The organism is Ancylobacter sp. GW821-FHT10E12 (assembly GCF_058809335.1).
In genome coordinates this window covers 56,155-113,141 of sequence record NZ_JBXASN010000019.1, presented here as the reverse complement: position 1 = coordinate 113,141, position 56,987 = coordinate 56,155, and the positions used below count along the sequence as shown (strand labels likewise).

49 protein-coding genes and 1 pseudogene (2 of these 50 only partly in view) are annotated in these 56,987 nt (G+C 68.9%); 11 read left to right on the top strand and 39 right to left on the bottom strand.

Going from position 1 to position 56,987, the window contains the following annotated elements:
- Together AC1RU4_RS22270 and AC1RU4_RS22265 are read right to left on the bottom strand one after the other, a co-directional pair.
- Positions 1-130 carry the beginning of a GntR family transcriptional regulator gene (locus AC1RU4_RS22270; protein ID WP_492893338.1) on the bottom strand. It extends 596 nt beyond the left edge of the window, so only the first 130 of its 726 coding nucleotides appear in the window; its start codon is at positions 128-130; its stop codon lies off the left edge, out of view.
- Positions 131-524: 394 nt separating this feature from the next.
- Positions 525-1,226, bottom strand: a complete 702-nt coding sequence (locus tag AC1RU4_RS22265) for a GntR family transcriptional regulator (RefSeq protein ID WP_492893337.1) — start codon at positions 1,224-1,226, stop codon at positions 525-527.
- 456 nt (positions 1,227-1,682) lie between these two features.
- On the opposite strand from AC1RU4_RS22265, the gene oxlT (AC1RU4_RS22260) reads away from it, so the two are divergent.
- Both oxlT (AC1RU4_RS22260) and oxlT (AC1RU4_RS22255) read left to right on the top strand, forming a co-directional pair.
- Positions 1,683-2,969: an oxalate/formate MFS antiporter gene (gene oxlT / locus AC1RU4_RS22260; protein ID WP_492893336.1), complete on the top strand. Its 1,287-nt coding sequence runs from the start codon at positions 1,683-1,685 to the stop codon at positions 2,967-2,969.
- Between the two features lie 674 nt (positions 2,970-3,643).
- On the top strand, positions 3,644-4,936 hold the full coding sequence (gene oxlT, locus AC1RU4_RS22255) for an oxalate/formate MFS antiporter (RefSeq protein ID WP_492893335.1): 1,293 nt from the start codon (positions 3,644-3,646) through the stop codon (positions 4,934-4,936).
- A gap of 110 nt (positions 4,937-5,046) precedes the next feature.
- Here oxlT (AC1RU4_RS22255) and AC1RU4_RS22250 read toward each other — a convergent pair whose 3' ends face one another.
- Both AC1RU4_RS22250 and AC1RU4_RS22245 read right to left on the bottom strand, forming a co-directional pair.
- Positions 5,047-5,502: an NUDIX hydrolase gene (locus AC1RU4_RS22250; protein ID WP_492893334.1), complete on the bottom strand. Its 456-nt coding sequence runs from the start codon at positions 5,500-5,502 to the stop codon at positions 5,047-5,049.
- 30 nt (positions 5,503-5,532) lie between these two features.
- Positions 5,533-6,210, bottom strand: coding sequence for a DJ-1/PfpI family protein (locus AC1RU4_RS22245; protein ID WP_492893333.1), 678 nt, complete (start codon positions 6,208-6,210; stop codon positions 5,533-5,535).
- 214 nt (positions 6,211-6,424) lie between these two features.
- Here AC1RU4_RS22245 and AC1RU4_RS22240 point away from each other — a divergent pair, with 214 nt between their 5' ends.
- Positions 6,425-7,657 carry a lytic murein transglycosylase gene (locus tag AC1RU4_RS22240; protein WP_492893332.1) on the top strand — a complete coding sequence of 411 codons (1,233 nt, stop codon included), beginning with the start codon at positions 6,425-6,427 and terminating at the stop codon, positions 7,655-7,657.
- Between the two features lie 75 nt (positions 7,658-7,732).
- Here AC1RU4_RS22240 and AC1RU4_RS22235 read toward each other — a convergent pair whose 3' ends face one another.
- From AC1RU4_RS22235 to AC1RU4_RS22220, 4 genes are all read right to left on the bottom strand, one after another.
- Positions 7,733-8,620 (bottom strand): cation diffusion facilitator family transporter, encoded by an 888-nt coding sequence (locus AC1RU4_RS22235; RefSeq protein ID WP_492893331.1) that lies wholly within the window; start codon positions 8,618-8,620, stop codon positions 7,733-7,735.
- A 219-nt stretch (positions 8,621-8,839) separates the two neighbouring features.
- The gene (locus tag AC1RU4_RS22230) at positions 8,840-9,748 is read right to left on the bottom strand and encodes a sugar kinase (protein ID WP_492893330.1); all 909 of its coding nucleotides are present in this window, start codon (positions 9,746-9,748) and stop codon (positions 8,840-8,842) included.
- 120 nt (positions 9,749-9,868) lie between these two features.
- Positions 9,869-10,414, bottom strand: coding sequence for a lysozyme inhibitor LprI family protein (locus tag AC1RU4_RS22225; protein ID WP_492893329.1), 546 nt, complete (start codon positions 10,412-10,414; stop codon positions 9,869-9,871).
- Between the two features lie 10 nt (positions 10,415-10,424).
- A complete protein-coding gene (locus AC1RU4_RS22220; RefSeq protein WP_492893328.1) occupies positions 10,425-11,627 on the bottom strand; it encodes a pyridoxal phosphate-dependent aminotransferase in 1,203 nt (400 codons plus the stop codon).
- Positions 11,628-11,770: 143 nt separating this feature from the next.
- On the opposite strand from AC1RU4_RS22220, the gene AC1RU4_RS22215 reads away from it, so the two are divergent.
- The 3 genes from AC1RU4_RS22215 to radC all read left to right on the top strand — a co-directional run bounded on the left by AC1RU4_RS22215 (position 11,771) and on the right by radC (position 14,671).
- A complete protein-coding gene (locus AC1RU4_RS22215) occupies positions 11,771-12,931 on the top strand; it encodes a GNAT family N-acetyltransferase (protein ID WP_492893327.1) in 1,161 nt (386 codons plus the stop codon).
- Between the two features lie 118 nt (positions 12,932-13,049).
- On the top strand, positions 13,050-13,877 hold the full coding sequence (gene map / locus AC1RU4_RS22210) for a type I methionyl aminopeptidase (protein ID WP_492893326.1): 828 nt from the start codon (positions 13,050-13,052) through the stop codon (positions 13,875-13,877).
- A 17-nt stretch (positions 13,878-13,894) separates the two neighbouring features.
- Complete coding sequence (radC, locus tag AC1RU4_RS22205) at positions 13,895-14,671, top strand: RadC family protein (RefSeq protein ID WP_492893325.1); 777 nt, start codon at positions 13,895-13,897, stop codon at positions 14,669-14,671.
- 45 nt (positions 14,672-14,716) lie between these two features.
- Here the strand turns inward: radC and cydB are convergent, their stop codons facing one another.
- Genes cydB through AC1RU4_RS22185 form a run of 4 tightly spaced genes read right to left on the bottom strand, consistent with a single transcriptional unit; the run spans position 14,717 to position 20,409 of the window.
- Positions 14,717-15,775, bottom strand: coding sequence for a cytochrome d ubiquinol oxidase subunit II (gene cydB / locus AC1RU4_RS22200; RefSeq protein WP_492893324.1), 1,059 nt, complete (start codon positions 15,773-15,775; stop codon positions 14,717-14,719).
- Between the two features lie 3 nt (positions 15,776-15,778).
- Positions 15,779-17,194 (bottom strand): cytochrome ubiquinol oxidase subunit I, encoded by a 1,416-nt coding sequence (locus tag AC1RU4_RS22195; RefSeq protein ID WP_492893323.1) that lies wholly within the window; start codon positions 17,192-17,194, stop codon positions 15,779-15,781.
- Between the two features lie 2 nt (positions 17,195-17,196).
- Positions 17,197-19,497 carry an FdhF/YdeP family oxidoreductase gene (locus AC1RU4_RS22190; RefSeq protein WP_492893322.1) on the bottom strand — a complete coding sequence of 767 codons (2,301 nt, stop codon included), beginning with the start codon at positions 19,495-19,497 and terminating at the stop codon, positions 17,197-17,199.
- Positions 19,498-19,539: 42 nt separating this feature from the next.
- Positions 19,540-20,409, bottom strand: a complete 870-nt coding sequence (locus AC1RU4_RS22185; protein ID WP_492893321.1) for a helix-turn-helix domain-containing protein — start codon at positions 20,407-20,409, stop codon at positions 19,540-19,542.
- Between the two features lie 359 nt (positions 20,410-20,768).
- Between AC1RU4_RS22185 and AC1RU4_RS22180 the strand changes: the two genes are divergently transcribed.
- Genes AC1RU4_RS22180 through AC1RU4_RS22170 form a run of 3 tightly spaced genes read left to right on the top strand, consistent with a single transcriptional unit; the run spans position 20,769 to position 26,139 of the window.
- Complete coding sequence (locus AC1RU4_RS22180) at positions 20,769-21,914, top strand: efflux RND transporter periplasmic adaptor subunit (protein ID WP_492893320.1); 1,146 nt, start codon at positions 20,769-20,771, stop codon at positions 21,912-21,914.
- A gap of 5 nt (positions 21,915-21,919) precedes the next feature.
- Positions 21,920-25,012 carry an efflux RND transporter permease subunit gene (locus tag AC1RU4_RS22175; protein WP_492893319.1) on the top strand — a complete coding sequence of 1,031 codons (3,093 nt, stop codon included), beginning with the start codon at positions 21,920-21,922 and terminating at the stop codon, positions 25,010-25,012.
- 11 nt (positions 25,013-25,023) lie between these two features.
- Positions 25,024-26,139, top strand: a complete 1,116-nt coding sequence (locus tag AC1RU4_RS22170; protein ID WP_492893318.1) for an FAD binding domain-containing protein — start codon at positions 25,024-25,026, stop codon at positions 26,137-26,139.
- 13 nt (positions 26,140-26,152) lie between these two features.
- Here the strand turns inward: AC1RU4_RS22170 and AC1RU4_RS22165 are convergent, their stop codons facing one another.
- From AC1RU4_RS22165 to AC1RU4_RS22155, 3 genes are all read right to left on the bottom strand, one after another.
- A complete protein-coding gene (locus AC1RU4_RS22165; protein WP_492893317.1) occupies positions 26,153-27,784 on the bottom strand; it encodes an MFS transporter in 1,632 nt (543 codons plus the stop codon).
- Between the two features lie 3 nt (positions 27,785-27,787).
- Positions 27,788-28,918, bottom strand: a complete 1,131-nt coding sequence (locus tag AC1RU4_RS22160) for an HlyD family secretion protein (RefSeq protein WP_492893316.1) — start codon at positions 28,916-28,918, stop codon at positions 27,788-27,790.
- A 152-nt stretch (positions 28,919-29,070) separates the two neighbouring features.
- Positions 29,071-30,270 (bottom strand): MFS transporter, encoded by a 1,200-nt coding sequence (locus AC1RU4_RS22155; RefSeq protein WP_492893315.1) that lies wholly within the window; start codon positions 30,268-30,270, stop codon positions 29,071-29,073.
- Positions 30,271-30,404: 134 nt separating this feature from the next.
- Between AC1RU4_RS22155 and AC1RU4_RS22150 the strand changes: the two genes are divergently transcribed.
- Positions 30,405-31,301 (top strand): LysR family transcriptional regulator, encoded by an 897-nt coding sequence (locus tag AC1RU4_RS22150; protein WP_492893314.1) that lies wholly within the window; start codon positions 30,405-30,407, stop codon positions 31,299-31,301.
- 128 nt (positions 31,302-31,429) lie between these two features.
- Here the strand turns inward: AC1RU4_RS22150 and AC1RU4_RS22145 are convergent, their stop codons facing one another.
- From AC1RU4_RS22145 to AC1RU4_RS22115, 7 genes are all read right to left on the bottom strand, one after another.
- Positions 31,430-33,328 carry a PAS domain-containing sensor histidine kinase gene (locus AC1RU4_RS22145; protein WP_492893313.1) on the bottom strand — a complete coding sequence of 633 codons (1,899 nt, stop codon included), beginning with the start codon at positions 33,326-33,328 and terminating at the stop codon, positions 31,430-31,432.
- Positions 33,329-33,456: 128 nt separating this feature from the next.
- Entirely contained in the window at positions 33,457-33,987 is a 531-nt protein-coding gene (locus AC1RU4_RS22140; RefSeq protein WP_492893312.1) for a DsbA family protein, read from the bottom strand.
- Entirely contained in the window at positions 33,984-34,502 is a 519-nt protein-coding gene (locus AC1RU4_RS22135) for a redoxin domain-containing protein (protein WP_492893311.1), read from the bottom strand. Before AC1RU4_RS22135 ends, AC1RU4_RS22140 begins: the two co-directional genes overlap by 4 nt.
- A 68-nt stretch (positions 34,503-34,570) precedes the next feature.
- On the bottom strand, positions 34,571-35,089 hold the full coding sequence (locus AC1RU4_RS22130) for a Dps family protein (RefSeq protein ID WP_492893310.1): 519 nt from the start codon (positions 35,087-35,089) through the stop codon (positions 34,571-34,573).
- 282 nt (positions 35,090-35,371) lie between these two features.
- On the bottom strand, positions 35,372-35,746 hold the full coding sequence (locus AC1RU4_RS22125; RefSeq protein ID WP_492893309.1) for a response regulator transcription factor: 375 nt from the start codon (positions 35,744-35,746) through the stop codon (positions 35,372-35,374).
- Between the two features lie 105 nt (positions 35,747-35,851).
- Positions 35,852-36,460: a response regulator transcription factor gene (locus tag AC1RU4_RS22120; RefSeq protein ID WP_492893348.1), complete on the bottom strand. Its 609-nt coding sequence runs from the start codon at positions 36,458-36,460 to the stop codon at positions 35,852-35,854.
- A gap of 47 nt (positions 36,461-36,507) precedes the next feature.
- Positions 36,508-37,953, bottom strand: a complete 1,446-nt coding sequence (locus tag AC1RU4_RS22115) for a sensor histidine kinase (RefSeq protein WP_492893308.1) — start codon at positions 37,951-37,953, stop codon at positions 36,508-36,510.
- Between the two features lie 290 nt (positions 37,954-38,243).
- Here AC1RU4_RS22115 and poxB point away from each other — a divergent pair, with 290 nt between their 5' ends.
- Positions 38,244-39,977 (top strand): ubiquinone-dependent pyruvate dehydrogenase, encoded by a 1,734-nt coding sequence (gene poxB, locus AC1RU4_RS22110; RefSeq protein ID WP_492893307.1) that lies wholly within the window; start codon positions 38,244-38,246, stop codon positions 39,975-39,977.
- A gap of 31 nt (positions 39,978-40,008) precedes the next feature.
- On the opposite strand, the gene AC1RU4_RS22105 is transcribed toward poxB, so the two are convergent.
- The 17 genes and pseudogenes from AC1RU4_RS22105 to AC1RU4_RS22025 all read right to left on the bottom strand — a co-directional run.
- Positions 40,009-41,640, bottom strand: a complete 1,632-nt coding sequence (locus AC1RU4_RS22105) for an MFS transporter (protein WP_492893306.1) — start codon at positions 41,638-41,640, stop codon at positions 40,009-40,011.
- Positions 41,641-41,651: 11 nt separating this feature from the next.
- Positions 41,652-42,083, bottom strand: coding sequence for a DoxX family protein (locus AC1RU4_RS22100; protein WP_492893305.1), 432 nt, complete (start codon positions 42,081-42,083; stop codon positions 41,652-41,654).
- Positions 42,084-42,433: 350 nt separating this feature from the next.
- Positions 42,434-44,401, bottom strand: a complete 1,968-nt coding sequence (locus AC1RU4_RS22095; protein WP_492893304.1) for an amidohydrolase — start codon at positions 44,399-44,401, stop codon at positions 42,434-42,436.
- Positions 44,402-44,413: 12 nt separating this feature from the next.
- Entirely contained in the window at positions 44,414-44,701 is a 288-nt protein-coding gene (locus tag AC1RU4_RS22090) for a XapX domain-containing protein (protein WP_492893303.1), read from the bottom strand.
- A gap of 111 nt (positions 44,702-44,812) precedes the next feature.
- A complete protein-coding gene (locus AC1RU4_RS22085; RefSeq protein ID WP_492893302.1) occupies positions 44,813-45,640 on the bottom strand; it encodes an alpha/beta fold hydrolase in 828 nt (275 codons plus the stop codon).
- Between the two features lie 12 nt (positions 45,641-45,652).
- Positions 45,653-46,304: pseudogene (locus AC1RU4_RS22080) on the bottom strand (hydrolase).
- 99 nt (positions 46,305-46,403) lie between these two features.
- Positions 46,404-47,048, bottom strand: coding sequence for a response regulator transcription factor (locus AC1RU4_RS22075; RefSeq protein ID WP_492893301.1), 645 nt, complete (start codon positions 47,046-47,048; stop codon positions 46,404-46,406).
- Between the two features lie 24 nt (positions 47,049-47,072).
- Complete coding sequence (locus tag AC1RU4_RS22070; protein ID WP_492893300.1) at positions 47,073-48,695, bottom strand: ATP-binding protein; 1,623 nt, start codon at positions 48,693-48,695, stop codon at positions 47,073-47,075.
- A 264-nt stretch (positions 48,696-48,959) separates the two neighbouring features.
- Entirely contained in the window at positions 48,960-49,691 is a 732-nt protein-coding gene (locus AC1RU4_RS22065; RefSeq protein ID WP_492893299.1) for an AprI/Inh family metalloprotease inhibitor, read from the bottom strand.
- The gene (locus AC1RU4_RS22060; RefSeq protein ID WP_492893298.1) at positions 49,688-50,701 is read right to left on the bottom strand and encodes a 2-hydroxyacid dehydrogenase; all 1,014 of its coding nucleotides are present in this window, start codon (positions 50,699-50,701) and stop codon (positions 49,688-49,690) included. The genes AC1RU4_RS22065 and AC1RU4_RS22060 overlap by 4 nt, the downstream gene beginning before the upstream one ends.
- A gap of 304 nt (positions 50,702-51,005) precedes the next feature.
- Positions 51,006-51,494, bottom strand: a complete 489-nt coding sequence (locus AC1RU4_RS22055; protein ID WP_492893297.1) for a MarR family winged helix-turn-helix transcriptional regulator — start codon at positions 51,492-51,494, stop codon at positions 51,006-51,008.
- Between the two features lie 104 nt (positions 51,495-51,598).
- Positions 51,599-52,201, bottom strand: a complete 603-nt coding sequence (locus AC1RU4_RS22050; RefSeq protein ID WP_492893296.1) for an NAD(P)H-dependent oxidoreductase — start codon at positions 52,199-52,201, stop codon at positions 51,599-51,601.
- A 10-nt stretch (positions 52,202-52,211) separates the two neighbouring features.
- The gene (locus tag AC1RU4_RS22045; protein ID WP_492893295.1) at positions 52,212-53,639 is read right to left on the bottom strand and encodes an FAD-binding oxidoreductase; all 1,428 of its coding nucleotides are present in this window, start codon (positions 53,637-53,639) and stop codon (positions 52,212-52,214) included.
- Positions 53,636-54,973 (bottom strand): cytosine deaminase, encoded by a 1,338-nt coding sequence (locus tag AC1RU4_RS22040; protein ID WP_492893294.1) that lies wholly within the window; start codon positions 54,971-54,973, stop codon positions 53,636-53,638. Before AC1RU4_RS22040 ends, AC1RU4_RS22045 begins: the two co-directional genes overlap by 4 nt.
- Positions 54,974-55,007: 34 nt before the next feature.
- Entirely contained in the window at positions 55,008-55,805 is a 798-nt protein-coding gene (locus AC1RU4_RS22035; protein WP_492893293.1) for an ABC transporter permease, read from the bottom strand.
- A 22-nt stretch (positions 55,806-55,827) separates the two neighbouring features.
- Positions 55,828-56,691 carry an ABC transporter ATP-binding protein gene (locus tag AC1RU4_RS22030; RefSeq protein ID WP_492893347.1) on the bottom strand — a complete coding sequence of 288 codons (864 nt, stop codon included), beginning with the start codon at positions 56,689-56,691 and terminating at the stop codon, positions 55,828-55,830.
- A 37-nt stretch (positions 56,692-56,728) separates the two neighbouring features.
- Positions 56,729-56,987, bottom strand: the 3' end of a protein-coding gene (locus tag AC1RU4_RS22025; RefSeq protein WP_492893292.1) for an ABC transporter substrate-binding protein. The gene runs 776 nt beyond the window's last position; the window shows 259 of its 1,035 coding nt (coding positions 777-1,035); its start codon lies off the right edge, out of view; it ends in the stop codon at positions 56,729-56,731.

Below are 56,987 nucleotides of genomic sequence, written 5' to 3'. Positions count from 1 at the left end.
TGTTGGTGATGGCTTCCTTGAGAGCGGCATAGGCCTTGCTCTTGAAGCTCTCCTTCGCCGGCAGACGCTCAATGGCCAGGCCATTGTCGCCGCTCTGCCACCTTTTGTTCAGAACTGCCTTCGTATTCACGGCAAAACCCTCTCCGGGAAGTACCCGAGGCGGATTTTCACGGAATTTGGCATACCAAATACCAGCATGTCAATCGGCGATCCCCGTGTCCGCGGAGACCGCGGCGCTTCCCGTCCCACATCGATTTGCCCGATGGACCGGCCTTCTATGAGGCCTTGGCATTGTGCGTTCCATCGTTGCGTATGCAATATACCACGACGAAAGGCGCATGGCGAGACCGCCTGAACAGTTTGATGCGCAGGTGGACGAAATGTTCGCGAGGCGGCAACCGGCGAGGCGGCCGAGCGGAAAGCCCACGCGGAGAGCTCGCGCGTCCGGCCGACGGCGGGTTGCGCTGCGGCGGGGGACGGGCAGGGGGCTGCGGGCGGTGCCCGGACGAGCGGCCCGCTCGTGTTCAGGCGAGGAACTTGCCGTGCTTTTCCACATGGGCGGCAAGGCCCAGCGTGTGCTCGCGCACCAGCCGCTCGGCGAGGTCGGCGTCGCGCGCCGTCAGCGCGGCGATGATGGCGCGGTGCTCCTGCAGCGAGCGCTCGGCGCGATTCTCCTGGCGCATCGACACGGCGCGGATGCCGCGGATGTGAATGAACAGGTTCGCCGTCATCTCGCCGATCATCGCGCAGCCGCCCAGCCGGATGACGGTCTGGTGGAAGCGGATATTGGCGTCGGAATATTCGTTCATGTGGTCGGCCGGCGGCTCGGCCTCGAAATCGTGGAACACGTCGCGCAGCTCGGCGAGGTCGCGGTCGCTGGCGCGGGTCGCCGCCAGCCGGGCGGCCATGCTTTCCAGCGCCGCCCAGACGGTGATCATCTCGATGATCTCGCGCTTGGACTTGCGCACCACGAAAATGCCGCGCCGCGGCACCGAGCGCACGAAGCCCTCCTGCTCCAGCACGGTGAGCGCCTCGCGAATCGGCGTGCGGCTGACACCGAGGTCCTGCGACAATTGCCGCTCGTCGAGCCGGATCTCGCTCTCCTGCCCGTACATGTCCATCTCGGTGATCGCCTTCTTGATGGCGTCATAGGCGAGGGCACGCAGGCTGGTATTGGCGGCGAGGGGCGCGATGTTCAGGCGGGCTTGACTGTCGGCGGCTTCCACGGGCGGTTCCCTCGTCTTCGATTATGCGGCCGTTCCTTCCGGTCCGTGCCGGCACCGGTGTCGAGACCGCTGCCGGCTCGCGCGAATCCTTGGAGAGGTCGACGCGAGCGATCATCGTATACCACACCGGGCGCGTGCAATCCTTACCTTCGCCGTCCGCGCCGCCGACGCGCCGGACGGCAGGGCGGCGGGCAGCGCCTCCGTATCGGCATGTCTTACGGTGCGTCACTAGTTGACGTTAAGTAATGACGTTAGGGAATATTACGTTGCGTCATCACGCAGGGTATTTTTTCTTGCATTGCTGGTATGCAAAATTTTGCATATTTAAAATTATGTAGTATACATGCTTCCGATCCGTCAGCTCAGACCGCTCGAAGCGCGCTGACGATACGGAAGCTACCAAAAACAATACGGCGAACAGCCGAGCCATTACGTTGGGAAACGTTTGAGGAAGCCATGACAACTCCCGCTACGTCATCTGTGAATAAAACCCGCTGGCTGCAACTGGTGTTCGGCGTGATCTGCATGTGCATGATCGCCAACATGCAGTACGGCTGGACGTTCTTCGTCGGCCCGATGCAGGAGCGTCACGGCTGGGACCGCGCCGCCATCCAGGTGGCCTTCTCGATCTTCATCGTCACCGAGACCTGGCTGGTGCCGATCGAGGGATGGTTCGTCGACAAATACGGCCCGCGGGTCGTGGTGTTGTTCGGCGGCGTGTTCTGCGGCCTCGCCTGGGTGATGAACGCGTACGCCACCAGCCTGACCACGCTCTACATCGCCGCCGCGCTCGGCGGTATCGGTGCGGGCGCCGTGTACGGCACCTGCGTCGGCAACTCGCTGAAATGGTTCCCGGACAAGCGCGGCCTGGCGGCCGGCATCACCGCCGCCGGCTTCGGCGCGGGTTCGGCGCTGACCGTGATTCCGATCCAGAACATGATCAAGAATCAGGGTTACGAGGCGGCGTTCCTCTATTTCGGCCTTGCCCAAGGTATCGTGATCACCGTGATCGCGCTGTTCCTCGCCGCTCCGTACAAGGGCCAGGTCGCCGCGATGGTGGCGAAGGTCGCCCAGTCGGCCCGCGACTTCTCTCCCAAGGAGATGCTCACCAGCCCGCTGTTCTGGGTGATGTACGCGATGTTCGTCATGATGGCCGCCGGCGGCCTGATGGCGACCGCCCAGCTCGGCCCGATCGCCAAGGATTTCGGCATTGCCGACATCCCGGTCAGCCTGATCGGCATCACGCTGCCGGCGCTCACCTTCGCCGCCGCCATCGACCGCGTGCTCAACGGCCTGACCCGTCCGTTCTTCGGCTGGGTGTCCGACCAGATCGGCCGCGAGAACACCATGTTCGTCGCCTTCGCCATCGAGGGCGTCGGTATCTATGCGCTGAGCGTGCTCGGCCACAACCCGGTGCTGTTCGTCATCCTCACCGGCCTCGTCTTCTTCGCCTGGGGCGAGATCTACAGCCTGTTCCCCGCCATGTGCGGCGACGCCTTCGGCTCGAAATTCGCCACAACCAATGCGGGCCTGCTCTACACCGCCAAGGGCACCGCGGCGCTGATCGTGCCGTTCACCAGCATCCTGACCACGGTGACCGGCAGCTGGCACGCGGTGTTCGTCTCGGCCGCGGCGCTCAACATCATCGCCGCCGTCATGGCGCTGGTGATCCTGAAGCCGCTGCGCCGCTCCCATGCCAAGGCCGCCGAGGCCGCCAAACTGGGTGCCGTCCCCGCCGAGTGATCGGCACCGACCATCCTTTCCTTCCTTTTGAGGGCGCGCCGCGAGGTGCGCCCTTTTTATTTGTGCTGATTCCCGGCCGCCATCGAAACGATTCAAAGTTGACGATAGGGAATTTTGATGGAAATCGTCGATGGGAGAGGGCGACGAGAAGATGACGTGACGCCGAGTTTCAATTCACTGATCGATGTCATTCAGCTGAAATGACCTAAAGTGTCCAATTTCGACGTTATATAAACTGAAGTATCTATCAAAAATTGTGAAAAACATCTGACAGTGTTGGCGAAATATAGGCTCGATATCATCTGTTTTATACAAAAATAATGCTCTGTTCGACATGGGTCCGATCGACGAAAAGGCAATTGGCATACATAATATTGTAGATTAGGATATGTCCTCAGCGGGTCGGGCCTATCAACCTTGCGTCAGTCCCCCACCGGTCGCAATCGCGACGGCGGGTGGGAGCGGCCGGTTGGGTAACCGCACACATAAATGGGAACCATGCGCCGCATCTGCGGCAGCCCCGGGGGCGGCGGCATCTTCGTCCCCCAGGCCAATGAAAACAGGCGGCGCCGATCTCCGGTTCGATCGGGACGAGCGACCGCCGAAAAACGCCGATCCGCGGCGCACAAGACATTGGAGAGGAGAACGCCTTGAGTACTTCGAGCCTTTCGACGATGGACGCTTCCATCAGCCGGACACGCTGGATCCAGCTTGCATGCGGCGTCATCTGTATGGTCGCCGCCGCGAACATCCAGTACGCCTGGACGTTGTTCGTCCCTGAAATCACCAAGGAATTCGGCTGGTCGCGCGCGGCCATCCAGACCACCTTCACCATCTTCGTCGTCGTCCAGACCTGGCTGGCGCCGATCGAGGGCTATTTCATCGACAAGTACGGCCCGCGGGCGATGGTGTTCATCGGCGGCTTCTTCACCGGCCTGTCGTGGCTGTTCAATTCCTACGCCGATACGCTGACCATGTATTACATCGGTGCGGCCATTGGCGGCGTCGGTGTCGGCCTGGTCTATGCCACCTGCGTCAACGCCGCGATCAAGTGGTTCCCGGACAAGCGCGGTCTCGCGGTCGGCCTCACCGCCGGCGGCTATGGCGCCGGCTCGGCCCTCACCATTCTGCCGATCGCCAACATGCTGGCCTCCTCTGGCGTTTCCCAGACCTTCTGGTTCTTCGGTCTGATCCAGGGCAGCGTCATCATGATCGCCGCGGTGTTCCTGCGTCACCCGCCCAAGAACCTCAAGGGTTCCAACAAGGTTGCCCAGAGCCGCCGCGACTATGAGCTCGGCGAGGCGCTTCGCTCCCCGGTGTTCTGGGTGCTGGCCGCGATGTTCATCGGCACCGTCACCGGCGGCCTGATGGCCGTGGCCCAGCTCGGCGTCATCGCCGAAGACCTCGGCGTGAAGAACTTCCAGGTGAACCTCTACTTCATCACCATGGCGGCCCTGCCTTTCGCGCTGATGCTCGACCGCATCCTGAACGGCATCTCGCGTCCGCTGTTCGGCTGGATCTCCGACCATATCGGCCGTGAGAGGACCATGTTCATCGCCTTCTTCATGGAAGGCGTGGGCATCGTCGCCCTCGGCACGTTCGGCCACAATCCGTGGGCGTTCCTGATTCTGTCGGGCGTGGTGTTCCTGGCCTGGGGCGAGGTGTACTCGCTGTTCTCGGCCACCGCCGCCGACACGTTCGGCACCAAGAACGTCGCCAAGATCTACGGTGTCCTGTACTGCGCCAAGGGCGTGGCCGCGCTGCTGGTTCCTTTCGGCAACATCCTGATGGAAGCCACCGGCACCTGGTCGAGCGTGCTCTACACCGTCGCCGCCATGGACATCTCGGCCGCCTTCGCCGCCCTGTTCATCCTGCGTCCGATGCTGGTCAAGCACCATGCCCGCAATGCCGAATGGGCCAAGGCCAACGGCATCACGCTGGCGCCGGTAGCGGCCGGCGGCCACTGAGCCGACCCCCGACACGAGACGGCAGGGGCCTCCTTCGGGAGGCCCCTTTGCATTCCAGGGCAGGCTCGGCCTCCTTCGGGGGCCGTTTTGCCTTGAGGAGGAGCCTGCGTTCAGCGCCGCGACGGCAGGCCGAGCGCGCGCATGGCGATCGCCTCCACTCTGTCGCTGGCGGCGGCGCCCATTCGCGCGACCTCCGCGAGGGTGAACCAGCCGGTCTCCAGCGCGTCGTCGGCGGCCTCGCCTTCGCCCGACACCCAGCGGCAGGCGACCGCGATCATCGCGAAATGATGGGCGAGGGCGCCGGCCTCGTCGGCCTCGATGAAGTCGAGCACGTCGATCAGCTCGGGGGAATCGGCGCGGATGCCGGTTTCCTCGGCGAGCTCGCGCAGGGCGGCGTCGAGAAACGGCTCGCCCCATTCGATCCGCCCGCCGGGATAGCCCCAGCGCCCCTGATCCGGCGGATTGGCGCGGCGCACCAGCATCAGCCGGTCCTCCCGGCGCACCACGGCCAGCACGGCGGCGGTCGGCCGCACGATGCGCCGTGCGGCTGGTTCGGACGGGTTCATGCGGGCGAATCTCCGGTGGCGTCTGGCGGCTCAATCATGACGCCGCCCGGCGGCGCGGCGGGCGACGGCATCGCGCTGGCCCTGGAAGCCGGCGGTCTGTTCGCGGATGGCGGCGACCGCCGAGGGCGTGCTGGTTCGCGGCGAGCCGCCGGGGAAGGGCGGGGCCGGATCATATTCCATGAACAGCTGGACGCGGCGCGCCCGTTCCTCGCCGAAGAGCTGCGCCGCCAGCGTCAGCGCGAAGTCGATGCCCGAGGTGACGCCCGCCCCGGTGATTCGGTTGCGATCCGTCACGACCCGCTGGGCGACGGGCTCGGCGCCGAAATAGGCCAGCTGCTCCAGCGACAGCCAGTGGCACGCCGCCCGGTATCCGCCCAGCAGCCCGGCGGCGGCCAGAACCAGCGATCCGGTGCAGACCGAGGTCACGAAGGTCGCGCGCTCCGCCTGCGCGCGCAGGAAGCCGCCGACCTCGTCGTCCTCCATCAGGTCGATCTGGCCGGGGCCGCCGGGGACGAACAGAATGTCGGCCGGCGGACAGTTGGCAAGCGTCGTGGTCGGCAGGAGCCGCAGGCCGCTGACGTCGGCGACGGGATCGAGCGACTTCCAGGCGAGGTGGATATGCAGCTCCGGGAAGCGGGCGAACACCTCGAAGGGTCCGGTCAGGTCCAGCTGGGTGAGGCGCGGATAGAGCAGCATGACGACGTTCATCGGATCATTCCCCAAGGCATCCACTGGTTCGAGCGTCCACCGGTCCAGGCACCCGCCGGCTCGTGCTCGCGCGGTTCATCTGTGTCATTGCGCCCTGCCCGAATCCAGACTCGCCGTCGGGCCCGGCGATCGACGCGTCACCGCACCGTGGCCGCATTTCTTGTAATCTCGTGATTCGCTATCAATGGCCGCATCGAGAATTCTGGGGGCATCCATGCGTAACGTGAAGAACCGGCTCCGTACCGTCGCGCTGGCCGCGATGACGATCGCGCCGATGGCGATTCCCGTCTCCGCGATGGCGCAGGCCTGCGGCAGCAACGGCGCCGGATTCGCCCAGTGGCTCGACGGCTTCAAGCGGCAGGCCGTGGCGCAGGGCGTCTCGCCGCGCACCGTCGCCACGGCGCTGGACGGCATCACTTACGCTCCCGACATCGCCGGCACGGATCGCGGGCAGAAGGTGTTCGCGCAAAGCTTCTTCGAGTTCTCCGACCGCATGGTTGCCAATTACCGCATCCAGCAGGGGCGGGCGCTTATCCAGAAGAATCAGGTGCTGTTCGCCCGTATCGAACAGCAATTCGGCGTGCCGGGTGCGGTGCTGGTGGCGTTCTGGGGGCTGGAGACCGATTTTGGCGCCTTCATGGGCGACAAGCCGAGCCTGCGCTCCATCGCGACGCTGGCCTGGGACTGCCGGCGGGCGGATATGTTCCGCACCCAGCTCATGGCGGCGCTGAAGATCATCGACCGCGGCGACCTCACGCCGCAGACCATGCGCGGGCCGTGGGCCGGCGAACTCGGGCAGTTCCAGTTCCTGCCCGACCACTATTTGAACTACGGCATCGACGAGGACGGCGACGGGCGCGTCGACCTCATCCGCTCGACGCCGGATGCGCTGGCCTCGGCGGCCAACTACATCAAGGCGCTCGGCTGGACGCGCGGCCAGCCCTGGCTGGAGGAGGTGCGCGTGCCGGCAAACCTGCCCTGGGACCAGACCGACCTCTCCACCAAGCTGCCGCGCGCGCAATGGGCGCGGTTCGGTGTCACGCGGGCGAACGGCGCGCCACTGCCGGCCGACAACCTTCCCGCCTCGGTGCTGCTGCCGATGGGGCGCCTGGGGCCGGCCTTCCTCGCCTATCCCAATTTCGACATCTTCACCGAGTGGAACAATTCGCTGACCTATGCCACCTCGGCGGCCTATCTCGCCACGCGGGTGGCTGGCGCATCGGCGTTCAACCGGGGGCAGGGCAAGGCGATCCCGGTGCTCTCGCAGGCGCAGGTGGTCGAATTGCAGCGGCTGCTCAATGCGCGCGGCCACCATGTCGGCCGGGTCGACGGCATTGCCGGCGCGGCGACGCGGCAGGCGGTGAAGGTGGAGCAAATGCGGCTCGGCCTGCCGGCCGATTCCTATCCGACGCCGGAGCTGCTGGGCGCGCTGCGGGCCGGTCGCTGACAGCGCCACTCCGGTGTCGGCCTAGGCGCCAGAGCCGGGCATATTGCCGTCCTAAACCCGGCCCGGCGGCCGGGTTCACAGCACCGGGATGCCGGCATGCTTGGCCTTGGCTTCCGGCTCGACATGGATGGTGACGAACAGGTCGTGCACCTCGGCGCGCAGCGCCTCCTCGATGCGGTCGCAGATGGTGTGGGCCTCGCTCACCGCCATCTCGCCGGGCACCACGAGATGGAAGTCGACGAAGGTCACGCGCCCGGCCTGGCGGGTGCGCAGGTCGTGCGCCTCGATGGCGCCGACCGCCTCCGCGGCGATGCGGGCGCGGATCAGCGCCAGCGTGTCGCCGGGCACCGCCTGGTCCATCAGCCCGCCAATGCTCTCCTTCAGCACCCCCCAGCCCGACCACAGGATGTTGAGCGCCACCAGCGCGGCGAGCACGAGGTCCATCTTCTCGTAGCCGGTGATCATGGCGAGCGCGATGCCGGCCAGCACGGCGGCCGAGGAGACCACGTCGGTGAGGAGGTGCTTGCCGTCGGCCACCAGCGCCGGCGAGCGCAGGCGCCGGCCTTCGCGGATCAGCACGAAGCACCACAGCGCGTTGAGCACGCCGGCCATCGCGTTGGCGGCGAGGCCTTCCGGCGCCAGGCCGAGCGTGTGCGGCTGCTGCCAGGCGAAATAGACCTCGCGGAAGATCGTCAGCGCGGCGACCACGATCAGCACGCCGACGATGACCGCCGAGAAATACTCGGCCTTGGCATAGCCATAGGGATGCGCCGCGTCGGCCGGCCTGGCGCTGACCTTGAGCGCGATCAGCGCCGCCACCGCGGTGCCGACATTGACCAGGCTTTCCAGCGCGTCCGAATACAGCGCGATGCTGCCGGTCAGCCGGTAGGCGAGGTATTTCAGCGCCAGCACCACGATGCTGACGAGCACGCTGCCGGCCGCGAGCCGCTGTGACCGTTCCATCGACGCCTGTTCCGTTAAAGGAAGGCGCTGCCGCGCCGGGGTCGTCCGATTAGACAGTCGCCATGCGAAAATCAAGCCATCGAAAATCAAGTTGTTTCAATGGTTTGCAACTAGTTCGCAAGAGCGTTCGCAACACGGCGTCACATTCGCCGCTGACGCCTTGGCCCCGCTCGCCCGGCGCCGTCATGTGGTTCGGGCGATGTATCCCGGCGATGGATATCAGGCATGCGCCGTGCGCGGCAGAATGGCGCCGCGATGCTGGATCACCCGCCCGGCCAGCGCATGGCCGGCCTCGGCGGCGAGAATCGGCGGCTTGCCCCCGATCCGGGCGGCGAGATAGGCGGCATTGAAGCTGTCGCCGGCCGCGGTGGTGTCCACCGGCTGTACCGGCTCGGGAATGGCGACCAGTTGCGAGATGCCGCCCGCCACCACCAGCGCGCCCTCGGCGCCGTTCTTCACCACGATCTCCGGCACGCCGAAGGTGGCGATCCGCTCGGCGGTGGCGGCGGGCGAGCCGTCGCTCCACAGCATCGCCTCGTCCTCGAAGGTCGGCAGGGCGAGCGTCGCCCGCTTGAGCGCCTGGGCGTAGACGGTGCGGGCGCGGGCGACGTCGCCGCCCCAGTTGCGGGGACGGTAATTGCCGTCGAACACCACCTTGGCGCCGCGCTCGCGGGCGAATTCCAGCGTCGCCAGCAGCCGGCCGAGGCCGGCATTGGAATAGATCGAGAGGGTGATGCCGGAGAGGTACACGACCTGGGCCTCGATGATCGCCTCGGCGATGCGTTCCCAGCCGGGCAGCTCGAACAGTTCACGCGCCGGCGCGCTGTCGCGCCAATAGCTGAAGGTGCGCTCGCCGAACGCATCGGTGTCGATCACATAGAGGCCGGGCACGCGGCCGGGCGCGCGCAGCATGCAGGCGGTGTCGACGCCCTCGGCCTCGGCGGCGGCGGCGATCTGCTCGGAATAGCGGTCGTCGCCCAGCGCGGTGGCATAGGCGGTGTCGATGCCGGCGCGGGCGAGGTAGACGGCGGTGTTGAACGTGTCGCCGCCGATGCCGAGCCCATAGCGGCCGTCGGCGCCGCGGGCGAACTCGACCATGACCTCGCCGATCGAGATAACCTTCGTCATGCGGCCTTCCTCATGCTGTTTCGGGTCGGCGCGTCGGCGGCGCCGTTCGGATTCGCGCGCAGGTTCGCCTCATTCGGCGGCTGCGGCAAGCGTGGTGCAGCGGGTGCCGGGCGGCTCGCGTCAGGGAGCGATGATGCGCGGCATGCCGGTGGTGGCGGCGGCCGGCGCGGTCGGGGGCGCCGCCGGCTCCTGATACGCCCAGCCCTGCGGCGGCGGATAGCGGCGGGCGAGATCGGCGGCGCGCGCGCGGTTGGCGCGAATGAGGCACAGCATGCGTTCCGCCAGCGAGCCGATGCCCATGCGGCGTCCGCCCACCGTGGTCTCGTCGCCGCTCTCATAGGGGGCGATGCTCTGGCACTCGAAATCGCGCCAGTGCACGAAGCGGCCCTGCGCCTCCTCGATCAGCGCCAGCCAGCGGCGGCGCTGGACCTCGGCGAGATCGGCCCTCGCGGCGATGGCGGCGTGGGTGGCGGCGAGGCTGCGGGCGAGGTCGCTCTCGCCGGCCTTCATCTCGCCGCCCAGGCAGTCGAGATAGGCGCGCGCGTCGCTCGTTCCGGGCGGGCAGGCCGCCGGCTCCTCGGCCCGCGCGGGCCGCAGCATCGCCGTCGCGGCGACGAGCGCGACGGCGATGCTGAAGGCGGCGATCGGGGCGAGGCTGCTCGGCATGGCGACGTCCTCAGGCGGCGCGGGCGGAGATGAGGAAATCGCCCATCCGCTCCAGTGCCCGGCGGATGTTCGCCGCCGAATTGGCATAGGAGAGGCGGATATAGCCCTCGCCGAACACGCCGAAATCCGGGCCGCCGATGGTGGCGACGCCAGCGGTTTCCAACAGCGCGTTCGCCAGTGCTTTCGACGAGGTCCAGCCGGTGCCGGCGACATTGGGAAAGGCGTAGAAGGCGCCTTTCGGCGTCGCGCAGGACACGCCCGGCAGGCTGTTCAACCCATCCACCACCAGCCGGCGGCGGGTGTCGAACTCGGCGACCATCGCCGCCACGCAGTCCTGCGGGCCGGTGAGGGCGGCCAGCGCGCCGAACTGGGCCGGAGCGTTGACGCAGGACCAGGCGTTCACCGCCAGCTTGCGCACCGCCTCGAACAGCGCCTCCGGCCACAGCGCCCAGCCCATGCGCCAGCCGGTCATCGCATAGGTCTTCGACCAGCCGTTGAGCAGGATCAGCCGGTCGCGGATCTCGGGATAGGCGAGCAGCGTCGTGTGTTCCTCGCCGTCGAACAGGAACTGGTCGTAGATCTCGTCCGACAGGATGGCGACATGCGGGTGCCGCTCCAGCCCGGCGACCAGCGCGTCGATCTCCGCCCTGGGGGTGACGCCGCCGGTCGGGTTGGCCGGCGAGTTGACGATCAGCAGCCGCGTGCGCGGGGTGATCAGCGCCAGCGTCTCCTGCGCCGAGAAGGCGAAGCCGTTTTCCTCGCGGATCGGCACCGGCACCGGGGTGGCGCCGGTGAACTCGATCATCGAGCGGTAGATGGGGAAGCCGGGGTCGGGATAGAGGATTTCCACGCCCGGCTCGCCCAGCATCAGGATGGCGGCGAACATCGTCACCTTGCCGCCCGGCACGATGACGACGCGGCCGGGATCGATCTGCGCACCATGGCGGCGATGGATGTCGGCGGCGACTGCCTCGCGCAGCGGCGCGATGCCGGTGGAGGGCGTATAGCCGTGCTGGCCGTCGCGCAGCGCCTTCACCGCCGCCTCGACAATGTGCTCGGGCGTACGGAAATCCGGCTGGCCGATGCCGAGATTGACGATGTCGCGTCCCTGGTCGGCCAGTGCGGAGGCACGGGCGAGCACGGCGAAGGCGTTCTCCTCGCCGATGCGGTCGAAGGCCGGGATGGGGCGGACGAGGCGATGTATGGGGGTCACAAGTCTATCCGCTGACGTGTCGAATTAAGGCATCGAGGTTGCAAATTGCTCGGAGTTTCATCATTCGTGTCACATGAACCGGGCGGCATTCAAGCCGTTCCCGTAGCTTTCCCGTCCAACGCGCCTGGCGCCGGGGTTTTTCGATGAGCACAGACGCGGTTGCGTTTCCCGTTGGAGAGATCGTCGAGGCGGGACCGGCCCCGCGGCCCGCGCGAATCGCGCTGGAGGGCCGGCATGTCGACATCGTGCCCTTCGACGTCTCCCGCCACGCTCCCGCGCTCTACCAGCGCTCGCACGGGCCGGAGAAGGCGCGGCTGTGGGCCTATCTCGGCGCCGAGCCGTTCGAGAGCTACGCGGCCTTCGAAGCCTATTACGCCGCGGCGGCGCAGAAGGACGACCCGCTGCTCTATGCCATCATCGACAAGGCAAGCGGCGAGGCGGTCGGGCATGCCACTCTGATGCGCATCGACCCCGCCAACCGGGTGATCGAGGTCGGCAACATCCTCTACACGCCGGCGCTAATGCGCACGCCGGGCGGCACCGAGGCGATGGCGCTGATGGCGCGCTATGTGTTCGAGCTGGGCTATCGCCGCTACGAGTGGAAATGCAACGCGCTGAACGCGCCCTCGCGCCGCGCGGCGGAGCGCTACGGCTTCCTCTTCGAGGGCGTCTTCCGCCAGCACATGATCGTCAAGGGACGCAACCGCGACACCGCATGGTTCTCCATGCTGGACGCGGAATGGCCGCAGCGCGCGCATGCCTTCGCCCATTGGCTGGCGCCGGAGAATTTCGACGCCGAGGGCCGCCAGCTCGTGCCGCTCGGCGTCTTCAATGCCGAGGCGCTGGAGGCCGGCGGGGCGACGCTGCGGCGCGCCAGCCTCAAGGACCTGCCGGCGGTGGAGGAGGTGCAGCGGCGCGCCTATGCCAAGAACCGGATCCTGCTCGGGGTGGAGCCGGTGCCGCTGCTCTGGGACTACCGCGAGGTCTTCCGCGAGCGCGAGGTGTGGGTGATCGACGGCGAGGAGGCGCTCTCCGCCGTCCTCATCCTCGAGCCGCGCGCGGACGACCTGCTGCTCGACAGCCTCGCCATCGCGCCGATGGCGCAGGGCCGCGGCTTCGGCAATGTGATGCTCGCCGCCGCCGACGCGCGCGCCCGCCAGATCGGGCGCGGCACCGTGCGGCTCTATACCGGCGAGCCCCTGTCGGCGAACATCCAATGGTATCGCCGCAAGGGTTTCTCCATCGAGCGGGTCGAGCAGATGCCCGACCGCCGGCTGGTCCATATGGGCAAGGTGCTGGGCTGAGGCCGACCCGCCCGCCGCCGCGCGGGCTCCGCGACGCAAGGGGTTCCTTGCGCACGGCGCCGGATGGCTTACATTCCGGACGATATCCGAACCTCGACTGAATCGGGACTTTCCCGCGATGAGCTATGTGGAAGCGGCCGCCGCGCCGCTGAGGAAGACCGGCCAGATCCGCCTGCACGGGCCGGAAGGCTTCGAGGGCATGCGCCGCGCCGGAAGGCTGGCGGCCGAGGCGCTCGATCTCATCCATGAGATGGTCGCGCCGGGGGTCAGCACCGAGGCGATCGACAATCTGGTGTTCGAATTCGCCATGGACAGCGGCGCGCTGCCGGCGACGCTGATGTATCGCGGCTACCGCAAGTCGACCTGCACCTCGATCAACCACGTCGTCTGCCACGGCATCCCCAACGACAAGCCGCTGCGCGAGGGCGACATCGTCAATGTCGACGTCACGCTGATCTATGACGGCTGGTACGGCGATTCGAGCCGCATGTACCCGGTCGGCGAGATTCCCCGCCGTGCCGAGCGGCTGCTTGAGGTGACCTATGAATCGATGATGCGCGGCATCGCCGCCATCCGGCCGGGCGGCCATGTCGGCGATATCGGCGCGGCGATCCAGGACTATGTCGAGCCGCTGCACATGAGCGTGGTGCGCGATTTCTGCGGCCACGGCGTCGGCCAGCTGTTCCACGACGAGCCGAATATCGTGCATGTCGGTCGTCGCGGCGAGGGGCCGGAGCTGATGCCCGGCATGATCTTCACCGTCGAGCCGATGATCAATCTCGGCCGGCCGCATGTGAAGGTGCTTTCCGACGGCTGGACCGCCGTGACGCGCGACCGTGCGCTCTCCGCCCAGTTCGAGCATTCGGTCGGCGTCACCGAGACCGGGGTGGAGATCTTCACCCTGTCGCCGAAGGGCTATCACAAGCCGATCTTCGGCAGCGCCTGACCGGGGCCGGGACACGCATGAAGCCGAAGCCGGGTCTCGACGAACCACCGCCGGCCGGTTCGGCTGCACAGGCGCCGCCGCCGCCGGATGCGGCGACGGACCTTTCCGGCCTCGCCGAGGCGGCCCCGCATTTCACCGGCCACCGCGAGCGGCTGCGCGAGCGCTTCCGTACCGGCGGCGCCGCGGCGCTGCCGGACTATGAACTTTTGGAACTGGTGCTGTTCCGCGCGGTTCCGCGCGCGGACGTCAAGCCGCTGGCCAAGAAGCTGGTCGAGCGCTTCGGCTCGTTCGCCGAGGTGATCGCCGCCCCGCCGGCACGGCTGCGCGAGGTGAAGGGGGTCGGCGAGGCGATCGTCACCGAATTCAAGCTGGTCGGCGCGGCGGTGGAGCGGGTGACGCGGGCGCAGGTGCGTGCCCGCCCGGTGCTGTCCTCCTGGAGCGCGGTCATCGCCCATTGCCGCGCCTCCATGGCGTTTGTCGACCGCGAGCAGTTCCGGGTGCTGTTCCTCGACAAGCGCAACCAGCTCATCCTCGACGAGGTGCAGCAGAGCGGTACGGTGGACCACACGCCGGTCTATCCGCGCGAGGTGGTGAAGCGGGCGCTGGAAGTGTCGGCGAGCGCCATCATCCTCGTCCACAACCATCCGAGCGGCGATCCGACGCCCTCGAACGCCGACATCCAGATGACCAAGACCATCATCGATGTGGCCAAGCCGCTCGGCATCGAGGTGCATGACCACATCATCGTCGGCAAGGACGGCCATGCCAGCCTGAAGGGGCTGCGGCTGATCTGAGTACTGCGCTACCGGTGGCGAAGGGCGCGAAGGCGGCACCCGGATTTATCGCCGGGCGTTCCCGAGCGGGTTGGCTTCGCCGCCGCCATAGGCGCGGGCGTAATGCATGGTCTTGCCGCGGAACACCCAGTAGGCATGTGCCTGATAGGCCAGCACGACGGGCAGGATCACCGCCACGCCGACGCTGATGAACCGGATCGTCTGCGGGTCCGACAGGCCGTCCCACACGGTGACCGAGCGCGGCACCACATAGGGCCAGAGGCTGACGACGAGGCCGACCAGGCCGAGCGCGAACAGCACCAGCGACAGCAGGAAAGTGCGAAACTCGGCGCCATCCCAGATGCCGCGCCAGATCGAGGCGATGACGGCGAGCGTCACCAGCGGCACCGGGGCGAGCAGGACGATGTCGGGCCAGGCGAACCAGCGCGCCGCCACTTCCGGCACGCTCCACGCGCTCCAGGCGCACACCAGCGCCATCATCGCGGCGACGAGGATGAGAGCGGCATGGGCGATCTCCCGTGCGAAGACCTGGGTGGGCCCGTCGGTCTTCCAGATCAGCCAGCCGGCGCCGATCAGCGCGTAGCCGCCCACGAGGCCGACACCGCACAGAATGCCGAGCAGGCTGAGGAAGCTGAAGGGGCCGCCGGCGAACATGCCGTTCTCGACCGGCACGCCATCGATCAGCCCGCCGAGGATGAGCCCCTGGCAGAAGGTCGCCAGCATCGAGCCGCCGGCGAAGGCGAGGTCCCAGACCAGCCGGAACCGCGTCGCCTGCAGGCGGAAGCCGAAGGCCACGCCACGGAAGATCAGCGCGAACAGCATGGACATGATCGGCAGGTAGAAGGCCGGCAGCAATACGTAATAGCCGGCGGGGAAGGCGGCCAGCAGCAGCGTGCCGCCCATGACCAGCCAGGTCTCGTTGCCGTCCCATACCGGCTCGATGGAAGCCATCATCAGGTCGCGGTCGGCGTCGCGCGGGGCGGCGAGGAACAGGATGCCGACCCCGAGGTCGAGCCCGTCGGCGAGGACGTAGACGGTGACGCAGAAGGTGGCGACCGCGGCGAAGACCAGCGGGGCGTGTTGGGTGAAGAAGGATCCGGTCATGGTTCAGGCTCCGGTGATCTGCGCGCCGCGCGCCGGCGAAGCGATGGTGCCGGCCGCGAAGAGCCCGGCATTGGTTCGGTCGAGGCCGGGATGCTGGCGGGTCGGCGGCGAGCTGTCGGCCGGCCCCTTCAGCGCGACACGGGCGGCGAACCAGAAGAAGGCGAGCAGCAGCAGGTTGTAGACGGCGAAGAAGATAAGCAGGCTGGTCGTCACCGCTCCGGCGGTCACCGGCGCCGCGGCGTCGGCGGTGCGTAGCGCGCCGTAGATGACCCAGGGCTGGCGACCGGCCTCGGTCACCGTCCAGCCGGCCAGCACGGCGATGAAGCCGAGCGGCGTCACCGCCATGGCGAGGAGCTGGAACCAGCGGGCATGGAACAGCCGGCCACGCAGGCGCAGGATGAAGCCGGTGATGGCGGTCGCGAGCAGCGCCATGCCGATGCCGACCATGATGCGGAAGGCGAAGAACACCACCGGCACATTGGGCTGGTCGGCCGGCGGCACGGCTTTCAGGCCCTGCACTTCGCCATCCCAGCTATGGGTGAGATAGAGGCTGGCGAGATGCGGGATGTCGAGCGCGTAGAGATTGCGCTGCCGTTCCATGTCCGGCCAGGCGATGACCGTCATCGCCGGCCCCCTGGTGGTATCCCACAGCCCCTCCATCGCCGCGAGCTTGGTCGGCTGGTGTTCCAGCGTGTTGCGGCCGTGTATGTCGCCGATGAGGATCTGGGTGGGCGTGAGGATCAGCGCCATCCACATCGCCATGGAGAAGGCGGTGCGCGAGGCGGCGAGATGCTGGCGGCGCCAGAGGTGGAAGGCCGAGACGCCCGCCACCACGAAGGAGCCGGTGAGGAAGCTCGCGCACACCATGTGGGCGAGGCGATAGGGGAAGGAGGCGGTGAAGATCGCGTCCGCCCAGTCGGTGACGTGGTAGATGTCCTGCGCGTCGGCGAGGGCGCCGGCCGGCGTCTGCATCCAGCTGTTGGCGGCGATGATCCAGGTGGCGCTGAACAGCGCGCCGGACGACACCATCAGGCAGGCGAAGAAATGCATGCCCCTGCTGATCCGGCCCTCGCCGAACAGCATGATGCCGATGAAGCCGGCCTCCAGGAAGAAGGCGGTCAGCGTCTCGTAGAGGAACATCGGGCCGAGCACGTTCGACACCGAGCGCGAGAAACCGGCCCAGTTGGTGCCGATCTCGTAGCTGAGCACGATGCCGGTGATCACGCCCATGCCGAAGCCGAGGGCGAAGATGCGCATCCAGAAGCGCATCAGGTCGCGATAGACCGGATTGCCGGTGCGCCACCACAGGCCGGCGAGCCAGGTGACGAACCAGGCGATGCCGATGGTGAAGGTCGGCCACAGGATGTGGAAGCCGATGGTGAAGGCGAATTGCAGACGGGCGAGCTGGACCGCGTCCATGGTCAGCGCGCTCCCCTGCCGGAGGCGGCCTTCACCAGGCGGACCGGCACGCCCTTCGAGGAGGGGGTGAAGCTCATCGGATCGTGCGCGTAGAGCGGCACGAGCGGATTGGTCTCGGGGTAGTAGGCGGCGCATCCGCCCTCCGGGAACGCGTAGGGCACCACGCGGAAGCCGCGCACCGCCCGCTCGACGCCATCGGTGGAGAGGGTGACGATGTCGACGCGGTCGTCGGCCTTGAGGCCGCGCCGGGCCATCTCGATCTCGTTGAGGAAGATGACGTCGCGCTGGCCGTAAACGCCGCGATAGCGGTCGGACAGCGAGTAGAGCGTGGTGTTGTACTGGTCGTGGCTGCGCACCGTGGTCAGCCACAGCGCCTCGGGATCGGTGACGTCGGGGTCTTCGCAGAGACCTTTGCAGACCAGGAAATTGGCCTTGCCCGATGCGGTCGCCCAGATGCGCTCGCGGGCGAGCGAGGTGAGATGGAAGCCGCTCGGCACCTCGATGCGGGCATTGTAGCCCTGGAAGATCGGGAACACCGCCTCGATGTCCTCGCGGATCAGCGCATAGTCGCCGATCAGCTTTTCCCAGGCGACCTTCGAGCGCGCGCCGAGCGTCGCCCGCGCCATGCCGGCAATGATCGCCGGCTCGCTCCTGAGCTCGTCGGAGGCCGGCGGGTTATGGCCGCGCGAGGCGTGCACCATCGACATGGAATCCTCCACCGTCACCGCCTGTGGGCCGGTCGCCTGCCGATCGAGCTCGGTGCGTCCGAGGCAGGGCAGGATCAGCGCGTCGCGGCCGTGGACCAGATGGCTGCGGTTGAGCTTGGTGGAGATATGGACGGTGAGGTCGAGCCCGCGCATCGCCTCCTGCGTCAGCTGCCAGTCGGGCATGGCGGCGGCGAAATTGCCGCCCAGGCCGATGAACACCTTCGCCTCGCCGCGCAGCATGGCCTCCAGCGCGGTGACGACGTTGTGGCCCCATGCACGCGGCGGCTCGAAGTCGAACCGGGCCTTAAGCCGGTCGAGGAATTCGGCGCTCGGGACCTCGGTGATGCCGACGGTGCGGTCGCCCTGCACGTTGGAATGGCCACGCACCGGGCAGATGCCGGCGCCCTCGCGCCCCACATTGCCGCGCATCAGCGCCAGATTGGCGAGCTGCTGGACGTTCTTCGCCCCGTGGCGGTGCTGGGTGATGCCCATGCCATAGACGATGATCGCCCGCCCGGCGTTCATATAGGCGGTGGCAGCCTCGGCGATGTCGGCCTGCGAGAGGCCGGACCTGCGCTCGATGGCCGGCCAGTCCGTCGCCTTCAGGTCGGCGATCAGGGCGTCGACGCCCGTGGTGTGGCCGCGGATGAAGTCCCAGTCGAGCACCGGGCCGCGTTGCTCGCGGCGGGCGGTCTCGTCCGCCTCGACAAGGTGCTTCATCAGGCCCTTGATCAGCGCGACATCGCCGCCGACCTTCACTTGGTAAAGGCGCGAGGAGATCGGCGTCGAGGTGAGCGTCGCCATCTCGATGGGGTTCTGCGGAGCCTGGAAGCGCTCCAGCGCCCGCTCGCGGAACGGGTTGAACGACATGATGGTGGCGCCGCGCCGCGAGGCGTTGCGCAGATCGGTCATCATGCGCGGCGAGTTGGTGCCGGGGTTCTGGCCGAAGATGAAGATGCCGTCGGCCTTTTCGAAATCGTCGAGCAGCACCGTGCCCTTGCCGACGCCGATCGATTGCGGCAGGCCGACGCTGGTGGCCTCGTGGCACATGTTGGAGCAATCGGGGAAATTATTGGTGCCGAACTCGCGGGCGAACAGCTGGTAGAGGAACGCCGCCTCGTTGGAGGCGCGGCCGGAGGTGTAGAACTCCGCCATGTTCGGGTCGGGCAGCGCGTTGAGATGGCGGGCGATGAGGGCGAAGGCCTGTTCCCAGCTCACCGGCTCGTATTTGTCGCCGACCTGATCGTAGCGCATCGGGTGGGTGAGGCGGCCCTCCATCTCCAGCTCGAAGTCGCTGAGCCCGGCGAGCTCGCTCACCGTGTGGGCGGCGAAGAACTCGGGCGTGCAGCGCTTGGCGGTCGCCTCCCAGGCCACCGCCTTGCCGCCGTTCTCGCAATATTCGAACGGCGAGGTGTGCCTGGGATCGGTCCAGCCGCAGCCCGGGCAATCGAAGCCGCCCGGCTGGTTCATCCGCGAGAGCGTCTCCATTCCCGACAGGGCGATGTCCTGTTCGGCGAGCGCCATTCCCATGGCCTTGAGGGCGCCCCAGCCGCCGGCGGGGCTGTGATAGGGGCGGATGGACCTGGCGATGCCCATGGCGAGGCTCCTGTCGTGCGGCGCGTGGGAAGGCGGGAGGGATCAGCTGCGGCAGCGATTGGCGCCGCGCCACTGGTGCGGGGTGTCGCCGACGAAGCGGCGGAACACGGTGGTGAAGTGGGCCTGGGTCTGGAAGCCGACATCGAGGGCGATGGCCACCAGCGAATCCCGGGTCTCCAGCATCAGCGCCTGGGCGCGCTCCACGCGCCGGCGCAGCAGGAACTCGTGCGGGCGCAGGCCGGTGGTGGCGCGGAACTGGGCGGCGAAGTGCATGCGGCTCAGCCCGGCGGCATCCGCCATGCCGGCGAGGGAGACGCTTTCGCCGAGGTTCTCGTCGATATAGGCGACGACCTTCTTCAGCCGCCACTTGGGCAGGCCCGACTTCGGGCGGCGCGGCTGCGGCGCGACTTCCGGTTCGGGGACGCGGGCCGGGGCGATCTCCGTCGTCCGGCCGACGCTGAGCATGCGGGTGACGATGGCGAGGCGAAGCGCATCGGCATAGACGCCGTGGAAGCTCTCGCGGCTCTGCTCGGCCGCCTCGAGGGCGCGCGACAGCTGCTGGACGACCGGGTCGTCGGCAAATGAGGCAGGGGTGCCGGCTGCGAGGCTGAACGAGGGCGGCAGGCGGTCGCCCGGCACCTGAAGGTGGATGGTGCCGTCCGCATCCTGCACCGCGTCCGGGGCGACGAGCGGGAGGCCGGCGGAGGGAAGCGGGCTCGCCGCCGAAATGGCGAGGACGAGGTTCATGTGGTCGAGATGGAGCGACAGCGTGTCGGACGCGGCCCGGCCCGGCTGCTCGCCCGGCATGGCGCGAGCCATGTCCCGCGAGCCCTTGAACGGCACGGACAGCATCTCGGTGGCGTGGGTGCGGGTAGCGATGCCCTCGAAGGGCGGGGCGACATGGAACGACATGGCCGAAACTCCTTGGTTTGTGGAGTTGAACGGAACCGATATCTGTCGTCCCGGCGATGCCTGTCCCGCTTCCGACCGGAGAACTGCTTCCCGGATCGAACGAAGACTTTCCATCGCCGTATCTTGGACGGGTCCAGGTATCGGCTGGCGATGGCAAAAGAATAGGTGAGCGGGAAATTCCCTCCATTCTACGTGGGTTTCGCCGGCTATATGAAGAGTTTGCCGGGCCCATACCTAGGTATGCCTCCGGTGGAGCCCAGCCCGGCGGACCGGCACGCAGGGAGGCGTTCCGGAAAGAAAACGACGCGGATCGCGCGCACTAGGGGAGCCTCGTTTCATTGCCCCGGAGGGCCGCGCCGATGCCGACCATCTATCGCGCACGCGGGACCGCGATCGCCGCGGTTCTGCTCGCCGGCGCCGCGGGCTACGGAATGTGGACTGCCGGCGGCCAGGCGCCCGCGCCGCAGCCGGCTCCCGTGCCGATCCCTGTCGAGGTGGCGAGGGTCGAGCGGTGGGACGTGCCGGTCACTCTCACCGGCATCGGCACGGTGCAGCCCTTCAACAGCGTGACGGTACGCTCGCGCGTCGACGGGCAATTGCAGCAGGTGCTGTTCAGGGAAGGACAGGACATAAGGCAGGGCGACCTGCTCGCGGTGATCGACCCGCGCACCTATGAGGCGGCGCTGCAACAGGCCAGGGCGCGGCTGGCGCAGGACACCGCCTCGCTCGCCAATGCGCAATCGATCCTTCAGCGCGATTCCGAGCTCGGCAGGAGCGACTTCGCCAGCGCGCAGACCGTCGACACCCAGCGCAGCACGGTGGCGCAGCTGCAGGCGCAGATCGCGCAGGACGACGCGATGATCAGCACGGCGCAGACGCAGCTTTCCTATACGCGCATCACCGCGCCGATCGACGGGCGGGCCGGGCTGCGCCTCGTCGACGAGGGCAACATCGTTCATGCGACCGACGCCGGCGGCCTGGTGGTGATCAACCAGCTGCACCCGATCGCGGTGATCTCCACCCTGCCGCAGGCCGACGTGCCGGCGATCCGCGCCGCGCTCGCCAAGGGCCCGGCGCAGGCGCAGGCGATCTCGCGCGAGGGCGGGCAGGTGCTCGACACCGGGACGGTCGAGCTGATGGACAACAAGATCGACCCGCAAAGTGGCACGCTGCAGCTGAAATCGGTATTCGCCAATCGCGACGACGCGCTGTGGCCGGGTCAGTTCGTCGAGGTGAAGCTGCGGGTGGCGACGCTGCCCGGCGTGGCGACGGTGCCGGCCGATGCGGTGCAGCGCGGTCCGGCGGGTGAATTCGTCTTCGTCATGGCGGCGGACCGGACGGTGACGATTGCCCCGGTTACCACCGGCCCGATCGCCGACGGCGTCGCGGTGATCGCGAGCGGCCTCGATATCGGCCAGACCGTGGTGGTGCGCGGCCAGTACCGCCTCGCCTCCGGCGCGACCGTGGCGCCAGTACCCTTCCAACCCGACCGGACCGGAGGCTGAACGCCATGTCGCTCTCCTCCTGGTTCATCCGCCACCCGATCGGCACCTCGCTGTTGATGGCGGGGCTGCTGGCGCTCGGCGTGGTGTCGTTTCCGCGCCTGCCGGTGGCGCCGCTGCCGCAGGTCGATTTCCCGACCTTGCAGGTCTCGACGCAGCTGCCGGGCGCCAGCCCGGAGATCATCGCCTCGTCGGTGACCCAGCCGCTGGAGCGCCAGTTCGGCGAGATTCCCGGCGTGGCGCAGATGACCTCGATCTCGACGCTGGGCAACTCGTCGATCACCCTGCAATTCAATCTCGACATCGATATCAATGGCGCCGCGCAGGACGTGCAGACGGCGATCAACGCCGCCGGCGGCCAGCTGCCGACCAACCTGCCGGCGCCGCCGACCTATCGCAAGGTCAATCCGGCCGACCCGCCGATCCTCCTGCTGGCGCTGACCTCGCGCAGCCTGCCGATCACCGCGGTCGACGACTATGCGGAGAACGTGCTGGAGCAGCATATCAGCCAGATCGACGGCGTCGGTCAGGTGCTGGTGCTGGGCCAGCAGAAGCCGTCCGTCCGCATCCAGGTCGATCCGTCGAAGGTCGCCAATCTCGGCCTGTCGCTGGAGGCGCTGCGGCAAGCCATCGTTTCCAACACGGTGAACGACCCGAAGGGTACCGTGCAGGGCAGGCGCCGCACCTACACCCTGTCCGACAATGACCAGCTCGACGCCGCCGCGCCGTGGCGGGATGCGATCCTCGCCTGGCGCGACGGCGCGCCGGTACGGGTGCGCGATATCGGCACCGCGGTGGACGCGCCGGAGAATTCCCAGCTCGCCGCCTGGGCGAATGGCGAGCAGGCGATCGTGCTGCCGGTGTTCAAGCTGCCGGGCGCCAATGTCATCGCCACCGTGGACGCCATCAAGGCGCAGCTGCCGGTGCTGACCGCCTCGGCGCCCGGCGGCGTCGAGGTGACGATCATGAGCGATCGCACCGGCACCATCCGCGCCTCGGTCGAGGACGTGGAGAAGACGCTCGTCATCACCGTCCTGCTGGTGGTGGCGGTGATCTTCGTTTTCCTGCGCAGCCTGACGGCGACGCTGATCCCGAGCGTGGCGGTGCCGCTCGCCGTGGTCGGCACCTTCAGCGCCATGTATGGCCTCGGCTACAGCCTCGACAACCTGTCGCTGATGGGGCTGAGCATCGCGGTCGGCTTCGTGGTCGACGATGCCATCGTCATGCTGGAGAACATCGAGCGCCATCTGGAGATGGGCAAGACGCCGCTGCAGGCGGCGCTCGACGGCTCGGCGGAGATCGGCTTCACCATCCTGTCGATCAGCCTGTCGCTGGTGGCGGTGTTCATCCCGCTGCTGCTGATGGGCGGGCTGGTCGGCCGGCTGTTTCGCGAATTCGCGATCACGGTGACGATCACCATCGCCATGTCCGCCTTCGTCTCGCTGGCGCTCACCCCGATGCTGTGCGCGCTGTTCCTCAAGCCGAGGGGCGAGACCGCGCATGGCCGGCTCTACCGCCGGTCGGAAGCCGGATTCGAGGCGCTGCTCGGCTTCTACCGGGTGACCCTCGATGCGGCGCTGAAGCATCACCGCCTCACGCTCGCCGCCTTCTTCGCGGCGCTGGTGGCCACAGGTGGGCTGTTCTACGCCATTCCCAAGGGCTTCTTCCCCTTGCAGGATACCGGGCTGATCATCGGCGTGTCGGAAGCGGCGCAGGACATCTCGTTCGAGGACATGGTCCGGCACCAGCTCGAACTCGGCGGGATCGTCTCGGCCGACAGGGATGTCGCCACGGTGAGCATGGCGGTCGGCGCCGGGGCCGGCCAGACCATGAACAATGGCCGCATGTTCATCGCCCTGAAGCCGCGCGAGCAGCGTACCGCCTCGGCCTTCCAGGTCATCGACCGGCTGCAGGCGAAGCTCGCCAAGGTGGAGGGCGCGGCGCTGTTCCTGCAGGCGGCGCAGGATCTCAACGTCGGCGAGCGCGCCTCGCGCACCCAGTTCCAGTACACGCTGCAGGACGGCAATATCGACGAACTGAACGCGTGGGCGCCGAAGCTGCTGGCGAAGCTGAAGACGCTGCCGCAGCTCGCCAGCCTCGCCAGCGACCAGCAGGCCGGCGGGGCGACGCTGACGCTCACCATCGACCGCGACCAGGCGGCACGGCTCGGGATCAGTCCGGCCGATATCGACAACACGCTCTACGACGCCTTCGGCCAGCGGCAGGTGACGCAATATTTCACCCAGCTGAACTCCTACCATGTCATTCTCGAAGTGCTGCCGGAGCTGCAGAACGCGCCGCGAGCGCTGGACGGGATCTACCTGACCTCGCCGTTGACCGGCGCGAAAGTGCCGCTCTCGGTGCTGGCGAAATGGACCAGCGAGCCGACGAGCTTCCTGTCGATCAACCACCAGTCGCAATTCCCGTCGGTGACGCTGTCCTTCAACCTCGCGCCCGGCGTCGCGCTGGGCGACGCGGTGGCGGCGATCCATCGGGCGGAGACGGAAATCGGCAAGCCGGCGACGCTGACGGGAGCGTTCCAGGGCAATGCACAGGCGTTCCAGGCCTCGCTGGCGAGCGAGCCGGCTCTGGTCGCGGCGGCGCTGCTGGTGATCTACGTCATCCTCGGCGTGCTCTATGAGAGCTATGTCCACCCGCTGACCATCCTGTCGACGCTGCCTTCCGCCGGGCTGGGGGCGCTCGCCGTGCTGTGGGCGTTCGGCTTCGACTTCTCGATCATCGCCCTGATCGGGGTGATCCTGCTGATCGGCATCGTGAAGAAGAACGGCATCATGATCGTCGACTTCGCCATCGAGCGCGAACGCGGCGAGGGCATGTCGGCGCATGACGCCATCCGCGAGGCCTGTCTGCTGCGGTTCCGCCCGATCCTGATGACCACCATGGCGGCACTGCTTGCCGGCGTGCCGCTGATGATCGGGCATGGCACCGGCTCGGAACTGCGCCAGCCGCTCGGCTACGCCATCGTCGGCGGGCTCGCGGTCAGCCAGGTGCTCACGCTCTACACCACGCCGGTGATCTATCTCTATCTCGATGCCCTGCGCGCGCGGTTCGCCCGTCGGTGGGCACCGGCCCCCACCTGAAAGGAAAACCGATGCCGATGCGCATCATCGTCGCCGGCGGTTCCGTCGGCGGACTGTTCGCCGCGGAACTGCTGCACCGGGACGGTCACGACGTGACCGTCCATGAGCGCTCGACCTCGGGGCTCGAAGGGCGCGGTGCCGGGCTCGTCGCCCAGCGCGAGGTGTTCGCCATGCTGCGCGAGGCCGGCGTCGAGCATGTCGCGCGATTCGGCGTGGTGGCGCATGAGCGTATCTATCTGGGCCGGGAGGGTGGGATCGACCACCGCCAGGACAGCCCGCAGACGCAGCTTTCCTGGGACCGGCTGTTCCGCACCTTCCGCGAGCGCGTGCCGGCGGGCCGCTATGTCGGCGGCCGCGCCGTGGCGGGTGTCAGTCGGGATGCACAAGGCGTCCTCGTGCATTTCGCCGATGGCGGCACGGAGGGGGCGGATCTGGTGATCGGCGCCGACGGGCTCGGCTCGACGCTGCGCGGGCTGGTTGCCGGCCCGCAGTCGCGTCCCGCCTATGCCGGCTATGTCGCCTGGCGCGGGCTGGTGCCGGAAGCGGCGGTGCCGCAGGCGGCCGCGGCGACGCTGTTCGAGCGCTTCGCCTTCTACGAGATGCCGCATTCGCACATTCTCGGCTATCTGGTCGCCGGGCCGGACGGGGCGATCGAGCCGGGACGGCGTCGCTACAACTGGGTCTGGTACCGGCGCCATTCGCCCGACGAACTCGTCGAGGTGCTGACCGATGCCGGCGGCGGACGCCATGATTTCTCGCTGGCGCCGGGACAGATGAGGCCGGCGGCGGTCGCCGCCCTGCGCGAGGAGGCCGGGCGCCGGCTGCCGCCGCAATTCGCTGCGGCGGTGGCGGCCGAGCCGCGCCCCTTCGTGCAGGCGATCTTCGATTATGCCGCCCCGCGCATGGTGGAGGGGCGTATCGCACTGATCGGCGATGCGGCCTTCGTCGCCCGCCCGCATACGGCGATGGGTGTCGCCAAGGTGGCGGGCGACGTGTTCGCCCTGCGCGACGCGCTGGCGGCGCATGCGGACCTGCCGGCGGCCCTGGCGGATTACGAGCAACGGCGGCTGGAGCACGGCCGTGCGGTGGTGGAGTATGGCAAGCGGCTCGGCGCCTCGCTCGGGTGACGCCGGCCGGACCTCATCCCCAATAATAGCGCGGGCTGAGCGGCCCGCGCGGGGCCTGCCCCAGCAGGGCGACCACGACCATGCCCGCCAGCGCGCTCCAGTAGCAGAGCTGGAACGCGTCGATATAGGACAGCACGTTGGCTTCCCGCGCCACCAGCCCGGCGAGGCTGGCGACGCCGCGCGCGCCGGCGGTCTGTGCCGAGCCGCCAGCATCCGCGAAGGGGGCGGTGAAGCCCGTCAGCGCATCCGAGACATTCTGGCTGGAGCCGGAGATGTGCAGCCCGAGCAGATAGGAATGCAACTGCTCGCGGTGGCGCAGGAAGGTGGTGATGACGCTGATGCCCATCTCGGCGCCGCCGAGGCGCAGCACCTGGATATAGGCGCCGACCGCGGTCGCCTGCTTCGGGTCGGAATTGGTGAGCAGGTACACCACGGCGGAGAGGAAGGTGAAGCCCTGGCCGACCGACTGGATCAGCAGCATCGGGAAGAAGGTCCAGGGCGACCATTCATGGGTGATCTGCGTGCCCATATGCGCGGCGATCGCGAAGGCGAGGAACCCGATCAGCAGCGTGATGCGCGCGTCGAACAGGCGGATCATCAGCACCGCCAGCGGCATGACGACCAGAAGCGGCACGGCGACGCCGAGGAAGATCGGCCCGCCGATCTCCTCCGGCCGCAGGCCGGCGACATTGGTGAGGAAGTTCGGCACCAGGAGACTGTTCGACATGCTGGCGATGTCGAAGCACAGGATGGCGACGAAGCCGAGGATGATGTTGCGCTTGGCGATCACCCGGTGGCTGGCCCAGGGCGCCTTCACCAGCATCTCGTTGAGGGAGAAGCCGAACAGCAGCATCGCGCCGGCGACCAGCAGCGTGACGATGAAGCCGGATTCCAGCCAGTCCAGCCGGTTACCCTGGTCGAGCGCGACATAGATCAGCGCCCAGCCGGTGCCGAGCAGCGCCATGCCGCCCCAGTCGGCCCGTTCCAGCAGGCCGACATCCACCGTCTCCACCGGCGAGCCGAGGCGCACCAATATGCCGATGAGCGGGGCGAGGAACACGTCCTGCCAGTAGACCCACTGCCAGGAGAGGTATTGCTCGTAGAAACCGACGATGGCGACGCCGGCGCTTTGCGAGAAGGCGAGGCGGAAGGCGTAGATGGCGAGAGCCGGCACCCACCATTTCAGCGGCAGGTTGCGGAAGATGATCATGATGGTCGCCGGGATGAACACCCCCAGCAGGAAGCCGCGCAGGCCGTGCAGCACGGCGAGCGTCTCCCAGCTGTGCACCTCGGGGATGACCATCGAGATGGCGGCATAGACGAGGCTCGGCCAGAACAGCACCCGGCCGACGCCGAAGGTTGCCGCCAGCCAGGCCACGGCGGGGGCGATGAAGATCTGCGGCGCGGTGGCGATGGTCGAGAGCCAGGCGCCCTGATCGTAGCTGAGATGGAAGGCGCCGCGCAGGTCCGGCAGGCCGATGGAGAACAGCCGCGTGTCGAAGCCGACGAGGAAGGAGCCGAGCAGCACCGCCGCCGCCGCGAAGACCGGCCGCCCGTAGGGGCGGGCCTGGGCCGGCGGGATCGGGGCGGCCGGGGTTGCGGCGGCCGGGGGTGCAGCGGCTGGTGTTGCGGCGACGGAGGCCATCGGTCACTCCGCCGCGTCGGTGTGGATCCGCGCCTCTACCGACATGCCGGCGCGCAGCCGGCCGGTCGGCGCCTGCCCGGGCTCGATGGCGATGCGCACCGGGATGCGCTGCACCACCTTGGTGAAATTGCCGGTGGCGTTGTCCGGCGGCAGCAGGGCGAAGACCGAGCCGCTCGCCGGGGAGATGCGCTCCACCCGGCCGCGCAGGACCTGTCCGGGGAAGCTGTCGATAGTGATGTCGACGGGCTGGCCGGGTGCGACATGGGTGAGCTGCGTCTCCTTGAAGTTCGCCATCACATAGACGTCGGGGATGGGCACGACGGCGATGAGATTGGTGCCGACGGTGACATAGTCGCCGACCTGCACCAGGCGGGTGCCGACGACGCCGTCGAAGGGCGCGGCGACCTGGGTGTAGCCGAGCTTGAGCTCGGCGGTCCTGAGATTGGCGCGGGCGGCGTCGAGGCTGGCGCGCAGCGTGCCTTCCTGGCCGACCAGCACGTCGAGCTGGCGCTTCTGCGCCTCGATCGCCGCTTCGGCCGAGCGCACGTCGGCGGAGGCCTTGGCGAAGTTGGCGGTGGCCTGCTGCAACCGCTGCTCGGTGCCGGCAATGCCGCCCTTCACCAGCGTCTGCTGCCGGTCGAACTCCTCGCTCATTTCGGTCTGCGCCGCCTGGGCGGAGACGAGCTGGGCCTCGGCCTCGTTGATCACCGCCCGTTGCAGGGATTCCTGGTTCTGCAGGTTGACCAGGGCGGCCTGCGCACCCTCGACGGCGGCCTGCGCCGCATCGCGGGCGGCCTGATAGTCGGCAGGGTCGATCTCGACGAGCGGCTGGCCGGCCTTCACCGACTGGTAGTCGTCGACCAGCACCTTCAGCACGTTGCCGCTGATGCGCGCACTGAGCAGCGAGACGTCGGCATGCACATAGGCGTCGTCGGTATTCTGCAGCGGCCGGTCGCTCGCCCACTGGTCCCAGCGGCCGTTGGCGTAGACCAGCAGGCCGCCGACGGCGAGGATCGCGACCAGCGGGATCAACAGCCGCCGCAGGCTGGCGCCGACCGAATAGGGTGCGCCGTCGCCCGCCGGGGCGGGTGCGGCCGGGGCGGGAGCCCCGGCAGGAGATGTTTGCGCAGGCATGGTCTCGGTTGCCTTCCATTGGGCGGGCGGACTGTCGATTTCCATCCGATCATGCCACCGCGGGGAGGCGCGCGCTTGCCGGAACCCACTTCTTCACCGCGGCCGTGTGGAAACGAAAGGCGCTGCGATGCTTCGGTCAGGCGGCGCTTCGGTCAGGCGGCGCGGCGGCGGGCGAGCGCCGCGATCTGCAGCACGGTGGCCGCCGCGGCGAGGCCGATGCCGAGGGCGCTGACCGCGGTCCAGCCGCCGGCGCTCCAGGCGAGGCTCGCCGCACCGGAGCCGAGGGCCCCGCCGAGGAACATCGCTCCCATCAGCACGGTGTTGAGGCGCGCGCGGGCGGCCGGGCGCAGCGAGAACACGATGTGCTGGTTGGAGACCAACGCGCTCTGAATGCCGAAATCGAGCAGGATCACGCCGACCACCAGCCCGGCGAGCGAGCTCCACACGCCGAACACCACCCACGAGACGAGGGTGACGGCCGCGCCGAGCATCACCGCCTGGGTGGCCCCGCGCTTGTCGGCGAAACGGCCGGCGAGCGGGGCGGCGAGGATGCCGACCGCGCCGACCAGGCCGAACAGGCCGGCAATATCCGCGCCGAGGCCGAAGCGGGGCTCCTGCAGCCGGAAGGCGAGGATGGTCCAGAACACGGTGAACGCGCCGAACAGGGCGGCCTGCGTCATCGCCGCCAGCCGCAATGCCGGGAATTCCCGCCACAGATGCACGATGGATTGCAGCAGCCGGCCATAGCTCATGGTCGAATCCGGCCGGCTGTGCGGCAGGGTCAGCGCCATCAGGCCGGCGGCGGCCAGCGCCATCGGCACTGCGAGCCAGAACATCTCCCGCCAGCCATAATGGGTGGCGACGATGCCGGCGAGGGTGCGGCTGAGCAGGATGCCGGCGAGCACGCCGGCCATGACGGTGCCGACCGTGGCGCCGCGACGCTCCGGCGCGGCGAGATGGGCGGCGAGCGGCACGATCTGCTGGGCGACGGTGGCGGACAGGCCGACCGCCAGCGAGGCGAGCACGATGAACAGCCCGCTCGGCGCTACCGCCGCCAGCACCAGCGCGGCCGCCAGGATCACGAATTGCGCGACGATGAGCCGGCGCCGCTCCACGAGGTCACCGAGCGGCACCAGCAGGAACAGGCCGACGGCATAGCCGAGCTGGGTCGCGGTGGGGATCGCCACGGTGAGGCTGCCGGGCAGGTCGCGCTCGATGATCGCGAGCATCGGCTGGTTGTAATAGATGTTGGCGACGGCGACGCCCGCGGCGGTCGCCATGGCGAAGATCGTGCCGGTGCCGAGAGCGGCGCTCTCGTGCACATCCTCCTGCACGCTCTGCTGCGTGGTCATGATGCTGTCTCCTTCGCGTCACCGCGATCTGCGCGCGGCGGGAACGGTCGATGTCGGTCGCGTCGAAGATAAGCTCTCGCGTTTCTCGATATACTGTCTTACGTTGATGCACGATTATATTGGATTGCGTTATAATGGATTTCTCGGCATTGGCCGTGCTGGTTGAAACCGCGTCGGCGGGAAGCCTGGCGGGGGCGTCGCGCCGGCTGCGGCTGTCGCCCATGGCCGCGACGCGGCTGCTGGCCGGGCTGGAGAAGGAGCTCGGCGTCCGCCTCGTCCACCGCACGACGCGGTCGCTGTCGCTGACCGACGACGGTCTCGCCTTCCTGCCGCATGCCGAGGCGCTGATCGAGGAGCGCGCCGCCGCGCTCGCCAGCGTGCATGGCCGGGGCGCCGGTGCGAGCGGGCTATTGCGGCTAAGCGCCTCGCTCGCCTTCGGCCGGCAGGTGGTGGCGCCGCTGGTGGTCGAGTTCATGGCGGCGCATCCGCAGGTCGAGGTCGACCTGCAGCTCACGGACAGCCTGGTCGACATCGTTGCCGAGGGGCTCGACCTTGCGATCCGCATCGCCATGCTCAACGACAGCAGCCTCGTCGCCCGGCGTCTTGTCGACAATCCGCGACGGCTTGTCGCCGCGCCCGATTATCTCGACCGCCGGGGCGTGCCGGCGAGCCTCGCCGAACTCGCGCGGCACGAATGCCTGACGGTGAGCACCGCGCCGCATTGGAGCTTCCACACCGGCGCGTCCACGCGGCGCATGAAGGTGGCCGGGCGGTTCTCCGCCAATTCGATCGACGCCATTCATGAAGCCTGCCGCGGCGGGCTCGGCATCGCCAATCTGTCGGATTGGGACGTGCGCGCCGACCTCGCGCGCGGCGCTCTGCGCCGGGTGGTGCTGGCCGACGCCGAACCGGAGCCGCTGGGCATCTGGGCGGTGTACCCGACGCGCCGGCTGGTGCCGGCCAAGGTGCGGCTTTTCATCGACATGTTGTCGGATCGCCTGCGGTCGGCGGCGGCGAGCGAAGGCCTCTGAGCGCGAGCTTCCCGGCGGAGTGAGAGGGAAGCTCGCCGCACCTCGCCGCGGTGGATCAGCCGGCCGAGGTCTCGCCGAACCGGCGGCTTCCGGCGGCGCGTTCCGCGCCATACGCGGCCCCCACCGGCTCAGTCGTCTGCCGCCGCCGGCAGCGTGATCGACACCCGCCCGCCCCAGTCCGCATCGGGCGCCTCGATGCGGATGTCGCCGCCATGGGCGTTGACGATGGTCCGGCACATGGCGAGGCCGAGCCCCATGCCGTTGGACTTGGTGGTGAAGAACGGCTCGAACGCCTTCTGCGCCGCCTCGTCGGAAAAGCCCGGCCCGGTGTTGCGCACCTCGATGCCGATCCGGCCGTCGTCCCGCCAGCTGCGCACCGCCAGCCGCCGCTCGCCGGCGGGCGTGGCCTGCATCGCCTGGATGGCGTTGGTCATCAGGTTGATGAGCACCTGCTGGAGCATGATGCGGTCGCCCGCCACCTCGGTGCCGTCGGCGTCCAGAGCCTCCGTCAGCGTGACGCCATGGGCGGTGATTTCGTTGTGCACCAGCCGCACGCCTTCCTCCACCAGCGCGTCGACGTCGAGCCGCACCCGTTCCGGCTCGACCTTGGTCATGAACGAACGCACGCGCCGCACGACCTGCGACGCCCGATGGGCGGCGGCCGCCGCCGCGTCGAGCGAGGCGCGAACCTCCGTGAGGTCGGGCGGGTCGCGATCCATCCACCGGCCGGCCGCGGCCGCGTGGGTGGCGATGGCGGCCAGCGGCTGGTTGATCTCGTGGGCGATGGAGGCGGAGACCTCGCCGATGGTGGCCGCGCGCAGGGCATGGTCGAGCTGGCTGCGGGTGCGCTGCAGCGCGTCCTGCACCCGGATGCGCTCGGTGATGTTGAGCACGCTGGCCTGGACGCGGTCCAGCATGTCGGCGGGCGGGAAATTGAAGGCGACGATGACCTGCAAGAGGTCGCCTTGCCGGGTGCGGATCGTTGCCTCGCTTTCGAAGTTCGACGCGCCGGAATCCAGCGCCAGCAGGAAGTCGGTGAAGTTCTCGTCCGGGTCGGCGAGGAACTCGTCGAGATGGGTGAAGAACTCGTCCTTGGACGAGACCCCCATGAGCTTCAGCCCGGTACCGTTCACGTCGGTGACGCGCACGCTGGCGCGCATGCGGCGCACCACCTCGGGATGGCGGGCGAGATAGGACGCAAGGTCGTCCACGCCTTCCGCCCGCACCGCATCGAGCGCCGCCTTGACCGGGCGCAGATCGTGCTCCCAGATCGCCACCGCCAGCGTCTCGAAGATGGTGCGGAAGCGCTGCTCGCTGTGCTGCAGCGCTTCGACGGCCGCCTTGCGCAAGGTGATGTCGGTATGGGTCTCCAGCGTGGTGCCGGTATGGCGGCCGAGCTCGGCGCGCCGTCGCCAGCGGCTGAACACCTGCAGAATGCGCCCGTCCCGCGTCGTCTGGGCGAGCTCGCCTTCCCAGGAGCCGGTATCGGCGAGGGCGGCGCGGATGGCGCTCGCCGCCTGCGGGTAACGCGTGGCGAGCAGTGCGTGCGGGTCCTCCCCCCAAGCCTCGTCGAAGGTCCAGCCGTACAGCACCTCGGCGCCGTGGTTCCAGTAGACCACCCGGCCTGCGTCATTGGTAAGGAAGATGGCGTCGCTGGTGACGTCGAGGAGTTCCGCCTGCGAGGCGACGGTGCGCTGGTCGGCGTGCCGCTTGAGCACGATGAAGGCGCTGGCGACGATCGCCGAGAGGCTGAACAGCAGGCGCAGCGTGGCGTCGATCTGCCCGTGCAGGCCGTGGCCATAGAGGAAGCCGAAGAAGGTGAGGCCGATGCAGGCGGCGGCGGTGATGCGGATCGCCCGTTCCGAGGCGGTGTCGCCGATGATGATCAGCACGAGCACGTAGAGCACCGCCACGGCGCTGCCGAGCGTGGTGAAGCTGTCGATGGCGAAGATGCCTGCCGCAAGTACGGCAGCGCCGGCATAGCGGCATCTCAGCGCCAGAATGCCTGGAGCGGCCTGTCTTCGCATGCGGGATACGGCTTCACGAGTCGTTACGTCAGGTGCCGGCCATTATAAGGCCGGCACGCCACGTGTCAGTGACTCATCACAGGCTGCAGCCTATCCGCACGTATAGCGTCGCTCACCGCGAGCATAGGTCAGGCAGGTGTCGCCGCGGCCGCGCGCAGGGCGGCGACGAGGCTGTCGGCGTCACGCGGACCGTCATAGCGCAGGCCGTTGACGAACAGGCTGGGCGTGCCGTTGACGCCGCTGCGCAGGCCGTCGGCGAAGTCCCGGCGGATGCGGTCGTCGTAGCGTCCTTCGAAGGCGGCCATGAGATGCGGCCCGTCGAGCCCGATCACCCGCGCATAAGCCAGCAGGCTGGCATCGTCGAGCGCGTCCTGGTGCTCGTAGAGCAGGTCATGGGCGTCCCAGAACCGGCCGATTCCCGCCGCCGCCTCGGCGAATTCGGCGGCGCGGCCGGCATGGGGATGCTGCTGGGTGAGCGGGAAATTGCGGAACACGAAGCGCAGCCTGTCGCCCATGGCGCGCTGCACGGCTTTCAGCACCGGATAGGCCTCGCCGCAATAGGGGCATTCATAGTCGCCGTACTCGACCAGGGTGACCGGCGCGTCGGCCGGGCCCTGGCTGTGGTCGTCGGCGCCGACCGGCCGGCTGAGATGGGTCATGACGGAACTCCTGTTGCCTGCCTGCCACCGACGAGAGCGTCCAGCGCCTCGAGAATGCCGTCGGCGCCGGGATTGAGTCCGAGCGGCGAGACGTAGCTCCAGCGGATCACGCCCCCGGCGTCGATCACGAACAAGGCGCGCTCGGAGGTGCCGTCCTTCTCGCGGTAAACGCCGTACCGGCGGGCGACCTCGCCCTTGGGCTGGAAGTCGGCGAGCAGCGGGAAATGCAGCTTGCGGTCGGCGGCGAAGGCGGCATGGCACCACACGCCGTCGGTGGAGATGCCGACGAGCTGCGCGCCATATTGGTGAAAGGCAGGCAGGACCTCGTTGTAGAGCGCCATCTGGTCGCCGCAGACCGGGCTCCAGTCGGCGGGGTAGAAGGCGAGGATGACCGGGTGCCCCCTGAGGTCGGCGAGCGACAGGGGCTGGTCGGGCGTCGCCGGCAGGGTGAAGGCGGGGGCCGTCTCACCGGCCGGCAGGGCGGCGGACGGGGTGGAAGCTTGCGCTGCGGGCATGACCTTCTCCGCGTGGACGAGTGGGCACCGGAGCCGCTGCAGGGCGGCCCCGGCGGGCCTTCGGGGGCTCAGTGGTTCGAGCGGGTGCACTCGTAGAGGAACCAGCTGCGGCGCTCGGCCTCGTCGATCCACACCTCGAGCAGGCTGGTGGTGGCGACGTCGTTATATTCCTCGCAGACCGCATGGGTGGCGCGCAGGAAGCCGGTCAGCTGCCGGTTGTCCTCGGCGAGCTCGGCGAGCATGTCCGGCGCGGTGACATAGTCGGCATCATTGTCGGCGAGCCGCTGCAGGCGGGCGATATGGCCGATGGAACGCAGCGTGGTTCCGCCCACCTTGCGGGCGCGTTCGGCGATGGCGTCGGTGGTGGCGAAGATCTGGTCGCCCTGCTCGTCGAGCATCAGGTGGTAGTCGCGGAAATGCGGCCCCGACATGTGCCAGTGGAAATTCTTGGTCTTGAGATAGAGCGCGAACATGTCGGCGAGCAGCGCGGTCAGGGCGGCCGAGATGTCGCGGGTGGCGTCCGCGCCGAGGTCGGTGGGGGTGCGGAGCGGCGCGGTCTGGCGCGTCTTCGCCGGGGCGTTGGTCATGGGAGGCTCTCCAGTCGGGCGGGTGGGTTCGATGCGGGCCGACGCCCCGGCCGCGGCACGAAAGGTCTCGTGCGCGGAGCGGCCTGGGAGGTCGACGCCGGTATGTCCGACGCAGGAGAGGCTAGACCCGGCACGGCGGCTTCGATATCGGCTGTTCGGTTGCCGGCCTCATACAAGAGTGTGCATCGCCTCCGCCCACAGGGAGATGCAACGAAAACGGGGACGCACAAGACGTCCCCGCTCGGTGCAGCCATGTCGGAAGGGTGGTTCGGGCCGTGCGGTTCAGGCCGTGCGGTTCAGGGCCTGGTCGAGGCAGGCGATCATGTCACTGCCGTCGAAGGGCTTGCTGAGGAAGCCGATGGCGCCGGAAGCGGTCACTTGGCGGCGCAGGCGCTCCTCGGGAAACGCGGTGATGAAGATCAGCGGCGTGCGATAGCCGCCTTGCCGCAGCCGCGCCTGCAATTCGACGCCGCTCATGCCGGGCATCTGCACATCGGTGATCACGCAGTCGGAATCGTCGAGCCGCGGCGAATGGAGGAAGTCCTCGGCCGAGGCGAACGTGCTGGTGGCGAAACCCAGCGACCGCACCAGGCTGGCCGTCGCTGTCCGCACCGACTCGTCGTCATCGATGATCGAGACCATCGCAGGTTGGCGCACGTCGAATAATCCTTCTTGCTGACCGCGTACCGGCCGTACGCTTCTTGCCCTCCCTGTATATCGCCACGATGGACTGGTTCGAAATCATATCAAGGTTTGCGTCGTCTATCTCTTCGGTGCCGCCAATTCGAGGGTCTCGGCCATGCGCACCAGATCGGCGAGCGAGCGGGCGGCCATCTTCTTCATGACATGGCCGCGATGGATCTTGACGGTGATTTCGCTGAGGCCGACTTCGGCCGCCACCTGCTTGTTCATCAGGCCGGAGGTGACGAGCGCCATCACCTCCTTCTCGCGGGCGGTCAGCGCCTCGTAGAGCTGCCGCACGCCGGCCACCGCCCTGTCGGCCTGCCGGCGCGTGCGGTCCTGCTCGAGGGCGGCGGCGACGGCGTCGAGAATGTCCTGGTCGCGGAACGGCTTGGTGAGGAAATCGACGGCGCCGGCCTTCATCGCCCGCACGGTCATGGGAATATCGCCATAGCCGGTCATGAAGATGACCGGCATGTCGAGGCCGCTGCGGGTGAGCTGGGACTGGAAATCGAGGCCGCTGACCCCCGGCAGCCTTATGTCGAGCACGAGGCAGCGCGGCCCGTCCGGCAGCTTCGCCGCCAGAAGCTCGGCCGCCGAGCCGAACAGCTCGACCCGCAGCCCGATGGAGCGGAACAGGCTGGACAGCGCCTCGCGCAACCCCGCGTCGTCGTCGACGACGATGACCATCGGTTCGGTCGGCTCGACGGCGGCGCGGCGCGGCGTGGAGGTCGCAATCACGGGCTCGGCTCCTTCAGCGCGGGCAGGACGAGGCGGAAGGTCATTCCGCGGTCGGGATTCGGTATCGCATCGATGCGGCCCATATGGGCCTCGACGATCGAGCGGGAGATCGACAGGCCGAGCCCCATGCCCTGGGGCCTGGAACTATAGAACGCTTCGAACAGGCGCGGCAGCGCCTCGGGCGCGACGCCGACGCCATGGTCGCGCAGCTCGATTTCCACCACCGGCTCGCCGGCGTCGTCCCGCGCTTCGCGCGAGGCGAAGATGAGCCGCCGGCTTCCCGGCAGGCCGTCCATGGCCTGCGCGGCGTTGATCGCCAGATTGATGACGACCTGCTGCAGCTGCACCCGGTCCCCCTTCACCGCCGGCAGGTCCGGCGCCAGCTCCAGGCGCAGCTCGACGCGGTGCCGGCGCAGCTCCTGTTCGATGATGGCGAGGGTTTCCACGATCAGCTCGTTGCAGCCGATACGGTCGTGCTGCGGCGTGTCGCGGCGGGCGAGCGCCCGCAGCCGCGCGACCACCTCGCTGGCCCGGCGGCCATTGGCGATCATCCGCTCGACCGAAGCGGTGGCTTCCGCGACGTCGGGCACCGGGCGGCGCAGCCAGCGCAGCCCCGCCTCGCCATTGGTGACCACGGCCGCCAGCGGCTGGTTCACCTCATGGGCGATCGACGCCATGAGCTGCCCGAGCGTCGCCACGCGCGACACATGGGCGAGCTCGGCCTGCGCCTTGTGCAGCCGGTCCTCCGACTGCCTGCGCCCGGTGACGTCGCTATTGGTCTCCATGGTGGCGACCGGCCGTCCGTGCCGGTCGCGATGCAGCGACCAGCGGCTGGAGACGACTACCTGCGAGCCGTCCTTGCGGGTGTGGCGCAGCTCGCCCTCCCAGCGGGCGTCGCGATGGAGCTGCGCGCTCGCCGCCTCGCGCGACAGCGGGAAGACGGTGCGGAGCAGCTGCGCGGTCTTCTGCCCGAGCGCCTCGTCCCGCGACCAGCCATAGAGCTCCTCGGCGCCGCTGTTCCAATAGAGGATGGCGTCCGTGTCGTCGCGCACCAGTATGGCGTCATGGGTGAGATCGAGCAGCGCGGCGTGGCTGCGCAATGTCTCGCCCGAGCGGCGGGCGCGCAGCGACAGCAGCGTGACGATGACGATGGCGCACATGCTGACCAGCCCCCGCACGAGGGCCTGGGGGTCGTAGCCGTCGCCATGGACGACCGCGAAGCTGACGAGGGTGAGGCCGATGCATATGGCGCCGACCAGCAGGATGCCGCGCGGCGCCAGCCGGTCGGCGGCAAGCATCACCACCCCGACATAGAGCACGGCTATCGCGGTATCGAGCGGCGTCAGCGTGTCGATGGCGAAGATGCCCGCCGCCAGCAGGGCGGCGAGTGCCGGCGCGAGCGGCCATCCGGGCCCTGGGGAGGGGGAAAGCCGGATCGTCACGACGCGCTACCGGGGACGGTCGGTCGTGGTCTCGTGCGGCGCGGGCGGACGCAGGTTCGCCGCCGCCCTATAGGGATGAGCGAAAGGATCATGCCGTCATGCTAGCAAATTCGCGAATCCATAAGCCTATACGAAAGTATATTTCTCCCTAGATGATCGTATGCCGGAAGGAGCATGCGTAGAATTGAGCCGACGATTGGAACGGCAATAGTGGATCGAAGCCGGGCGCGGGATGCGGTGTCGTCGCAGGCCGCCTTGTTCGAAACCCACCGTGAAACGGGATGCATGCGATGAGCAGGAACATAGCCGACCTCATGATCGCGACGCTGGCGCAGGTCGGCGTCAAGCGGATCTATGGCGTCGTGGGCGACAGCCTGAACGGCCTGACCGAAGCCATCCGCCGGACCGACGCGGTCGACTGGGTGCATGTGCGCCACGAGGAGGTCGCCGCCTTCGCCGCCGCCGGCGAATCGCAGATCACCGGCGAGCTGGCGGTCTGCGCCGGCTCCTGCGGGCCCGGCAACCTGCATTTGATCAACGGCCTGTTCGATGCCCAGCGCTCGCGCACCCCGGTGCTGGCGATCGCCGCGCAGATCCCGTCTTCCGAAATCGGCGGCGGCTATTTCCAGGAGACGCATCCGCAGAACCTGTTCCGCGAATGCAGCGTCTATTGCGAGCTGGTCTCCGACCCGTCGCAAATGCCCTATGTGCTGGAAAACGCCATCCGCGCCGCCGTCGGCCAGCGCGGCGTGGCCGTGGTGGTGATACCCGGCGACGTCGCGCTCAAGGAGGCGCCCGACCGTCCGGTTTCCGCCAATGCCGGCCTGCTGCCGGTGGCGCCGGTGGTGCGGCCGAGCGAGGAGGAGATCGACCGGCTGGCCAGGATGCTGAACGAGGCCGAGCGCGTCACGCTGTTCTGCGGGCGCGGCTGCGCCGGGGCGCATGCCTCGCTGATGGCGCTGGCGGAAAAGCTGAAAAGCCCGATCGTGCATGCCCTTGGCGGCAAGGAACACGTCGAGTACGACAACCCCTACGATGTCGGAATGACCGGTTTCATCGGCTTTGCCTCCGGCTACGAGGCCATGCATGCCTGCGACACCCTGCTGCTGCTGGGCACCGATTTTCCCTACAAGCAGTTCCTGCCCACCGGCATCAGGATCGCCCAGATCGACATCCGGCCCGAGCAGCTCGGCCGGCGCTGCGCGCTGGATCTCGGCCTGGTCGGCGATGTCGGGGCGACGCTGGAGGCGCTGATCCCGAAGCTGGCGAGCAAGGAGGACCGGCTGCATCTCGACGAGGCGGTCGCGCGTTATCGCAAGTCCCGCAAGGGGTTGGACGACCTCGCCACCGGCACGCCGGGCCGGCTGCCGATCCACCCGCAATATCTCGCCCGGCTGGTCAGCGAGCAGGCGGCCGAGGATGCGGCGTTCACCTTCGATGTCGGCACCCCGACCATCTGGGCCGCCCGCTATCTCGCCATGAACGGCAAGCGGCGCCTTGTCGGCTCGCTGGTGCATGGCTCCATGGCCAATGCCATGCCGCAGGCGATCGGCATCCAGGCGTCGCAGCCCGGCCGGCAGGTGATCTCGCTCTCCGGCGATGGCGGCTTCACCATGCTGATGGGGGACCTCATCACCCTCAAGCAGATGAAATTGCCGGTGAAAGTGGTGATCTTCAACAATGGCGTGCTCGGTTTCGTCGCGCTGGAGATGAAGGCGGCGGGCTTCGTCGAGCTCGGTACCAATCTGGACAACCCGGATTTCGCCGCCATGGCCCGCGCCATGGGCATCCATGGCGTGCGGGTGGAGGATCCGGGCGACCTGCCCGGCGCGGTGAAGGACGTGCTGGCGCATGACGGGCCGGCGGTGCTCGACGTGGTCACCGCGACGCAGGAACTGTCCATGCCGCCGACCATCGAGTTCGCGCAGGCCAAGGGTTTCGGCCTGTGGATGATCCGCGCGGTGATGAGCGGGCGGGGCGACGAGGTGCTCGACCTCGCCAAGACCAACCTGCTGCGGCGCTGAGGCAGCAGCAAGTACCTGCGCCGGTTTCTTTTCAGCTTGGCCGGCGCGGGTCCACGGTGAGGAAATGCCGCACCACCGGGCCTTCCACGCTCTTGTGGAACGCCCGGACCTCGGCCTGGACGTCGGCATCGGCATGCGAGACCCGGCGGTGCTGGCGCAGGTGCTCGGCCCACGATTCGACCATGAACCACTCGACGACGAGTGCCGGATCGGCGGCGTCCTCGGTGACGCCCCAGCCGTAGGCGCCGTCGCGGCGTCGGGCCTGCGACAGCTTCTGCAGCGCCGCGAGGAAGGCGGGACGGTCCTCCTTGCCGACGCGGTACTCGATGAGGATCAGCACCGGGCCGCGGTCTCCGGCTACCGGTTCGGCCAGCAACGGCTCGGGCCAGTGGTTCGACGGGGTGAGGTCGGCCTCGCCGGTCGGCAGGCCGATGCGGTGTACGATGAGCCCGGAAATGACCAGTCCGGCGGCCGATGCGAGCAGGGCGACCGACAGCCCGACCTGCTGGGCGACGAGACCCCAGCCGATGCTGCCGCCGGCCATGGCGCCGTTGAACACGGTGAGGTAGACGGCGAGCGCGCGACCGCGCACCCAGTTCGGCAGGATCGCCTGCGCGGTGGCGTTCAGCGTCGTCAGGGCGACGATCCAGGCTCCGCCCATGGCTATGAGGATCGGCACCGCCGCCCATTTCGGCGGGGCGAGCGCCAGCGCCCCGGCGGCGCAGCCGGTGAGGAGGGCGGCGGCGAGCATCAGGCCGTCGGCATCGAGCCGGGTGCGCAGGCTCGGCAGGGCGAAGGCGCCGAGAATCGCCCCGGCCCCGACCGAACCCAGCAGCAGGCCGTAGAAGGCGGCGTCGCCGTGCAGCAATTCGCGCGTCACCAGCGGCAGCAGCGCCCACACCGCGCTGGCGAAGGCGAAGAACACCACGGCGCGCAACAGCACCACATGCAGCTCGCGGCTGGAGCGGGCATAGCGCAGCCCGGCGCGGAAGGCGCCGGTGAAGTTCTCGCTCAGCGCGTCCTGCACGCTCGCCGGCCGCTTCCACCAGATGAGCGCGGCGATGACGATCGCATAGCTCGCCACGTCCGCCCCGTAGGTGACGGCGGCGCCGAAGGCGGCGAGCAGCACGCCGCCGACCGCCGGCCCGATCGAGCGGGCGATGTTGATGCCGAGCGAGTTCAGCGCCACCGCGCTTTTCAGCTCGGTCCTCGGCACCAGCTCCGGCACGATGGACTGCCAGGTCGGCGCCATCAGCGCCGCGCCGATGCCGCCCATGAAGGTGAGGGCGATCAGCGAGGAGATGCTCATCAGCCCGCCATAGGCCAGCACCATCAGCGTGGCGCTGACCGCGCCGAGCATGAGCTGGATGAAGATGAGGAACTTGCGGCGGTCGAGGATGTCGGAGAGCACGCCGGCGGGGATGGCGAGCAGGAAGATCGGCAGCATGCCGGCGGCCTGCACCGCGGCCACCGCGGCGGGGGAGGCGGACAGGTCGGTCACCAGCCAGGCGCTCGCCACGTCGCGCATGAAGGAGCCGGTATTGCCGAGCACGGTCGCCGCCCACAGCACGGCGAAGACCGGCCGGTGCAGCGGCGCGAAGCTGCCCGCGGGAGCGGCGGGCGGGGCAGCGGGCGGGACGGGGGTGGCGGACGGCTCGCTCAACGGCTGGCTCCTCAGTCTCGATGGGTGAGATCGTACCACGCGACCAGCACGAAGCCGCCGGCGAGGCCGAGATGCTCGAAGAAGGAATTGGCGGCGAAGAACCGCTCCGGCGGCGCCATCTCCCAGAAGCGGTTGGCCATCAGCGTCGCCACCAGCGTGAAACCGCCGAGCGCCAGCGCGCCGAGCCAGCGGCCGATGCCGGCGAGGATCATCACTGACGCGCCGAGCTCCAGCACGATCACCGCCACCGCGAAGGGGGCGGCGGGGGCGAGGCCGAAATGGGCCATCTCCGCGAGCGCGGCGGGGAAGTCGAGCGCCTTGTTGAGGCCGCCCTGGATATAGGCGGCGCAAAGGGCGGCGAGCGCGAGGAAGCGGACCGGCGCCGGCGAAAGGATGCGCCGGGCGAGGGCGGGGAGGGCGGCGGTGCTCGGGGGGCTGTTCATGTCGGTCTCCGTCCTCATCGGCTGTCTCGGGCCTGTCCTTGCGTTACCAAACCGGCGTCGTGGCCGGGCTCGGCCGGGGACGACGGACGGCACCGCTTCCGGCTTCTTCTCCCCGGGGAGAGGTGGCCCGCGCAGCGGGTCGGTGAGGGGCCTTGCTTCGGCCGCCGCGTCTCCCCCTCACCCCACCCCTCTCCCCGACGGGGAGAGGGAGCCGGGCCGCTCTCCTGGTGGAATTGTCGTCGACGGGTTGACCTCGCTCCTGCGGACCGTCCGGGATGACGGAAGGCACCGTCTCCGATCTCCTCCCCCCGCCGGGGAGAGGGAGCCGGGCCGTCGCGCTTTGCCACCCCTCATACCGCCCAGCAGGCGCAGCCGAGCGCTCCCCAGAAGGAGCGCTCGTCCGACACCGGCACGCCTGCGCCCCAGGCGCCGGCATGGGCGTGGCCGTGCACGTTGCATTCGCTGGCGCAGCCGCACAGCCGGGCGAAGGTGTATTTGTTGCCTTCCGCCTGCGCCCGCTGCTGGTAGCCGCCGAAGCGGCGCACCGGCGACCAGTCCGGCATCGGCGGCGGCAGGTCGGGCGCGAGGTCGCTGAAATCGCCGTCGCCATGCACCGGGTTGCCGCCGAGCACGGTCAGCACCGAGGTGATGTCCTGGATGGCGTCGTCCGGCACCGCGAAATAATCGTCCGACAGCACCGCGATGTCGGCGAGCTGGCCGGGAGCGATCCGCCCCTTCTTGCCGGTCTCGCTGGAGAACCAGGTATTGGCCTCGGTCCACAGCCTGAGCGCGGTCTCGCGGTCGAGCCGGTTGGAGGCCGGGTAGAGCGACATGCCGCCAATGGTCCTGCCGGTGACCAGCCAGGACAGCGATACCCACGGATTGTAGGAGGCGACGCGGGTGGCATCAGTGCCGGCGCCGACCGGCACGCCCATGTCCAGCATGCGGCGGACCGGCGGGGAGCGTTCGGCGGCCTTGGCACCGTAGCGCTCGGCGAAATACTCGCCCTGGAACGCCATGCGGTGCTGCACGGCGATGCCGCCGCCAAGCGCGGCGATGCGCTCGATATTGCGGTCGGTGACGGTCTCGGCGTGGTCGAAGAACCAGTTGAGCCCGGCCAGCGGCACGTCGCGGTTGACCTTCTCGAACACGTCGAGGGCGCGGGAGATGGTCTCGTTATAGGTCGCGTGCAGCCGCCACGGCCAGCGATTCTCCGCCAGCAGGCGGATGACCGGCTCCAGGTCGGTCTCCATGTTCGGCGGCATGTCCGGCCGCGCGACCTGGAAATCCTCGAAATCGGCGGCGGAATAGACCAGCATCTCGCCGGCGCCGTTGTTGCGGTAGAGGTCGTCGCCCTGGCCGGGCTTCACCTGCCTGGCCCAGCCCTGGAAGTCGGCGAGCTCGTCCTTCGGCTTCTGGGTGAACAGGTTGTAGGCGATGCGCACCGTGAGCTCGCCGTCGCGGTGCAGTTCCTCGATGATCGCGTAGTCGTCCGGGTAGTTCTGGAAGCCGCCGCCGGCATCGATGACGCCGGTGACGCCGAGCCGGTTCACCTCGCGCATGAAATGGCGGGTGGAGTTCTTCTGGTATTCCGGCGGCAGCTTCGGCCCCTTGGCCAGCGTGGCGTAGAGGATGGTGGCGTTGGGCTGGGCGATCAGCAGGCCGGTGGGATTGCCGGCGGAATCATGCACGATCTCGCCGCCGGGCGGGTTCGGCGTGTCGCGGGTATAGCCGACGGCGCGGAGCGCGGCGCAGTTGAGCAGCGCGCGGTCGTAGAGGTGCAGGATGAACACCGGCGTGTCGGGGGCGACGGCGTTGATCTCCTCCAGCGTCGGCAGCCGCTTCTCGGCGAACTGGTGCTCGGTGAAGCCGCCCACCACCCGCACCCATTGCGGCGGCGGGGTGATGTCGACCTGCTTTTTCAGCATCTCCATCGCGTGGCTGAGCGAGCGCACCCCGTCCCAGCGCAGCTCCATGTTGTAGTTCAGCCCGCCGCGGATGATGTGCATGTGGCTGTCGATCAGGCCGGGAATGACCCGGCGGCCGCCGACATCGACCTTTTTCGTCGCCGGGCCGGCCAGCGCCATCGCCTCGGCGGTGGAGCCGGCCAGCAGGATGCGGCCGTCCTTCACCGCGACCGCCTCGGCCTGCGGGTTGGAACGGTCGAGCGTCGTCACCCGGCCGTTGAACAGGATCAGGTCGGGCGTCGCGGGCCGGGTGTTGGCGGCTTCAGTCATGGTCTGCGCCTCCGAGGGCGAGTGGGACAGGCCGGCGGCGGCGGCGCCGAATCCGGCTATGAACTGGCGGCGGTTCGGCATGGGCGTCTCCGGTCACGAGGGCGGCGTATCGGGGCGCGGGGCGGTGGCGCCGACGGCCGTGTTCCGGCGGCCGGGGAGCTGGCCGAGCACGTGGCCGGAGCAGCCGGCGAGGCCGATGGCGGCCCGCAGGCCGTCGCCGTTCATGAGATGGCGGGCCACCGGCACGACCTGCTCGCCGATGAGGATGCCGAACAGGCCGATCAGCGCGACCACCGGCGGCGCCGGCGAGCGCACGTTGATCAGGCTGTAGACGATGCCGACCAGCAGGCCGGCGCCGAGCGAGGCGAGATAGAGCTTCATGCGGCCTCCCGATCGTCGCTGGAGAATGGCGCCCTTTCGCGGATGCGGGTTTCGCATCTGCACGAAAGGGCGCCCGGGGGGTGGAGGTCGGGCGCGGTGCGTCGCGCCCGGTCAGCCGGCGATGAAGGCGAGCAGGTCAGCGTTGATCCGGTCCTTGTGGGTGGCCGGCAGGCCGTGGTCGCCGCCCTCATAGAGCTTCAGCGTGCCGTGCTTCAGCAGCTTCACCGCCCGCTCGGCGGAGATCGCGTGCGGCACGACCTGGTCGTCGGCGCCATGGATGACCAGCACGGGGATGTCGATCGCCTCGAGCTCCTCGGTGAAGTCGCTCGCCGAGAAGGCGCCGATGCAGTCGTAAAGGCCCTTGAGCCCGCTCTGCATGCCGAGCATCCAGAAGGTGTCGCGCAGGCCCTGGCTGACCTTGGAGCCGTCCCGGTTGGCGCCGTAGAAGGCCAGGGTGAAGTCCTTGAACAGCTGCGAGCGGTCGGCCTTCACCGCCGCGCGCAGGCCGTCGAAGACCTCCATCGGGACGCCGTCCGGGTTGTTCGGCCCCTGCAGCATCACCGGCGTCACCGAGCCGATGAGCACCATCTTCGCGACGCGCGCGGTGCCGTGGCGCCCGACATAGCGGGTGATCTCGCCGCCGCCGGTGGAATGGCCGACCAGCACGATACCGGTGAGGTCCAGCTCGTCGATCAGCGCGCCGAGGTCGTCGGCATACTGGTCCATGGTGTTGCCGTCCCACGGCTGGCCGGAGCGGCCATGGCCGCGCCGGTCATGGGCGACGACGCGATAGCCCTGCTCGGCGAGGAAGACCATCTGGTCCTCCCAGGCGTCCGAGGACAGCGGCCAGCCATGCGAGAACACGACGGGAGTCGCGGTCTTCGCACCCCAGTCCTTGTAGTAGATCGAGGTGCCGTCGGCGGCGGAGAAACTGGGCATGACCGTCTCCGCTCAATGGCCTTCGGAGACGCCGAACATGGTCTTGGCGTAGATGATGCCGAGGCCGTAGGCGCCGCCGAACTTCCTGGCGATGCCGGTGGTCATCTCGTAGGTGTCGGTGCGGGCCCAGTCGCGCTGCAGCTCCAGCAGATATTGCAGCGAGGTCATCGGCCGCACGCCGGCATGGATCATGCGCTGCATGGCGCGCTCATGCGCCTCGTCGGAGACGTCGCCGCAGGCATCGGCGATGGCATACCTCGAAGCCCTGGTGCAGCGCCGAGAGCGCCGGGCCGACGATGCACACGCTGGTCCACAGGCCGGCGAGCACGATGCGCTCCTTGCCGATGCGGTTGACCTCGCCGATGACGGCGGCGTCCTCCCAGGTGTTCATCGAGGTGCGGTCGAACAGCTTCTGGCCGGGGAAGGCGTCGGTGATCTCGGAGAACATCGGGCCGGAGAAGCTCTTCTCGGCCACGGTGGTGAGGATGGTCGGCACCTTGAAGCCGGCGGCGGCGTTCGAGATCAGCGCCGCGTTGTTGCGCAGGGCGACGGCGTCGATCGACTTGGTCGCGAACGACATCTGCGACTGGAAGTCGATGAGGATCAGCGCATGATTGGTGGGGTCGATCAGGGCCTTGCCGGGGGTCGCTGTCGCGGTCGCCATGGAACATCCTCGCGGGTTGAACGGAGCGAGGAGTTTTAGGAACCGCGTCCGGTCCGGACAATTATCCTGGGGTGTCGCGTCTATTGGGCCTAGGGATAATCACGTAGGCGCGGACGAGGGGCCGGCGGCGGCGAGCCGGTCGGCGATGCGCACCAGGTCGGCCAGCGTGCGCGCCTGCAGCTTGTGCATGATCTGGGCGCGATGGACCTTCACGGTGACTTCGCTGAGCTTCAGGCTGGCGGCGATCTGCTTGTTCATGAGGCCGCTCGCCACCAGCGGCAGGATCTCGCGCTCGCGCGGGGTCATGGCGGCATAGCGCTCGCGCAGCTCCGTGATCTGCACGTCGCGGGCGCGGCGGGCGCGGTCCTGCTCGATGCCGGTATGCACCGCGTCGAGCAGGTCCTGGTCGCGGAACGGCTTGATCAGGAACTCGATGGCGCCGGCCTTCATCGCCGCCACCGACATCGGCACGTCGCCATGGCCGGTGATGAAGACGATGGGGGTGAGGATGCCCTTGCGCTCCAGCTCGCGCTGGAATTCCAGCCCGCTGGAGCCGCGCAGCCGCACGTCGAGCACCAGGCAGGCCGGCAGGTCCGGCCGCCGCGCCGCCAGAAACGCCTGGCCGGATTCGAAGGTGAGCACGGTATGGCCCTCGGAGGCGAGCAGGCTCTCCAGCGAGGCGAGGATGGACGGATCGTCGTCGACGACGAAAACCGCTGAATGGACGGCGGATCGGTCGGTCATCGGTTCATCGTCATCGGTCTGCCGTCACGAGTCCATCCCTGCACTGGCGAGCGGCACCATGGCGGCAGGGAGCGAGAAATGGAAGACCGTCCCGCGCGGCACGTTCGGCGATACCCACAGCCGCCCGCCATGCGCCTCGACGATCGAGAGGCAGAACATCAGCCCCATGCCCATGCCGCCCGGCTTGGTGGAGACGAAGGGCTCGAAGATATGGTCCGCCACCGCCGGATCGATGCCGGCGCCGCTGTCGGCGACCGACAGGTGCACCTCGTCATGCTCGCCGCGCCGGGTGGCGATGACCACCAGGCGGTGCCGGTCGCCCGCCGCGCGGATGGCGTCGATGGCGTTCTCGATCAGGTTGCACATCACCTGGTGCAGCTGCACGCTGTTGCCGACGATCGGCGGCAGGTCCTGCTCCAGCCGGGTCTCGATGGGAATCTTCTCGAACCGCGCCTCGGCCGCGGCGGTCCCGACCGCCTGCTCGACCACGGCGTTGAGGTCGAGGCGGACGCGCTCCTGCGCACCCTTCATGAACATGGTGCGGATGCCGGTGACCACCTTGTTGGCGCGGTGGCCGTCGTCGCCGATGCGCCGCAGCGCCGCCTCGACCTTATCGAGATGCGGCGGGCCCTTCGACAGCCAGCGCAGCGCGGCGTCGGCATTGGTCACCATGCTCGCCAGCGGCTGGTTGATCTCATGGGCGATGGAAGCCGACAGCGCCTCCATGGCGATGAGCCGGTCCTGCCGCGCGCGGCGCTCGGCGGCCAGCGTGCGGGCAAGGCGGGCATAGACCGTCGTGGTCTCCGCCAGCAGCGCCATCAATACGATGCTGGCGGCGGCGAGCCCGTAGAGCCGGCCTGTCCACCAGCCGACGCTGAGGCGGATGGCGCCGCCGAGATAGGAGATCATCACCAGCTCGATGCCGAGCGAGAACAGGACGAGGCACACCCAGATGTCGAGCTGCGAGCGCCGCCGGAGCAGCAACAGGCCGATGCCGATGCCGTAGAGCCCGAGGCCGAGAACCGGCACGTAGCGCCAGAGAGCGGCGACGTTGCGCGCATCCTGCATCAGCGGCGGCAGCCGGTCGCGATGGACGAGGACCAGGCCGACGGCCAGCATCGCGGCGGCGCAGACCAGGAGCAGGCTGCCGGCGACGGCGAGGCGGGTGGAGCGGCCGGTGGTCTCGCGCCAGGGGGCGAGGGCGTAGCCGAGCACGAAGAGCGGGAAGCCGAGCCGGCGCACCACGGCGATGGCCGCCGTCGCCTGCAGGCCGAAATCGATGCCGAGCGCGTCGAACACCCCTGGAAAGGACAGCGCCCAGGCCGGCACCATCAGCGCCGAGAACAGATAGCCGGAGGCGAGCACCAGCAGCGGCTGCAGGCGCTGGACATGGAACAGCCCGAACAGCAGGGCGGCGGTGATGACCTCCATGACGAAGGTGGCCGCGGCATAGGCGGGAAGCAGCGCCTGGGTCTGCTCGGTCGGCTGGCGGGCGAAGGGCATGGTGGCGACGAGGACGGCGAGCAGCGCCAGCGACACGCCGACCGCCACCAGTTCAGGGCGGCGGGAGGCGTGAGGCGGCGTTTGCGGCAAAGTCTGCGGCGAAGTCTGCGGCAATGTCACCGACAGGTCGTCTCTGGTCGGCACCCGGTCCTCTCTTCAAGGCTGATACGCGCGAAACACCCACCCGCCGCTCTCGATAGCGGCGTCGGCGGCGGCGAGTCTAGCGGGGGCGGAGACGGGGCGCCATGCCCGTGCCCCTCCGCCGCAGAGCCTGGCGGCAAGGCGTGGAAGAGGAGGCGCCGGCGAATGCCGGGGTGGCGCGTGGCACCAGCGGCGTGCGTGCCGGGCGTGCCGTCGTCGGCGCGCGCTATCATCGCGGGCCACGGGCACGCGGATCGGGACCGCACCTCACGGCGTGCGGGAGAGGGCGAGCGGATTGCGCTCCTCCGGCACCTTGGTCCAGCCGCCTTCCTCCTGCGCCGCGAAGCGCAGCTGCTCGCCCTGCGGCCCGAGCAGGATGAGGTCGCCGCCCTCGAGGCGCCAGTGCACCGGCACGACGCGGCCGAACAGCGCGGCGCAATCCTCGTCCGGCATCAGCGGATACATGCCCTCGCTCGACAGGTCCTCGCCGAACATCATGGTGCAGGCGGGGCTGTCCGGCCCGCGCGACAGGCTCCACAGGCCGAAGAGATCGGCCGGCCGGGCGGGCGTCACCGGCTCGGCGAGGCGCGGATTGACGAGGAAATAGACGCCGTCCCGCTCGCGCAGCGCTTCCCAGGTGCCGCCTGCACCCTCGGTGAATTCGGCGACCAGCCGGCCCGAGCCGGCATGGAGGCGGATCGAATCGCCGGGTCCGGGCGACCAGGCGGCGATGTCGGCGGCGAAGGTGATCTGCGCCGTGCAGGCCGGGCGATCGAGATTGGCTTCGAAAAGTGGGCCGTGATCGCCGGCGGGGGCGGGTCTGGCGGGCTTGGCCACCAGGGTGAGCGCGCAGCTGCGGTCGCCGTCGGCATTGGTGAGCTGATAGGCGTCGGCAAGGCGCTGGGCGGCCTCGGCCGGCGGCTCCTGCGCGGCGGCGGGCGTCGCCGCGAGGAGCAGCATGGCCAGGGCGGCGGAGTGGGCCGGCTTCGGGCGTCTCATGGTGCGCCTCGTTCTTTCACCGCCGGCCAGGGTGTCTCGGCCACCGGCGTCAGCGGGGCGCGGCCGGCGGCCCAGGCGAGCAGGTTGTCCACCACCAGCTGGCCCATGGCGTTGCGGGTGAGATGGGTGGCGGAGGCGACATGCGGCAGCAGCACCACATTGTCGAGCGCGATCAGCTCCGCGGGCACATGCGGCTCCGTGGCGAAGACGTCGAGGCCGGCGCTCGCGATGGTGCCGTCCCCAAGCGCGGCGATCAGCGCCGGCTCGTCGACCACCGAGCCGCGCGCGACATTGATCAGCACGCCGCGCGGGCCAAGCGCCGCCAGCACCTCGGCATTGATCATGTGCAGGGTCTCGGCGCCGCCGGGCACGATGACGACCAGCGTGTCGACCTCGCGCGCCATGGCGATGAGGTCGGGATAATGGGGATAGGCGATTTCGGCGGCCGGACGGCGGCTGTGATAGGCGATGGGGCGGCCGAAGCCCTCCAGCCGCCGGGCGATCGCCTTGCCGATGCGGCCCATGCCGACAATGCCGATCGAGCGGTCGCGCAGCGTCGCGGTGAGCGGGAAGGAGCCGGTCGGCCACGCGCCGGCGCGCAGATAGCGCTCGGCCTGCGGCAGCCGGCGGATGGTGGCGAGCAGCAGGGCGACGGTGAGGTCGGCCACGTCGTCGTCGAGCACGCCGGGGGTGTTGGTGACGACGACGCCGCGCGCGGCGGCCGCCTCGGCGTCGACCGAATCGTAGCCGACGCCGAAATTCGACACGATCCCGACCGCGGGCAGGCGGTCGAGCAACTCAGCGGTGACGCGGCGCTTGCCGCCGCCGGTGGCGCCGACGCCGGTGGCGATGGCGCGGATGCGTGGGCCGGCGCTCGCCAGCATCGCCTCGGCATCCGCCGCGTCCAGCCGGTGCACGATGAAATGCTCGGTCAGCTGGGCTTCGATCATCGGCATCAGCGCGCCGGTCTGCAGCAGCTCGATGCGATCGGCGGGCTTGGGGTCGGACATTGTCGGCTCCTCGGCAGGCGGCGGGGTCTTCATGGCGGGCTTCGGCGGCGGGGGGATGGCGGCGGATCCCGGTGACGGATATTGGCGCCGGATCTGGGCGTCTCGTCCCGGCCGATATTCGTCACCAAACCGCCGGCGATGCAATCCGCCCCCGGCAGCGCCGGCACTCCGGGCCGCCCGGCGCCGGCTACCTGCCGCGCGGGGACCGCCCGCGCCGCCTGTGGACAAGCCTGTGGATGAACGGTGGATACGAATCAGCGCGCCGCCCTCCCGCAGCGCGGCGGCGCGAAAATGGCGGCCGGTGCTAAGCCGGCTCCTCGATCTCGTCCGGTTGCTCGTCGAGATCGTGATCCTCGGCGCCGAGCTTGGCGGAGAGATTCTTCTCGATGCGGCGCAGCAGCTTGCGCAGACGCTTGCGGTCCTTGCTGTCGATGCTGCCGACCATGGTGTCTTCGAGCGAATCCCAGATGCCGTCGATGGCGCCGGCGCGCGTGCGGCCCTCGTCGGTGAGATGCACGCGGACCAGCCGCGCATCGGAATCCGACGCCTTGCGCACCAGAAGCCCTTGCGCCGCCAGCCGTCCCACCGTCTTGGAGGCGGTCGGCGGGCGTACCCGCAACGCGGCGGCCAGCTCCGACATGGTGCGGCCGTCCGTATCCACCAGAATCTTCAGCACGGTTTCCTGTCCCGGAAAAAGACCGAGTTCCTGCAGGCGTCGTGCGGCAAGGGCGCGTTGCAGACGCGCGGCGTGTTGCAGGCGAAGACCGATGCTCTTGTCGAAGCCGTCCTTCATTGGGAGCCCCGTCGACCGCGTGGCGGCAACAACTATCTGTTGCAGCAGAAACAGCGTGTCATGACAGGAACATGGCTGAGAACCCGAGTTTCGTCAAAATCGAACTAACCGGAGGCGATTTTCAGCCCGGCGAAGCGTTTTTCCACCCGGCTAAGGAAACGCCCGCGCTTGGCGGCGCTGACCGAATCCATCCCGTGCAGCGCCATCCACAGCCGGCTGGCCTTCGGATGCACGATGCCGCCGATGCCGGACAGCAGCATCCGCCGCCCCGGCTGGCCGATCCATCGCCACCAGAACCACGGCGAGCCGAGCGTGGTCACCGCGGCGAGCACGCGGATATTGGTGAGCTTGCGGTCCAGCGGCCGGAACGGCCTCGGCATGCCGAAGGTCTCGTAGGGCACGAGGACACGGTCGAGCCAGCCCTTCAGCATCGCCGGCGGCCCGTACCACCAGGTGGGGGCGACGAAGATCAGCGCGTCGGCCCGCTTGAGGCGGTCGAGATGGTCTTCCACCGGCAGGCGGTTGAGGCCGGGCGTGTGGTAGTTGCGCCGCTCCTCCTCGCTCAATACCGGCTGGAAGCCGTCGGCATAGAGGTCGATGAGGTCGGCCTCTATGCCGGCGCTTGCGAGCCCGCGCAGCACCGCATCGCGCAGCGCGGCGCCGTAGCTGTCCGGCACTGGATGGCAGAAGACGATGAGCGCACGCATCGGCTTTCCCTCACGCCAGTCCGTTGAAGAGATAGGTGCGGCCGGACGCGAGGTCGAAATCCGGGTTGTCCCAGCCGATCATCTTGCCCGGATTGAGCAGCCCGGCGGGGTCGGCCTCGCGCTTGAAGGCGAGCTGCACGGCGTCGGTCTGCTTCATGCCGCCTTCCTCCAGCGTGTAGCGGTGCGGATTGAACACCACCGCGCCCATCTCCTCATGGATGGCGATGAGGGCGCCCAGCCGTTCCTCGGTGGTGAAATGCACCAGCGGCAGGCCGAAGCAGGTGATCTTGCCGTCGAAGCGGACGAATTCCAGGTGCGCCGGAACCTCGGCGCCGAGCCGTTCATGGATGCGGGCGACGAGGTCGAGCTGGTCGGGGAACGGATAGAGCGTCTGCAGGTAGGTGATCGCCGGGTCGACCCGGAGCGCCCGCAGCGTGGTGTGGTTCCAGGACAGCTCGTAGAGCGGCGGCAGTCCGGCCTTCGCCTCCGGGGAGGCGAGGTCGGAGCGGAACAGCATCGCGCCGCCATGGCGGGCGGTGAAGGCGGCGAACGCCTCGATGGCGAGCGCGTCGACCATGACGAGCACGGCGTGCATGCCGTCCGGCAGGTAGGGCCGGTGGCGCAGGAAGTAGGTCTGCGGCACCGGCGCGGCGATGACGCTGACCAGCTTCTTGAGGAGGGCGTCCTGCTCGCCCAACGCATTGGCATAGGCGCAGGCGCGGGTGAAATCCTGAAAGCCGATGATCGCCTCCACCCAGTCGCAGGCCGGGGCGAGCGGCATGGCGACTTCGGTGACGATGCCGTTGGTGCCATAGGCATGGGCGACCTTGCCGACATCCTCGCCGGTGAGGTGAAGGATGCGCGGCACCGCCTCCATGGTGACGACGGTGAGGCCGAGGATGTTGCCGAGATCGCGCAACCCGCCCCACATGATCGAGCCGACGCCGCCCGAGCCGCCGGCGATGAAGCCGCCGATGGAGGCGCTGCGATAGGTGGAGGGATGCAGGCGCAGCTCCTGCCCGATGGTGTTGCCAGCGCCTTGGCGGGTCGCGGCGTCGATATCGGCGAGCAGGGCGCCGGCCTGCGCCACCACCCGGCCGGGGGCGATGGAGACGACCTTGTCCAGCCCCGACAGGTCCAGCACCACGCCGCCGGCCAGCGGCATGGCCTGGCCGTAATTGCCGGTGCCGGCGCCGCGCGGCGTCACCGGAATGGCGAGTTCGGCGCAGGCGGCGAGGATGCGCACCACGTCGTCCTGGCTGGCGGCGAAGGCGACGATATCGCCGGTGACGCCGTCGAGCCGGCGCTTGAGCACCGGCGAGTACCAGTAGAAATCGCGGCTCTTCTGGCGGACCAGCGCCGGATTGTCCTCGAGGTGGATGCCGTCGAGGCGCTGCCTCAGCGCCGCGAGGTCGTAGCGCGTGCTGTCCCGATTCATGCGGTCACACCCATCAGGTCGTCGAGTTCGGCATAGTCGGGCGGGGCGGTGTCGATGGCACGACCGGCGCGCAGTACGATGCGGTCGGCCTGCGGGCGCGCGAGCAGCTCGTTGAGGCCGCGGGCGCGGAATATCGACAGGTCCGCGCGCGTGCCGGGGGCGAGGCGGCCGAGGCCGTCGAGGCCCAGCACATCCGCCGGGGTGCGGGTGACGAGGGAGGGCCAGTCGCCGAAGGGATGGTCGAGATGGGCGATGCGGGTCGCCTCGCGATAGACCTCGACGAGATCGAGATCGCCATAGGCGTAGAACGGGTCGCGGACATTGTCGCTGGCGACCATGACCGGGATGCCGCGCGCCCGCATCTCGTGCAGCAGGGTGACGCCGCGGGCGCGCGGGGTGCGGCCGGCGGCGCGGTCCAGCAAATACAGGTTGCACATCGGCAGCGAGACCACGGCGAGACGCGCGCGGGCGACGAGATCGAGCGTGCGGTCGATCTCCGCCTCGGCCTGCTGGGCGAGCGAGCAGCAATGGCCGACGAGGATGCGTCCCTGATGGCCGCGCCTCAACGCCGTCTCGGCGATGCGGGCCAGCGAACGGGCGGCGGGGTCGAGCGTCTCGTCGACATGGAAGTCGAGATCGAGGCCATGGCGCTCGGCGGTGTCGAACAGCCGCTCCAGCCCTGCATCGAGGGCGGGCGACACATAGGTGAACGCCCCGAGGACACCGCCGAATTCCCGTACCGCCGCGACAAGAGGGGCGAATTCCCTGTCGTCGAGCACATGGTCGATGGCGGTGAGCGCCACCGCCTGAAGCGCGATGCGGTCCGCCCATCGCTCCCGCATCCCGGCGAAGACCGGCCAGCTGACCGCGGTCTGGGCGCCGATGGAATCGAGATGGGTGCGCAGGGCGACGGTGCCGTGCGCATGGGCGCAGCGCAGGGCGAAATCCATGCGGCGGGCGAGGTCTCCTGCCGTCCAGCGCGCCTCGCGGTCGGCATCGGCAGCGGCGAGGGCGCCGTGGAAGCTGCCGTCCGGGTTCGGCGCCCGCCGCCAGATGAAGGCTTTGTCGAGATGGGCATGGGCGTCAATGAGGCCGGGCAGCACCAGCGCGCCGTTGAGATCGAGGCGGGGAAGGGCGGGATCGCCGAGGCCGGGCGGGGCGACCTGCGCGATGCGGCCATGGCTGACGGCGATGTCGAGACGGACCAGCCCTTCGGCATCCGCGTCGCCGAGCTCCTGCGGCAGCAGGCAGGCGGGCGCGCGCAGGCCGGCGAGCAGGCAGCGATCCGGCGGATCGGCGAGGAAGGCCGCGCGGGCGGCCAAAGCTTCCCTCATGGATGCGCCTCCGTCACGGGCGGTTTCCCATCGCTCAGTTCCCCTTCGCCAGCGCGCTCTCGTGCCAGCGGCGCAGCAGCAGCCAGGAGATGAGGCTGAGCCCGGCATAGATGAGGATGCCGGCCAGTGAAATCAGCAGCAGCGCGGCGAACATGCGGGGGATGTTCAGCCGGTAGGCGGATTCGACGATGCGGAAGGCAAGGCCCGAGCCTTGGCCGGCCGAGCCGGCGGCGATCTCGCCGACCACCGCGCCGACAAGGGCGAGGCCGCCGGCAATGCGCAGGCCGCCGAGGAAATAGGGCAGGGCGGCGGGCAGCTGCAGCAGAAGCAGGGTCTGGAGCCGGCCGGCGCCGGCGAGGCGGAACAGGTCGCGCAGGTTCGGCTCCACCGAATTCAGCCCCAGCGTGGTGTTGGACAGGATCGGGAAGAAGGCGACGATCCAGGCGCAGGTCAGCACCGCGGTGTCGGTGGACAGGTAGATCAGCATCAGCGGCGCGATGGCGATGAGCGGCGTCACCTGCAGGATGATGGCGATGGGGAACAGCGAGAACTCGACGATGCGGGCCGAGGCGAACAGCAGCGCCAGCGCCGCCCCGCCGACCGCCGCCATCGCCAGGGCGATCAGGCTGGTGCGCAGCGTCACCATCAGCGAGCCGACGAGCACGTCGCGGTCGGCGATGAGCGTGGAGAGCACCCGGCCGGGGCTGGGAAGGATATAGGGCGGCAGGTCGTTCAGCCGCACCACGAGGTCCCAGCCGAGCACGACGAGGGCCAGCACCGCGAGGGGCAGCAGCCAGCGGAAGGCGGAATTTTCCAGCCGCTGCCCCATCATGCCTCGCCCATCCGCCGCCCCGTCAGGTCGCGTTCATGGCGGCGGCGAGCGCCTGCGAGGTCTGCCGGCACAGGCCGACATATTCCGGCGAGGTGCGGAAGGCCTCGTCGCGCGGCAGGTCGGGATCGATCGACAGTTCCGCCGCCACCCGGCCGGGCCGGGCACGGAACACCAGGATGCGGGTGGAGAGATAGACCGATTCGAACACCGAATGGGTGACGAAGACGACCGTGCAGTCGAGCTGCCGCCAGACCTGCAGAAGATCGTTGTTGAGCTTGAAGCGGGTGATCTCGTCGAGCGCGGCGAAGGGCTCGTCCATCAGCAGCAGGCGCGGCCTGGTGACGAGGGCGCGGGCGATGGAGACGCGCATCTTCATGCCGCCGGAGAGCTCGCGCGGATAGGCGTCGTGGAAGCCGTCGAGCCCGACCAGCGCCAGCGCCTCGCGGATCGCCGGCTCGGCCTCGCGGCGGGAGATGCCGGCGAGCCTGAGCGGCAGGTGGACATTGGCGAACACGCTCGCCCACGGCATCAGCGTCGGCTCCTGGAAGACGAAGCCGACGGAGGGGTGGCCGACGGAGGGGTGGCCGGCGGCAGGATGGCCGATGGACGGAGGCCCCTTCGGGCGGGGCGCCCTTGGGGCGCGATTGAAGTCGATACGGCCGCTGGTCGGCTCGGCAAGGCCGGCGATCAGCCGCAGCGCCGTCGACTTGCCGCAGCCGGAGGGGCCGAGCAGCGAGAGGAACTCGCCCTGGCGCACCTCCATGTCGAGCCCGTCGAGGGCGGTCACCGCGTTGCCGAAGCGCTTGCCGACGCCGGACAGACGCAGCAGCGGCGGCCCGGCGCCGGGCGGGGCTGCCGCCGGCCGGTCGCGTTCGGCCGCGTCGATCACGTGCGGGTGCCGCTCATCTCGGGGCGAGATCGGTTCACTTCGGGGCAAGGTCTTTGCCGACGCCCTTGTTCACGAACTGGGTCGTGTAGGATTTCCTGTAGTCGATGTCGGCCTTGACCACCTTGGCGCGGGCCATCTTGTCATAGAAGCTCTTGATCTTGGCATCGGTCATCGCGCCGACGCCGAGGCTCCTGGTGTCGCCGGAATCGACGATGCCGTACTCCTTCAGCTTGTCGATGGAGAAGGCGATCATCTCGTCCGTCATCTCCGGGTTGTCCTTCTTGATCAGCGCA

Excerpts from the sequence above, each read along its gene's own strand:
- oxlT (WP_492893336.1), top strand. The coding sequence starts at position 1,683 with ATGACAACTCCCGCTACGTCATCTGTGAATAAAACCCGCTGGCTGCAA.
- oxlT (WP_492893335.1), top strand. The coding sequence starts at position 3,644 with ATGGACGCTTCCATCAGCCGGACACGCTGGATCCAGCTTGCATGCGGC.
- AC1RU4_RS22250 (WP_492893334.1), bottom strand. The coding sequence starts at position 5,502 with ATGAACCCGTCCGAACCAGCCGCACGGCGCATCGTGCGGCCGACCGCC.
- AC1RU4_RS22245 (WP_492893333.1), bottom strand. The coding sequence starts at position 6,210 with ATGAACGTCGTCATGCTGCTCTATCCGCGCCTCACCCAGCTGGACCTG.
- AC1RU4_RS22240 (WP_492893332.1), top strand. The coding sequence starts at position 6,425 with ATGCGTAACGTGAAGAACCGGCTCCGTACCGTCGCGCTGGCCGCGATG.
- AC1RU4_RS22235 (WP_492893331.1), bottom strand. The coding sequence starts at position 8,620 with ATGGAACGGTCACAGCGGCTCGCGGCCGGCAGCGTGCTCGTCAGCATC.
- AC1RU4_RS22230 (WP_492893330.1), bottom strand. The coding sequence starts at position 9,748 with ATGACGAAGGTTATCTCGATCGGCGAGGTCATGGTCGAGTTCGCCCGC.
- AC1RU4_RS22225 (WP_492893329.1), bottom strand. The coding sequence starts at position 10,414 with ATGCCGAGCAGCCTCGCCCCGATCGCCGCCTTCAGCATCGCCGTCGCG.
- AC1RU4_RS22215 (WP_492893327.1), top strand. The coding sequence starts at position 11,771 with ATGAGCACAGACGCGGTTGCGTTTCCCGTTGGAGAGATCGTCGAGGCG.
- map (WP_492893326.1), top strand. The coding sequence starts at position 13,050 with ATGAGCTATGTGGAAGCGGCCGCCGCGCCGCTGAGGAAGACCGGCCAG.
- radC (WP_492893325.1), top strand. The coding sequence starts at position 13,895 with ATGAAGCCGAAGCCGGGTCTCGACGAACCACCGCCGGCCGGTTCGGCT.
- cydB (WP_492893324.1), bottom strand. The coding sequence starts at position 15,775 with ATGACCGGATCCTTCTTCACCCAACACGCCCCGCTGGTCTTCGCCGCG.
- AC1RU4_RS22195 (WP_492893323.1), bottom strand. The coding sequence starts at position 17,194 with ATGGACGCGGTCCAGCTCGCCCGTCTGCAATTCGCCTTCACCATCGGC.
- AC1RU4_RS22190 (WP_492893322.1), bottom strand. The coding sequence starts at position 19,497 with ATGGGCATCGCCAGGTCCATCCGCCCCTATCACAGCCCCGCCGGCGGC.
- AC1RU4_RS22185 (WP_492893321.1), bottom strand. The coding sequence starts at position 20,409 with ATGTCGTTCCATGTCGCCCCGCCCTTCGAGGGCATCGCTACCCGCACC.
- AC1RU4_RS22180 (WP_492893320.1), top strand. The coding sequence starts at position 20,769 with ATGCCGACCATCTATCGCGCACGCGGGACCGCGATCGCCGCGGTTCTG.
- AC1RU4_RS22175 (WP_492893319.1), top strand. The coding sequence starts at position 21,920 with ATGTCGCTCTCCTCCTGGTTCATCCGCCACCCGATCGGCACCTCGCTG.
- AC1RU4_RS22170 (WP_492893318.1), top strand. The coding sequence starts at position 25,024 with ATGCCGATGCGCATCATCGTCGCCGGCGGTTCCGTCGGCGGACTGTTC.
- AC1RU4_RS22165 (WP_492893317.1), bottom strand. The coding sequence starts at position 27,784 with ATGGCCTCCGTCGCCGCAACACCAGCCGCTGCACCCCCGGCCGCCGCA.
- AC1RU4_RS22160 (WP_492893316.1), bottom strand. The coding sequence starts at position 28,918 with ATGCCTGCGCAAACATCTCCTGCCGGGGCTCCCGCCCCGGCCGCACCC.
- AC1RU4_RS22155 (WP_492893315.1), bottom strand. The coding sequence starts at position 30,270 with ATGACCACGCAGCAGAGCGTGCAGGAGGATGTGCACGAGAGCGCCGCT.
- AC1RU4_RS22150 (WP_492893314.1), top strand. The coding sequence starts at position 30,405 with ATGGATTTCTCGGCATTGGCCGTGCTGGTTGAAACCGCGTCGGCGGGA.
- AC1RU4_RS22145 (WP_492893313.1), bottom strand. The coding sequence starts at position 33,328 with ATGCGAAGACAGGCCGCTCCAGGCATTCTGGCGCTGAGATGCCGCTAT.
- AC1RU4_RS22140 (WP_492893312.1), bottom strand. The coding sequence starts at position 33,987 with ATGACCCATCTCAGCCGGCCGGTCGGCGCCGACGACCACAGCCAGGGC.
- AC1RU4_RS22135 (WP_492893311.1), bottom strand. The coding sequence starts at position 34,502 with ATGCCCGCAGCGCAAGCTTCCACCCCGTCCGCCGCCCTGCCGGCCGGT.
- AC1RU4_RS22130 (WP_492893310.1), bottom strand. The coding sequence starts at position 35,089 with ATGACCAACGCCCCGGCGAAGACGCGCCAGACCGCGCCGCTCCGCACC.
- AC1RU4_RS22120 (WP_492893348.1), bottom strand. The coding sequence starts at position 36,460 with ATGGTCATCGTCGTCGACGACGACGCGGGGTTGCGCGAGGCGCTGTCC.
- poxB (WP_492893307.1), top strand. The coding sequence starts at position 38,244 with ATGAGCAGGAACATAGCCGACCTCATGATCGCGACGCTGGCGCAGGTC.
- AC1RU4_RS22100 (WP_492893305.1), bottom strand. The coding sequence starts at position 42,083 with ATGAACAGCCCCCCGAGCACCGCCGCCCTCCCCGCCCTCGCCCGGCGC.
- AC1RU4_RS22095 (WP_492893304.1), bottom strand. The coding sequence starts at position 44,401 with ATGCCGAACCGCCGCCAGTTCATAGCCGGATTCGGCGCCGCCGCCGCC.
- AC1RU4_RS22090 (WP_492893303.1), bottom strand. The coding sequence starts at position 44,701 with ATGAAGCTCTATCTCGCCTCGCTCGGCGCCGGCCTGCTGGTCGGCATC.
- AC1RU4_RS22085 (WP_492893302.1), bottom strand. The coding sequence starts at position 45,640 with ATGCCCAGTTTCTCCGCCGCCGACGGCACCTCGATCTACTACAAGGAC.
- AC1RU4_RS22075 (WP_492893301.1), bottom strand. The coding sequence starts at position 47,048 with ATGACCGACCGATCCGCCGTCCATTCAGCGGTTTTCGTCGTCGACGAC.
- AC1RU4_RS22065 (WP_492893299.1), bottom strand. The coding sequence starts at position 49,691 with ATGAGACGCCCGAAGCCGGCCCACTCCGCCGCCCTGGCCATGCTGCTC.
- AC1RU4_RS22060 (WP_492893298.1), bottom strand. The coding sequence starts at position 50,701 with ATGTCCGACCCCAAGCCCGCCGATCGCATCGAGCTGCTGCAGACCGGC.
- AC1RU4_RS22055 (WP_492893297.1), bottom strand. The coding sequence starts at position 51,494 with ATGAAGGACGGCTTCGACAAGAGCATCGGTCTTCGCCTGCAACACGCC.
- AC1RU4_RS22050 (WP_492893296.1), bottom strand. The coding sequence starts at position 52,201 with ATGCGTGCGCTCATCGTCTTCTGCCATCCAGTGCCGGACAGCTACGGC.
- AC1RU4_RS22045 (WP_492893295.1), bottom strand. The coding sequence starts at position 53,639 with ATGAATCGGGACAGCACGCGCTACGACCTCGCGGCGCTGAGGCAGCGC.
- AC1RU4_RS22040 (WP_492893294.1), bottom strand. The coding sequence starts at position 54,973 with ATGAGGGAAGCTTTGGCCGCCCGCGCGGCCTTCCTCGCCGATCCGCCG.
- AC1RU4_RS22035 (WP_492893293.1), bottom strand. The coding sequence starts at position 55,805 with ATGATGGGGCAGCGGCTGGAAAATTCCGCCTTCCGCTGGCTGCTGCCC.